A 55296-nucleotide genomic window follows, 5' to 3' on the forward strand; every position below is an offset into this window, starting at 1 on the left:
ATGTCAACATGATCAGAACTTCGCTGTGGTCACGACGTAGAACGCCCGGCCCGGCGCGACCGCCACGAACGGCACCGCGCTGCGATAGAACGAGTCGTAATAGAGCTTGTTGGTCAGGTTCTGCGCGTAGAACTTCATGGTCCAGTTCTTGTCGATCTTCTTCTCGACGAAGGCATCGAAGCGCCAATAGCTCGGCAGCTCGTTGGTGTTGGCCGCGAACGTACCGCCATAGACCTTGGAACGGTACACCGCCTGGCCGCCGAGCTCCCAGCCGCCGTCGAACTTGTACTTGGTCAGCATGCTGAACGACTGGTGGGCAACGTTGGCAAGCTGCAGGCCGAGATTCGAGGCAACGCCGCTCTGCGTGACCTTCGACTGCATCAGCACCAGGCCGCCGAAGATGCTCCAGCGATCGGTGATCTTGCCCTCGGCTTCGATGTCGATGCCCTGGATCCGGTAGGCCGCGCCCGATGTCAGCAGGCCGGCGACGGTCTCGCGCGCGTTGTCCTTGGTGGTCTGGAACAGCGCACCGGTGACCAGCAGGTGGCGATCGGCGAGCTCCCATTTGGTGCCGAGCTCGATTGCCTTGTTGCGCTCGGGCCCGAGCAAGAGGGTCGAGTTGGGAGGAACACCGCCGTAGTCGGTGGCGGTCGCGTCCAGCTCGGAGCCAAACGGATTGGCCGAGGTCGCATAGGCCGCATAGATGCTGCCGATCGACATCGGCTTGTAGACCAGACCGACGTTGTAGTTCACCAGATCGGAGTTCTGCTTCACGTAGTTCGAATTGTTCGACGCGCTCTGGCTATAGCCGTCGTAGCGCACACCGCCGTTGACGATGATGGTGTCCTGCCAGTTCGCGGTGTCCATGACATAGACGCTGCTGGTGTTGACGCCATAGCGCGTCGGATTTCCGAACACTCCGGGAATGCTGAAGGGAATGTTGGTGTATTGCGGGGAATAGAGATTGACCCCCGTCACGGCGCCGCTGCTTGTGAAGGCGGAACCGGACAGCTCGGACGAGAGGCCGGCGTAGCGGTCGATCGAGATGTTCTCGTTCGCATATTCGACGCCGAACACCGCGGTGTGCTTGACCCCGCCGGTGTCGAGCTTGAACGTGGCCTCGTTCTGGTTCGCCCACACGTCCACGTTCTGCAAGCGGCTCTGCGCGCTCGCCGTCGTGGTCCAGAGCAGAGGATTGGGGCTGGTCGTGTTCGGGTTCTGCGGCAGCGTGCCGATGTAGTTGAGCACCGAGTGCTCGCCGCGCACCTTGCTGGTCAGCGTGATGGCCTCGTTGACCTTGTACTCGATGATGCCGGTGCCGAAATCCTGCCGCGCGGTCTGGAAGTCGCGATTGAGGAAGCCGTACCAGTTGCCGCGCGGAATGCCGGCGGAGGTCACCGGGACATTGCCCTGCTTGTAATAGGGTACGCCGAAATCCGGCAGACCGCTGAGATCAGTATGGACGTAGTTCGTCGTGATCTTGATGTCGCTGGTCGGGGTGTACTTGGTCGAGATGAAGGAACCCCAGCGATTGTCGGTCACATAGTTGCGGCCGGCCACGTTTGCGTCCTGGAACAGGCCGCCGGTGCGCACCGAGAAGGTCGGATCGATGACCTGGTTGACGTCGAGCGTGACGCGCTTGGTCATGTCGGTACCGAACTCGGAATCCACGCGCTGGAAGTTGCGATCACCGGCCTGCTTGGTGACGATGTTGATGGCGCCGCCGGCCGTGCCGCGGCCGGCATAGGAGGATGCCGGCCCGCGCAGAATTTCGATCTGCTCGGTGAAGAAGTTCTCGCGAATGGAAACGGCGGGATCGCGGATGCCGTCGATGAACACGTCGTTGCGCGCGTCGAACCCGCGGATGAAGAAGCGGTCGCCGAACGCATTGCCGCCTTCGCCCGAGCCCAGCGTCACGCCTGCGGTCGAGCGCCCGATCTCCTTCAGCGTCGTCGCATTCTTGTCCTCGAGCACTTCCTTGCTGAGCACCGTGATGGACTTGGGGGTGTTCAGCATCTTCTCGGGAAACTTGCCCGAGGCCTGGACGTGGTCGACCTTGTAGGGCGCGGCCGGATCGGCATACGGATTGCTGTCGGGAGCACCTGACGGTGCAGTCGGCGCCGCCTGCTGGGTCGCCTGCTCGCGTTGCGCGGCGCGACGAAGCGCGTTGCGGGCGCGGATTTGCTCCGGCGAAGGCTTCGAGGCCGTCGGACGCGGACGCGCGACAGGAGCGTCGACCGTCACCGGTGGCAGGTTCGACTGCTGCGCCTGCGCCCCGCTCGACACCGACGCTACTGCGATCAAGCTCGCAACCGCCGAGACCTTCTTGCCGGAAACACCTGCGAACTTTTCATCCACCAGATCGAATGCTGCGACCGAACGCAACGACTTCGGCGCGACCACCTGCCCCATTACCAAACGCCCCATCTTCCTGTTCGCTCATTCACTTCGACGAACGACGGGTTGTTGGTATCGGCCGCAAAATAGTGGGTCAATGCGAGCGCCTCGCAAGAACCCTTGAATCGATCCAGTTCAAAACGATTCTAAACTGTAGTTTGAAATCGTTCTAAACCAGGACTGAACGCGCTCTAGTGACGACGAACGCCAAATGCTGCGCAATTTGCAGTGTCGCTCTCTTTGCATCAATCGCTGCTCGGGGGCTTCATCAGTGAAAACAATTCGTCGACGGTCTTCTGCGCGATGGCGCGCACGCGATCGGTATTGTCCATCCCCGCGATGTTGACACCATTGACCACGGCCTTGATCTCGTCCCGGAAGTCGGTGAGGAAGCGCAAGGGATCGCGCTGCTCGTTGGCGACACGCGCGATCAATCCCGTGATCAGAATCTGACACGCGATCAGCTTGCCGTTCAATTCGTCCATGCTGCGCTCCCTTTGTGGCAGCGCCGATATGGACGACGCCGAAATTCCTGACAACCGAAACGGCTTCCGCGCGATTAGAACCGTTCTTCTTACCCGCACCGAGCTGCGGTCGGCACTGCGCCCTCGGGCTTAAGCACATCGTCTGCGAGTGTCGCACAAGACTTGCGCGCCGGATGGCTGCAACAGAGAACGCAACGCTGCACAGCGCCGCGGCAGCGCACTGGCCAGACGATGCAAAGCTTTCCAATTGTTTAGGATTATCAACGGATAGTGCTGTTTACACGCGAACTTGGCGTGTATTATACAACGCATTGGAACCCTGCGATTGCCCCATAATTCGTAGCTGAGGGCATACGAGCCGACACGAGACAAAATGAAAAAGTCCCGGCCGATCCTCTGGCTTCTGACCGTCGCGGCCGTGGCCTTCGCGGGCTACTATGGTTGGCAGAAATTCGGGCCCGAGGCTGCAAAGACACAGACTGCCCAAAAAGGTCCACCCCGCCCGCCCGCAGTCCCCGTGAGCGTTGCGCCGGTTCAGAAGGTCGACTTCCCGGTTTACCTGACCGGTCTCGGCACGGTTCAGGGCTTCAACACCGTCCAGGTCCGCAGCCGGGTGGATGGTCAGATCGACAAACTCGCCTTCAGGGAAGGCCAGATCGTCCAGCAGGGTGAGCTCCTGGTCTCGATCGATCCCCGCCCCTATCAAGCCACGCTCGATCAGGCCAAGGCCAAGAAGGCGCAGGACGAGGCGAGCCTCGCCAACGCAAATCTCGAACTCCAGCGCGCCATGAAGCTCGGCGAATTCGCGACTGCGCAGCGCGTCGATACCCAGCGCACCACCGTCGCCCAGCTCACCGCCCAGATTGCCGCCGATGAAGCCGCGATGGCCAACGCCCAGACCCAGCTCGACTACACGCAGATCAAGGCGCCGATCACGGGCGTGGCAGGGCTCCGCCAGGTCGACGTGGGCAACATCGTCAACGCCTCGACGCAGACGGGCATCGTCACGATCTCCCAGGTCGAGCCGATCACCGTCATCTTCACGGCACCGGAAGACCAGCTCCCCTATATCAGCGAAGGCCAGCGGGCCGGTGCGCTCAAGGTGATCGCCTTCACGACCGACGGCAAGAAGACGCTGGCCGAGGGCAAGCTCGCGGTCATCAACAATCAGGTCGACACCACCAGCGGGACCATCCGGCTCAAGGCGGTGTTCGACAACAAGGACCACACGCTCTGGCCCGGCCAGTCGGTTTCGACGCGGCTTCTGGTGCGGACGCTGAAGGATGCGACCGTGGTTCCCGATGATGCTGTCCAGCATTCGACCAACGGCCTGTACGCTTATACCGTCAATCAGGACAACAAGGCCGAAGTGCACAAGATCAAGGTCAGCTACGGCATCGACGGGCGGTCGGTCATCGAGGAGGGCCTGAGCCCCGGGCAGCAGGTCATCACCGGCGGCCAGTTCAAGGTGCAGCCCGGAAGTCTCGTCTCGACAGCGGTGGCGAGCTCGGATCCGGCCCAGAACAAGGTTCGACAGGAATGACCGAGGGCGGGATTTCGGCACCTTTCATCCGTTATCCCATCGGCACGTCGCTGCTGATGGCCGGCATCCTTTTCGTCGGCCTCGTCGCCTACCCCCTACTCCCGGTCGCGCCGCTGCCGCAGGTGGATTTCCCGACCGTCCAGATCACGGCCAACCTGCCCGGCGGCAGCCCGGAGACGATGGCCTCCTCGGTGGCGCAGCCGCTCGAACGGCAATTCGCCCAAATCCCCGGCATCGCCCAGATGACCTCGACGAGCTATCTGGGCACGGCGTCGATCACCATCCAGTTCGACCTCAACCGCAGCATCGACGGCGCCGCCAACGACGTCCAGGGTGCGATCAACGCAGCCAGCGGCCAGCTGCCGAAGAACCTGCCCTCGCCGCCGACCTACCGGAAGGTCAACCCGGCGGACGCCCCGATCCTGCTGCTGTCGGCAACCTCCGAGACGCTGCCGTTGACCAGCGTCAGCGACGCCGTCGATGCCCAGCTCGCCCAGCAGATCAGCCAGCTTTCGGGCGTCGCGCAGGTCTTCATCGGCGGCCAGCAGAAACCGTCGATCCGCATTCAGGTCGATCCCGGCAAGCTTGTGGCAAAGGGCCTCTCTCTGGAAGACGTGCGCAGCGCGATCGCGATCACCACGGTCGACAGCCCCAAGGGCAATATCGACGGCGAGAAGCGCGCCTACACGATCTACGCCAACGACCAGCTCACGCACTCGAAGGACTGGAACGACGTCATCATCGCCTATCGCAACGGCGGTCCGTTGCGTATCCGTGACATCGGCCAGGCGGTCAGCGCCGCCGAAGACGCCAAGCAGGCGGCCTGGGCCAACGGCAAGCGCGGCGTGTTCCTGGTGATCTTCAAGCAGCCCGGCGCCAACGTCATCGAGACCGTCGACCGCATCAAGGCCACCCTGCCCCGGCTTGTGGCTGCTATTCCCCCTGCAATCAAGATTGAGCTGATCAGCGACCGCACCACGACGATCCGTGCCGCAGTCGAAGATGTGCAATTCACCCTGCTGCTGACCATCGCGCTCGTGGTCATGGTCATTTTCATCTTCCTGCGCAGCTTCTGGGCAACCGTCATTCCAACGATAACAGTGCCATTGGCGCTATTGGGCGCGTGCGCCCTGATGTGGGTGGTCGGCTATTCGCTCGACAATCTGTCGCTCATGGCGCTCACCATTGCGGTCGGATTCGTGGTCGACGACGCCATCGTGATGCTCGAGAACATCACGCGCTACATCGAAGAAGGCGATTCCCCGATGGTGGCCGCTTTCAAGGGCTCCAAGGAAATCGGCTTCACGATCGTTTCGATCAGCATCTCGCTGGTCGCGGTGCTGATCCCCCTGCTGCTGATGGGCGGCATCATCGGGCGCCTGTTCCGCGAGTTCGCCGTGGTGCTCGCCATGACCATCTTCGTCTCGATGTTCGTGTCGCTGACGCTGACGCCGATGATGGCCTCGCGGTTCCTGCGCGCGCATGGCGAGGTGACCCACGGCAAATTCTACCAATGGAGCGAGCGCGCCTTCGACGGACTGCTGCGCGGCTACGAATACGTGCTCGATCATGCCCTGGCCTGGCGCCGCACCACGCTGGCGATCTTCTTCGTCACGCTGGGATTGTCGATCTACCTGTTCGTCCTGATCCCGAAGGGCTTCTTCCCGCAACAGGACGTCGGCCTTATCACGGCCACATCCGAAGCCTCGCAGGACATTTCGTTCAGGGAGATGCAGCAGCGCCAGGTCGAGCTCGGCAAGATCGTGATGGCGGACCCTGACGTCGCCACGATTGCGATGAACATCGGCGGCAGCGGCCGCGCCGGCAACAACGGCAACATGTTCATCACGCTGAAGCCGCGTAGCGAGCGCGAGGCATCGGCCCAGCAGATCATCGCCCGGCTGCGTCCCAAGCTGGAGAAGGTGCCCGGTGCCCGCCTCTACATGCAGGCGGCCCAGGACGTCCGGCTCGGCGGCCGGCCGACCCGTACGCAGTTCGAATTCACCCTGCAGGACGCCGACCTCGCCGAGCTCAACGACTGGGCGCCTAAAATCCTCTCCAAGATGCAGACGTTGCCGCAGCTGCGCGACGTCGCGACCGACCAGCAGACGCAGGGCACCACCGTCCAGCTCAAGATCAACCGCGACACCGCCTCGCGCTACGGCATCCAGCCGCAGGTGATCGACGACACGCTGTACGACGCCTTCGGACAGCGGCAGGTCACGCAGTATTTCACTCAGCTCAACACCTACAAGGTGATCCTCGAAGTCCTGCCGGAAATGCAGGGCAGTCTCGAGACATTGAACAAGCTCTATCTGAAATCGCCGCTGACCGGCGAACAGGTGCCGCTGTCGACCTTCGCGACCTGGACCACCGATCCGGTCCGCCCGCTCTCGATTAGCCACCAGGGCCAGTTCCCGGCGATCACGATCAGCTTCAACCTCGCCCAGGGCATCGCGCTCGGCCAGGCGACAGAGGCCGTGCAGAAGGCGATGGCCGATCTCGGAACGCCGCCGACACTCAATTCCAGCTTCCAGGGCACCGCGCAGGCGTTCCAGCAGTCGCTCGGCACCGTGCCGCTGCTGATCCTCGCCGCGCTGGTCGTTGTCTATCTGATCCTCGGCATCCTCTATGAGAGCTACATCCATCCGATCACGATCCTGTCGACCCTGCCCTCGGCCGGCGTCGGCGCACTCGCGATCCTGATGGCCGCCGGTTTCGACTTCAGCCTCATTGCTCTGATCGGAATCATTCTCCTGATCGGCATCGTGAAGAAGAACGGCATCATGATGGTCGACTTCGCGATCGCCGCCGAACGCGACGAGCACAAGACGCCGGAGGAATCGATCCGCCAGGCCGCGCTGCTGCGCTTTCGGCCCATCATGATGACGACGATGGCCGCGCTGCTCGGCGGCGTGCCGCTGATGCTCGGTCACGGCACCGGGGCCGAGATCCGCCAGCCGCTCGGCTACGCCATGGTCGGCGGTCTGATCGTCAGCCAGGCGCTGACGCTGTTCACCACGCCGGTGGTCTATCTCTATCTCGACGAGCTCAACAACTGGTTCTCGGGCTGGGGCCGTCCGGGTGACGGTGACAGCCACGAGACGGTCGAGCACGGCACCGTCAAGGAAGCCGCCGAGTAAGCTTGCGCGGCGTCTCCCGCGACGCTACAGCGAGGCCCCGGTTCACGCCACGTGGTTTCGCCATGCCCATGCAATCGCGATTTGTCGCCCTCACCACCGCGGTCCTGTTGTCGATGGGGGCCTCCTATGCGCAGCAAGGCGCGAAGAAGAACGCAGCTTCCCCCGCCCCGGCGGCACAGCCCTCGCCCGCTCCGACCCAAGCCCAGGCTGACGGCGCTCCCGCGCAGCAGGCCGGCTGGATCGTGCGCTGCACCAGCGTGAGCCGCGATGCGCCGCTCGAATGCGCGATGGAGCAGAACGCGGTGCTGACCAAGACCGGCCAGACCATCGTCCTCGTCAACATCCGCATCGCGCCCGACACCCGCACGCCGGTGGCACTGCTGCAATTGCCGCTCGGCCTCAATCTTCCGGTCGGCGCCAAGCTTCAGGTCGACGACGGCAAGACGGTCGACCTCCAGATCCAGACCTGCGAGAATCGCGGTTGTTACGCCTCGACCCCGATCGCGGCCGAGCTGCTCGCGTCCTTGCGGTCAGGCAAGCAGCTCAAGGTCTCCTTCCAGAACATGGCCAAGGAGACGATCGCGATCCCGATGCCGCTCGGCGACTTCGCGGCAGCTTACGACAAGATCAAGTAGCTGGCCGCTCGCTACTGTCGCGCCATCCCGCTGTCAGCCGATGACGTCGCTCGCCCGGAGCAGCGTCGTGAAGCCGCCGTAGATCATGCGCTTGCCGTCGAACGGCATGCCCTCCAGCTTCAGCCGCGGATCTGCCATCACCTTCTTGTTGACGGCATCGCGGGTCTCCCGGTCGCGGTAGACGATCCAGGCAAACACCACGACTTCGTCCTCCTTCGCGATCACCGCGCGCGGAAAGGAGGTGAGCTCCCCATAGGGAACGTCGTCAGCGATGCATTCGACATAATCGAGCGCACCGTGCTCCATCCAGAGCGCGCAGGCGGTCGTCGCCAGCGTCTTGTACGCCTCGATGTTGTCCTTCGGCACGGCAAGCACGAAACCATCGACATAGGGCATCACGGATCTCCTTGGATTATGTGACCCAAGGACGATCGAGACCGCGGCGATCCGACCGCGAGATACGATTCCAGGATGAGGCAAACCGTCGCGAGCGGTGAGCGTCCAACGGACCTCACCCTGCCGAGCGGCATACCGAGAGAGCTAATGGAAAAGTGCCCGGAACTGGCTGGGGAACCTGGATTCGAACCAAGACAAACAGAGTCAGAGTCTGTTGTGCTACCGTTACACCATTCCCCAACGGAATAGTCAAACAATTCAATCACTTGCTGACTTGTTCGACTGTTGCCGGAAGCGCGTTTGGCGCAAATCACAGCTCAGGCGTGGCAGGGTTCTACCCGCTCGTCCCCGGGCTGGCAAGCGCTCCCGTGGATGTGCCCCTCTCCTCAAAGCGGGAGCGGGCGATTGAGCGTCACCGTCGATGCCATGCGCACGCAGATGCCGGCCTTCTGCCACGACACGCTGCCGCGACTGATGCAGTTGACGGGCCAGGCGCAAGACCTCGCGATGGAGACGGGATTGACGCGCTGAACGCGGCGCGAGACCTTTCGAGCATTGTTGTGAAGGGAATTTCGCAACCTATATCTGGGGCACCCTGCCGAACCTGATCTCCCTTGAGAAAATCCGTGCTGATACTTTTGCTGCTGGTCTTCATGCCGATCGGGATTTCGGCCGCTCGTTATTTCTGGGTCGGGGATGGCCGCGGAAATTGGCAGACCGCAGATCGCTCCAGCGCCGGCTTGCTGCCTCCTGCCGCCTCGCATCCTGACGCCCTGATCCGCGTCTACGCCGCACGAACGGTACGGTGGAGAAGCATATTCGCGGTCCACACCTGGATTGTCCTGAAGGAGAAGGATGCAACAAATTATAGCCGTTATGACTACACGGCTTGGGGGGAACCGATCCGCAGCAACGGGTTCGTCCCCGACGGCCGCTGGTTCGGGGCCATGCCGGAAACCGTCGTCGCCATCGACGGCGTGAAGGCGCAATCCCTGATTCCCAAGATCCGATACGTCGTCGAGAACTACAGGTTTCGGGCCTATGGCGATTACAGCGCTTGGCCGGGTCCGAATTCGAACACCTTCGTTCAAGCCGCTTTGGACGCCGTGCCCGAGCTTCAGGCGGTTCTGCCGCCGACTGCCATTGGCAAGGACTATCCCTATTCCGGACGTTGGATCGGCTTGACCGCTTCCCGCACCGGCTTCTACGCCTCGCTCTCGGGCTACCTCGGCCTTACGCTCGGCTGGGTCGAAGGTCTTGAGATCAACTTCTTCGGCGCTGTGTTTGGCTTCGATGTTCGGCGCCCCGCGGTCAAGCTGCCTGGCATCGGGCGTCTTGGTGTTGCCGCCGGCCTATGAGGTCAGCCGAGACGATGCCTCGCTAGACGACGATGCGGTCGAAGTCGGCGGCGATCCGGGTGTTCGGAAAGATCTTCGCCGCCTCCGCCAAGATCTCGTCGTCCTTGTACCGTCCCGACATGTGGGTCAGCACGAGTTGGCGGACGTTGTTGGCGGCAGCGAAGGCGGCCGCTTCGGCCGCGGTGAGATGGCCGTAATCCCGCGCGGTTGCGGCGTCGCGATCGAGGAAGGTCGCCTCGATCACCAGCAGATCGGCGTCAGCAACGGAGTTGGACAGTCCGTCGGTGGTTTCGGTGTCACCGATCACGACGAGCCTCTTGCCGCCGCTCGGCGGGCCCAGAACGTCCTCCGGATCGATCGTTCGATCGGCGATCACGACCGACCGTCCTGCAGCCAGTTCGCCGCGCACGGGACCATCCGGGATGCCAAGCGCCGCAAGGCGATCGGGCCGAAGGTGGCGACGTGCGGGACTTTGGAACACAAAGCCAAAGCTGTCGGTGTCGCGGTGGCGGACCGGAAAGCTGGCGATGGTGAAGTCGCCGGCGTCGATGACCTGTCCTTCGTCTAGGGCAGCGAACTCGACCGCGATCGGCGCCCTGCCCGCGCCCCAGATTCCCGCCAGCATCCGGATGACGATGTCGAGCGTGCCCTGCCCGCCATGAATCGTCATGACGTCGGCGCTCTGCCGCAAGCCCAAGGTTGAAAAGAGACCGGGGATGCCGAGCACGTGATCGAGATGGGCGTGTGTCAGCAGGATACGTTCGAGCCGCCGAAAGCCCGATCCGCTCCTCAAGAGCTGGCGCTGCGTACCCTCGCCGCAATCGACCAGGACGCGCTTGCCCGCGGCTTCGACCAGGAGCGCCGGATGGTTGCGCTCCACTGAGGGAACGCTGGCCGAGGTTCCGAGAAAAGTCAGGGCGAACATGGTCGTGGCGTGTCCGGCGGTGGACGGTCTCACCGCCCCCAATGCCACGCGAGCAGCAGCGCGTACAGACCCATCGACGCGGCATAAAGCGTGGCAAGCAATGCATAGCCTGCGATCTGGCGGCTGATCGCCGCCTTCGGCGTGACCCACCAGTCGAGCGCCCTGAATGCGGCGGGCACCAGCCACCACCCGAGCAGCTGGGTGCTGACGAGATTGCCGACGAAGAGCGATAGCCAGACCGGTACGCCGTGTCCGTCGATCAGGGGCGCGCTGACAAAAACGCCCCAGAGATAGACGACGGGATAGAGCACCAGGAGAACGATGAGGTTGCTCTTCCAGATCAGGCTTGGGCTCTGCTCCGGCGCCTGGGCCTTCCCGGCCGGGAACCAGAAGTTGAACCCGTAGCTCGCCCGCTTCACGTTCATGCCGGCGTTGAATCGTTCGCCTTCCCTCAGCAGCGTCTGCCGCAACGGCGAGTCGAGCCATGCATTGAGGTTGGCATCGCCGTCGAACGTCAGGATGACGATCCACTCGTCGTGAAGGCCCGGAATCGGCCGCTCGATCTTGTGGCGCAAAAATCCCTTGAACTCGGCCTCCGCGGCCTGGATGCGCTGCTGCCATTTGAGAAACGCGTCTTCGAGTCCATCCGGCACGTTGAAGGAGATGACCGCGGAGACTGCACTGTCACGCTGGACGCCGCTGTCGGGCAGGATATGGACGTCCTCCGAACCGACGAAGAAGCGCTGCATCTCGCCGATCAGGCGCGCCCGCTCCTTGCTTTGAAGCCAGGCGCGCGCTGCAGCCGGGCTTGCGAAACGCAGGATCGTCACCCAGTCGACATGGGCCGGCGGCCGCGGCGGCACCACCTCCTGGCCCAGGAATCCGGGCCAGGCCTTGAGCACCTCGCCGACCTCGCCGTTCCAGCGCGCGAACGCCGCAAAGCCGTCATCCGCGATGCGGCGCTGGATGACAAGGGCGACCGGCTGTCCGGCCGTATCGGGAGATGGGCTCATCGGCAGCCGTCCGGTTCAGTTCTTCTTGTAGAGGCGCTTGCCCATCACCCAGGTCTCGTCGACGCAGCGATCGTCGCCGACCATCATGACCGCGAACAGCATGCTCGCAGCTTCGTCAATCGTGCGCGGGCCGCCGCCATCGGCGATCAGCGACTGGTGCCACGCTTGCGCGACTTGCCCCCCATTCGGATCGAGCGCGACGAAATCAGCCTCCTTGCCGGGCTCGAAATTGCCGAGCTTGTCGTCGATATAGAGGCCTTCGGCGCCGCCGAGCGTGATCGACCAGAAGCCACGATAGGGCGAGAGCTTATTGCGCTCGGCCTCGGCGAGGTCCTTCCGGGTGGGATCAATGCTGCCGTCGAGAAGCGTGTTGTTGCACATGCCGACCTTGTAGGCGTCGTCGAGCACGGAGATCATCGAGAAGCGGTTGCCGCCGCCGACATCGGTACCGAACGACATCTTGACCCGGTGCTCCGGATCGGTGGCGCGGCCGAGGCGGAACAGGCCGCTGCCAAGGAACAGGTTCGAGCACGGGCAGAACACCACCGCCGCGCCCTTCTTCGACATGCGGCGGAACTCGTTGTTCGAGAGATAGACGCCGTGACCACCGGAGAATTTCGGACCGACCAAGTCGAACTTCTCGTAGACGCCGAGATAGTCCTGGCAGTCCGGGTGCTCGACCAGCACGCCGCTGCATTCGGCCGGGTTCTCGGAGATGTGGGTGTTGACCCAGCAGTCCGGATGCTCGTGCTTGAGGCGCTGACAGGCTTTGAGCAGCTCCGGCGAGGCGCCGAAGGCGAAGCGCGGCGTGATGGCGTAGAGGTTGCGGCCCTTGTCGTGGTACTGCGCGATCAGCCGCTTGCTGTCCCGATAGAAATTCTCCGGCGTATCGATGAAATCGGCCGGCGCGTTGCGGTCGATGCCGGTGAGGCCCGCGATGACGCGCATGTTGCGGCGGGCCGCTTCCTCGAACAATTCCTCCGTCGACACAGGCGAGGAGCTCGTGAAGGCCTGGCAGGTGGTGGTGCCGGACGCCAGCAGCGCGTCGAGGAAGCGCTTGACGCCCTCGCGTGCGTAGTCGCGATCCCGGTATTTGAGCTCTTCCGGATAGACCCACTTCTGGAGCCACGGCAGGAGCTGCTCGCCATAAGCACCTAACACCCGGGTCTGCGGCAGATGGATGTGGCCGTCGATGAAGCCGGGGACGATGATGCGGTCCTTGATGTGGGAGATCTCAACGCCGGGATGCGCAGCAGCGATCGTGTCGTAGGGACCGAACGCTTTGATGACCCCGTCGCTGACGACCATGAGGCCGTCCTGGTGAAAGCGCGCGGCAGCCTGCTCGTTGCCGACGTGCTTCCAGGGATCGTCGACGAAATCGAAGAACGTGCCGCGAATACCGACAGTGGTCATGAATGGGTTCCTTCCTCAGGTCTGTGTGGCGTGGCGCACCGACGGCAGCGAGATCGCGAGCAGCGGGCCCGCAACAGCGCAGAGGCCGAGATAGAGCCATCCGATCGGCGCCTGCGTCGTCTCGGGCAATACCGCCGTGATCGCCATGGCGCCGCTCACCGCGAGATAGCAGAGCGCGCTGATGAGACCACCGATCAGGCCGTGGTCGCGCGCGAACAGGCCGAGCGCCATGCCGTACATCATCGGACACAGCACGCCGCAGCCGCCGAGCACCAGCGCACCGCCGATCGTGATCGACGCAAAGTCGAGGCCGAGGGTCATACCGGTTGCGGCCAAGACCCCAGCGCCGGAGAGAAGCAGCGCGAAGGCGCCGAAGCCCAGCACGCGCGCCGGCATGAAGCGCGCAAAATGCGCGCAGCCGAGTTCGCCGGCGAGATTGACGCCGCCAAGGCCAAGCGCGACGAGGCCGTAGATGGCCGCGGAGTAACCGAGGCCCGTCTGGTAGAAGAACGGTGCGACGACGCCGAACGCGAGCTGCGCGCTGGCCGCCGCGGCGAACACCAGCACGAAAGCCAGGAAGCCCGGTCGCACAACCGCTTCGCGGACAATGCCGGCGGTCCGGCGCGGATCGAACGGTGCGCGCCGATCCGCAGGCAGCGTCTCGGGCAGACAAAACGCGACGATGGCGGCCACGATCGCCGCAGCGACGGCGATGATGACGAAGACGCCGCGCCAAGAGGTCAGCTCGACGATGAAGCCGCCGGCGGCCGGCGCAAGCACGGGCGCGAGACCCCACGCAGCGCCAAGCAGGCCGGAGATCGCCGTGAGCTCACGACCGCGAAAGCAGTCGGCCGCAACGGCATAGGCGACGACGAGACATGTGCAGCCGCCGACGCCTTGCAGGAAGCGCAAGCCAAGCAGCAGCGATGAGCTGGTGGCGAGCGCGCAGGCGATGCTCATCGCGACGAGCACGGACAGGCCTGCGAGCAGGACGTTGCGGCGACCGAGCGTGTCGGAGGCGATGCCGACCGGCACCAGCGCCAGACTCATGCCGAGCATATAGGCGGTGACGGTGTTCTGCATCGAGGCCGCGTCAGTGGCGAGATCCACCACCATCTGCGGCAGGCCGGGCGTATAAGCATCGAGCGGGATTTGGCTGAACGGCACGACGCACAGCAGGATGGGCAAGATCCCACCCCTCGCGCGCCCGGCGTCCGAAGCGAGTGCTGTCATGATTACGCCCCTCGATTCCCGCCGGCCCCGTCTTTTCGCGCGCGCAATGTGAGGCGACGATGCGGGTTGCGGACATTGTCGCGCGGAACGTGCCAGAACTGTATGTAGAAACTCTTAGGAGCATCCATAAAGCGCCTGATGCCCGGCCGTCGCGTCCCAAAACAAAAATGCGAAAACAACCCCATGCACAGTACAAATCGTTGAAGAATTCAGCTTGGGCGACTGAGCCCGAGGCCTTTGACACGACGGGCAAAACAGCGGCACGATTGCATGATCGCCCGCTCGAGTTTGCCCCGCACCGGAGCCGTTAACCGATCGGAAGGCATGACTGTTTCGGATCGGAATGTGGAGGTCTCTCATGCAGAAAGCCGCAGGCGCTGCTGACTTGGATTGCGGCTCGATCAGCACAGTGATGAGCGCCCTGCGCGCACGCAAGCTGTCTGCCTCGGAGCTGCTCGAACATACGATCGCGCGGATCGAGCCGCTGGACGGGCAGATCAACGCCATCATCGTTCGCGATTTCGATCGGGCAAGAGACGCGGCGCGGGCCGCCGATGCCGCGCTTGCGCGCGGCGAGCGGCTGCCATTGCTCGGCATTCCCGTGACCCTCAAGGAGCCGTTCAACGTCGCGGGCCTGCCGACCACCTGGGGCTTTCCGCATTTCAGGGATTTCCAACCGGGCGAAGATGCCCTCGTGGTCTCGCGGTTGAAGGCGGCGGGTGCCGTCATCATCGGCAAGACCAACATCCCGATCGGGCTGCGCGATTTCCAGAGCTACAACGAGATCTACGGGACCACCAACAATCCGTGGAATCTCGGCCGATCGCCCGGCGGCTCCTCGGGCGGATCGGGTGCGGCGCTGGCCGCAGGCTTCGGTCCGCTCTCGATCGGCTCGGATATCGGCGGCTCGATCCGGGTCCCTGCGCATTTCTGCGGCGTGTTCGGACACAAGCCGAGCCTCGGCCTTGTCCCGCTGCGCGGATACAGTCTGCCGCCAGCACCACCCGTCCCTGGTCAGGGCGATCTGGCTGTCGTCGGACCGATGACCCGCACCGCCTCGGACCTCGCATTGGCGCTGGACGTAATCGCCGGCCCCGACGAGACCCGCGACGGGATCGGCTATCGCCTCGCGCTGCCCGCCCCGCGGCATGACGATCTCAGGGACTTCAGGATCCTCGTGATCGATACCCATCCATTGATGCCGACGGGTAACGAAGTGCGTTCAGCCATTGGGCGATTGGCCGACCGGCTGGGCAGATCGGCCGCGCGGGTCGCGCGCACGAGCCCATCGCTGCCCGATCTCGCCGGCTCCGCGCGGCTCTACATGAAACTGTTGAACGGAGCGCGAAGTCCGCGCCTGACACCCGCAGCCCTCGCGGACGCACAAGAAGTTGCCGCAGCACTCGCGCCCGACGACCGCAGCCTGCAGGCCGAGCGCGCCCGCGGCTGGGGCATGCTCCATCGTGAATGGCTCGCGATCGACGCGGCCCGCCTGCAGCTCCAACAGAGGTGGCATCAGCTGTTCCGCGAATTCGACGCGGTGATCTATCCGGCCGCAGCAGTGCCGGCCTTTCCGCAGGACCAGTCCGAACCGTTCGAGGCGCGGCAACTGGACATCGATGGCAAGCTCTACAATTACGCCGACGCGTGCTTCATCTGGGCCGACCCCGCCTCGACGTGCGGACTTCCTGCAACTGCCGTTCCGATCGAGCGCACGCCTTCGGGTCTGCCGATCGGCGTCCAGATCATCGGCCCCTATCTCGAAGACCGCACGACGATTGCACTGGCCGGACTGATCGAACGCGAGTTCGGTGGATTCGTCGCGCCGCCGGGGCTGTCTGCAATGCAATCCGCGAGATAACAAAAGCTGATTACGTTCTGTCGGCCGACTGCGCCTCGACCGCCTGCACGGCGACATCAGCCACCTGTCGCAACGCTTCGCGATCCGCGCCGGATGAGGCCATGACGCCCATGCCGACTGACACCGCCAGAACATAGCGCGCCAGCGCGGCTGGATCGGAGCTCGGTTTCAGATCGCCTTCGGCCTTGGCGCGGATAAAGCGGTCGCGGAGCTGGTCTTCGTTCTCCGCCCGGCGGGCGGCTAGCTCGAAGGGGACGTTCTCGGAGCCGCTGCCGCAGGCAATGCCGCCCTGCACGAGCAGGCAGCCGGGCGGATTGGCGGGATCGGTCTGCTTCTCGGCGATGCCCATCAGCATCCGCTCGGCAACTTCGCGGGCGGTGGCGGCGCCGATCACCTCATCCATCCAGGAACCGCGCAGCTTGGTGTAGCGGTCGAGCGCGGCTTTGAGCAGGCCTTCCTTGTTGCCGAAACAGGCATAGAGGCTCGGGGGATTGATGCCCATGGCCTCGGTCAGCTGAGCGATGGTGGCGCCTTCATAGCCATGGCGCCAAAACACTTCCATCGCCTGGTCCAACGCAATTTCGGCATCGAATTCGCGGGGGCGTCCCATGCCCATGTGCCTGTCTCCTCGGAATCGGCGTCCTGTATCGGCCCAACGCCTGATCCTATCTATTTGTTCTATCTTTCTTTTTCTTGTGTCTTCCCATTGTCGCGGTATCGACGTACAATTTTCTTAGCGAATGATACATAAGTATCTTGCAATGCGGTATCCAGGTCACATCTGTAGTGAACACTACATATCTGGAGCGCGCAAATGCACCCCGCCCAACATACCTCCCGCGTCGGCCATCTTCGCCGCCTCCTCGGTGGCATCGCCGTCGTTGGCGTCCTTGCCGTGGCCGGTACGATCGCAGCTGGCCACTATTTTCGAGCCGCCCAGGCAACCGCAGCGGCCGCCCCCGCTGAGCAGGCGGTGCCCGTCACCGTCGCCATGATCGAGCCGCGGCAGACCGCGCTGTGGGACGACTTCTCCGGCCGATTGGAGGCCATCAATCGCGTCGAGCTCCGCCCTCGCGTCGCCGGTGCGATCCTTGCGACCAAGTTCACTGAAGGCGCGCTGGTGAAGGCCGGCGACGTCCTGTTCAAGATCGACCCGGCGCCTTACGCGGCGGAGGTCGACAAGGCCAACGCCCAGCTCGAGGCGGCGAAGGCGCGCGTGGTGTTCACCACCAACGAGGTCGAACGCGGCGCGCAGCTCGTCGGCAACGCCGTCGTTACACGGCGCGATTTCGATCAGCGCGAGAACGCCAACCGCGAAGCGATAGCCAATGTGAAGGCGGCCGAGGCAACGCTGCAGGCCGCAAAGCTCAACCTCGACTACACCGTTGTGCGCGCGCCCGTGGACGGCCGCGTCGGCAAGATCGAAGTCACCGTCGGCAATCTCGTCGCGGCCGGCACCGCCTCCCCGGTGCTGACCTCGCTGGTTTCGGTCAATCCGATCTATGCGTCGTTCGATGCGGATGAGGAAATCGTGCTGCGTGCGCTGAACTCGATCGCGGACGCCACAGGCGAGCGCGGCAAGCTCGACCAGATTCCGGTGGAGATGACGACCTCCGGTGGTCTCTCGGCGAAAGGCCACATCCAGCTGATCGATAACCAGGTCAACGGCCAGAGCGGCACGATCCGTGTCCGCGCGGTCTTCCAGAACGAGGACGGGCGTCTCATCCCCGGCCAATTCGCCCGCGTGCGCATGGGTCAGCCGAAGCAGCAGTCGCTGGTGATGATCGACGAGCGCGCGATCGGCACCGACCAGGACAAGAAGTTCGTGATGGCGGTCGGCGACGACAGCCGCGCAGTCTACCGGTCGGTCACGCTCGGCGGCGTCGTGGACGGATTGCGCATCGTGACCGGGGGCCTGAAGCCAGGCGACCGCATCGTCGTCAACGGCCTGCAGCGCGTCCGTCCGGGCGCATTGCTCAAGACCGAGGTCGCCGCAATGGGTGCGCGTGGGCAGCAAGCCGCTTCCAACCACGGCAACCAGGACGTGGCGCAACGCTGACACTTTTCGTCATCTCGGGGCGGGCGTAGCGAACGCGGCGCGCAATTGCGCACCTGAGGATCTCGAAGTCTAGGAAACTCCGATCATCTCACCTCTGGATTCCGGGTTCGCGCGCGATGCGCGCGCCCCGGAATGACGGAGGAGTTGGCGGAGAACCGCACGATATTGCCCAGGGGCAAGGCCATGAATCTCTCAAAGTTCTTCATTGATCGTCCGATTTTTGCAGGCGTTCTCTCGGTCCTGATCTTCCTCGCCGGCCTGATCTCGCTGTTTGCGATGCCGATCTCGGAATATCCCGACGTGGTACCGCCGTCCGTGCTCGTTCGCGCGACCTATCCCGGCGCCAATCCCAAGGTGATCGCGGAAACGGTGGCGACGCCGATCGAGGAGCAGATCAACGGCGTAGAGAACATGCTCTACATGTCGAGCCAGGCGACCACCGACGGCGCGATGACGCTGACGGTGACGTTCCGGCTCGGCACCGACCCCGACAAGGCCACCCAGCTGGTGCAGAACCGCGTGCAGCAGGCCGAGCCGCGCCTGCCCGCCGTGGTGCGCCAGCTCGGCATCATCACCAAGAAGTCGTCGCCCGATCTCACCATGGTCGTTCACCTGCTGTCGCCGAACGGCCGCTACGACATGACGTATTTGCGCAACTACGCGGTGCTCAACGTCAAGGATCGGTTGGCGCGGATCGACGGCGTCGGCGACGTGCAGCTTTATGGTGCCGGCGACTATTCGATGCGGGTCTGGGTCGATCCGCAGAAGGCGGCCGAGCATGGGCTGACAGCGAGCGACATCGTGAGGGCGATTCAGGCGCAGAACGTCGAGGCCGCCGCCGGCGTGGTCGGCTCCTCTCCGAACGTCGCGGGCATCGATCTCCAGCTTTCCGTCAACGCAGAAGGCCGGCTCGCGAACGAGGACCAGTTCGGCGACATCGTGGTCAAGACCGGCACACGCGGCGAAGTGGTGCGGCTGCGGGATGTCGCGCGCATCGAGCTGGGGGCCTCCGAATACGGCCTGCGCTCGCTGCTCGACAACAAGCAGGCGGTCGCGATCCCGATCTTCCAGGCCCCCGGCTCCAACGCGCTTCAGATCTCCGACAATGTCCGGGCCACCATGGCGGAGATCAAGAAGAACATGCCCGAGGGCGTGTCCTTCCAGATCGTCTACGACCCCACCCAGTTCGTGCGCTCCTCGATCGAGGCGGTGATCCACACGCTGCTGGAGGCGATCGCGCTGGTGGTGCTGGTCGTCATCCTGTTCCTGCAGACCTGGCGCGCCTCGATCATCCCGCTGCTGGCCGTGCCGGTGTCGATCGTCGGCACGTTTGCCGTGATGCACGCGTTCGGCTTCTCCATCAACGCGCTGAGCCTGTTTGGCCTCGTGCTCGCGATCGGCATCGTCGTCGACGACGCCATCGTCGTGGTCGAGAACGTGGAGCGCAACATCGAGGCCGGGCTGTCGCCGCGCGATGCCACTTACCAGGCGATGCGCGAGGTGTCGGGACCGATCATCGCGATCGCCATGGTGCTGATCGCGGTGTTCGTGCCGCTCGCCTTCATCTCCGGCCTCACCGGGCAGTTCTACAAGCAGTTCGCACTGACGATCGCGATCTCGACCGTGATCTCGGCCGTCAACTCGCTGACGCTGTCGCCCGCGCTGTCGGCGCTGCTGCTTAGGGGACACAACGAGCCGAAGGATCGCCTGACGCTGATCCTGGAAAAGAGCCTTGGCTGGTTCTTCCGCGGCTTCAACAAGGCTTTTACCCGCTCCTCGGAAAAGTACGGCGGCAGCGTCACCAGGGTCATCTCGGGCAAGGCCGCGGTGATGGGCCTCTACGCCGTCATGGTCGGCCTCACCGTCCTCTTGTTCCAGCAGGTGCCGAGCGGCTTCGTGCCGGGCCAGGACAAGCAATATCTGGTCGGCTTCGCCCGCCTGCCCGATGGTGCCACGCTCGACCGCAGCGAGGAAGTGATCCGCAAGATGAGCGACATCGCGCTGACCCAGCCCGGTGTCGAGAGCTCGGTGGCCTTCCCCGGCCTGTCGATCTCCGGCTTCACCAACTCGTCCAACGCCGGCATCGTGTTCTCGACATTGAAACCGTTCGAAGAACGCAAGGATGCGGCCCTGAGCGGGAACGCAATTGCGGCCGAGCTGAACAAGAAATATGCCGGCATCCAGGAAGCCTTCATCGCCATGTTCCCGCCGCCGCCGGTCAACGGCCTCGGCACCATCGGCGGCTTCAAGCTGCAGATCGAGGACCGCGCCGGGCTCGGCTACGAGGCCCTGAACGAAGCGACGAAGGCCTTCATGGCGGCGATGCAGAAGGCGCCGGAGATCGCGGGCGTGTTCTCGAGCTTCCAGGTCAACGTGCCCCAGCTATTCGCCGACATCGATCGCACCAAGGCGCTGCAGCTTGGCGTGCCCGTCACGGAGGTGTTCAACACGCTCCAGATTTACCTTGGCTCCTACTACGTGAATGACTTCAACAAGTTTGGCCGCACCTATTCCGTCCGCGTCCAGGCCGACGCACCGTTCCGCGCACGGGCCGACGACATCCGGCAGCTCAAGGTCCGCTCCTCCTCCGGCGACATGGTGCCGTTGTCCGCGCTGCTGACAATCCGGCAGAGCGCGGGGCCGGAGCGCGCGATCCGCTACAACGGGTTCCTGTCGTCAGACATCAACGCGGCGGCTGCACCCGGCTTCTCATCGGGCCAGGCACAGGAGGCGGCGACGCGGATTGCGGCGGAGGTGCTGCCGCCGGGCTTTGCCTTCGAATGGACCGACCTGACCTATCAGGAGTTCATCGCCGGCAATTCCGGCCTCTGGGTGTTCCCGCTGGCGATCCTGTTGGTGTTCCTGGTGCTGGCGGCGCTGTACGAGAGCCTGACGCTGCCGCTCTCGATCATCATGATCGTGCCGATGGGCCTGCTCGCCGCGATGTTCGGCGTCTGGATCTCGAAGGGAGACAACAACGTCTTCACCCAGATCGGGCTTATCGTCCTTGTGGGACTCTCGGCCAAGAACGCGATCCTGATCGTCGAATTCGCGCGTGAGCTTGAATTCGCAGGCCGCACGCCGATCAGGGCCGCGATCGAGGCGAGTCGGCTGCGGCTGCGCCCGATCCTGATGACGTCGATGGCGTTCATCATGGGCGTGCTGCCGCTGGTGCTCTCAACCGGCGCCGGCTCGGAGATGCGGCGCGCGATGGGCGTTGCCGTGTTCTCCGGCATGATCGGCGTCACCGTGTTCGGCCTGTTCCTGACGCCGGTGTTCTACGTGCTGCTGCGGACCGTCACCGGCATGAAGCCGCTGACGCACCACGGCAGCGACACCAGCGCGGCGCCGGTCCAGAGCGCAAGCCATTAGACCAGGGAAATCCCCGAGAGCAGCAACAGGACGAGCACGGTCTTGCGAAAGACCGTCTCGTTGACGTGGCCCCGTCGGCATCGGCAAGCTATCTCCGGTTCTCCTCGCAGAACTTCAACGCCGCCAGCGCTTCGCCGGCACGGGGCATCTGCATCTCGATGCTGTCCTCGTCATCGTCCTCGAAATCGAGCGTGATGCGCTTGGCCTTCGACAGGCGATCCATCATCGACTGGTCGTACTCGAAGATGCCGCGTACGGTGGTCGTGTCCATGACCTCCCACTTTGCCTTCTTCATGATGTCCGCATCATCAGTGCCGACATCGGCCCGGAGGATCTCGCCGACCTTCTCCCATTCCCAGCCATCGTAGATCATCACGATTACGATCGCCTTGTCGGAATAGGTGATCACGATCACATAGTCGCGGTTCTCGTCATCCTTGTCCTTGTAGCCAAGGCTCGCGCTGCAGTGCGCATCCTGCGTACGCTTTTCGATGGTCCAGTCGCCGACCTTGGATTGCTGCGCAAGTGCCGGCCCGGCGCTCAAGCCCCCCGCGGCCAGCAAAACGGCGAGAAGGAATCGTTTCATGTCAGCCTCCAACGCGTTGCCCGGGCTGAGATGACCACCTCTGCGGGAGGCCCGCAAGGACGGGCGCCGCCGCGGCATTTGGCGGGCCCGCAGTGCACAAAATCCGCCCCGGGGGTTCCCCCGCGAAACCGCATTCCCGATGCGACGAAACACGCCTGAAACAGATCGCCGGTTAAGTGGTTGTCAAAATAAATACAGGGACGGCTACCATGCAATTCCTCCTCGAGCTGATCTACGAATATTCCTGCTGCCAAAACCTCGTTGCCCAACCAGCGCGGGAGGATGAGCGATGATCGAGCTGATCTCCGGCCTGCTTGCCCTTTGTAGCGTCGGCGTCTTCGCGGCGCATGCGTTGGATGCCTACCGCACGACGCACTACTGACCGCTCGCCATTTCCAGCGCTAGTACGGCCGCCGGTAGAAGTGCTCCGAATGCGTGGCCGGCGGAAAGCGGTTGGCGAGCGCGAGCGCGCCCCTCTCGTCGGTCTCGAGCGCGATCTTCTGCGCCAACATCACGTCGCCCGGCACCAGGAAGCCTGACGGGACGAAGCACCATCCCATCGTCGCCCGGCCTTCGCCGTCGATCTCGTGGACGTTGGCGGCGGTGCCGTAGTGAATGCGATAGGTCTTGCCCGTCTCGCAGCCGACGACGTCGAAATACCGGTGCTCCTCGAATTGCGCGCGTTGTGCGGGCGAGAGCCATTCGAAGAGCAGCCGGCGGCCGCGGGCATCCGGCGTGTTCTCCCCGAAGAAACGTCGATAGAGTTCGCGCAGCGCATGCAGACGCGCACGCGCCGGGGCGCGGAGCCAAACTGCCGCGATCATGGGCAGCTCAGATCAACCGCCGACCAGGCGGGGATAGAACAGCGTTTCCTGCGCGGTCGGGTCGAACGATCTGATACGGGTGACCTCGCCGGGCCCGGTCCGCAGCGCGGCGGTGAAGCCGGCTCCGGTCAGCTCCCGAAAGCGCCGTTCGGCCCGCGCCAGCGCTTCGGCATTGCCAGGATCAAACTCGTGGCGTGTATCGCCAGTCTGGTCCATCACGATCTGGGTTGCCATGGTGAGTCTCCTCATGCCCAGCCCCGAACTTGATCAAAGCAAACCTTGGGCCGTCAGTTCCTGATGGCAACAACTTTCTCCGGCCGGCGCATCACGCCTTGCTGAAGAAGAGCGTTTTCGAGGAAAGTGGACGCGGCTCGCGTAAGAAAACGCGCCAACGAAAATCAGGGGCCCCGTTCGAAAACGGGTTCTCGTCAGCGCGAGGCCGCCGCGCCTCCGCCCTCGTCGATCTGCCGGCCCATGAGCGCGATCGCCTTCTGATAGACGCCGGCGGCATTCCAGGCCTCGATGGCGACGAAATTAGGCTCGCCCGGCTGGTAACCCGCTCCCGCTTTCCAGCCATGGGCTTTGAGGAAATTCGCCGTCGAATTCAGCGCGTTGGCGGCGACTTCGAGGTTGCCGGTGCCATAGGCCAGGATGTTCTTGGGCATGAACTGGGTCTGGCCGACCTCGCCATGCATCGAACCGCGGGTTGCCCCCGACAGCGTGCCGCGGTCGATCAGCTTGAGGGCGGCATAGAGCTGGTCGGTGAAGAATTCGGGACGGCGGCAGTCATAGGCAAGGGTCGCGATCGAGGAGAGCATGTTCTGGTTGCCGCGCTGGCTACCGAAGCCGGTCTCCATGCCCCAGATCGCGATCAGGGGTCCGGGCGGGACGCCATAGCGCTGCTGGATCGAGGCGAACAAGGCGGCCTGGGACTGCTTGAGCTGCCGGCCCTTGACAACGATGGTGGTGGCCCCGCGCTTGGCCAGGAACTGGTCGAGCGTCAGCTGGAAGCTGCGCTGGCCGCGGTCGGCTGCGATGGTGGCGCTGGCGTAATTGGTCTGCATCAGCGCCGCGAGCGCGGTCTGGCCGACACCCTTGCCCTGTGCCTCCGCACTGAACTCGCGCTTCCAGGCTTCAAAGCCGGCCGGCGAGCTGCCGCACTGCGCGGCCTCGGCGGGCGCCAGGCACCCAAGCAGCGCCATCGCGCCAAAAACCGCCCCCGCAACAGCCCTGCCCCTGATCATACCAACTATCTCCGTCTTCTGCCGATCGGCAATCTTATCCACTTGGACGCGCCGACTCCATGGCCTGATCATAGGACAATTCCAAGCCTTCCAGATTGCCTTCCTTCCGCCATTTGTCGAGCAGCCGCAGGAACGCCACCGGTCCGCGCCAATATTGGCTGTTTCTTGCCGCGATCGGATCAAACACGCCTTCGTTGTTGTAGTAGCCGGGGGTGCATTCGGCGAGATAGGTCTGGCGGCCGACTGCGGCCTTGACGACCTCGTCGACCCAGGCGTTCTCGGCGGCGAGCGTCGGCTCCAGCGTCCGCGCTTTGCGCTTGCGCGCCTGAGCGATCACATAGGCGATATGCTGCGACTGCTCGTCGATGATGTGCGGGAAGTTGGCGCTTTGGCCGGCCTGCACCGTGACGATCAGGAAGCAGTTCGGGAAGCCGCGGCTGTAGAAGCCGTGCAGTGTCTTTACGCCGCCCTGCCAGCGCTCGGACAGGCTCGTGCCATCACGGCCATAGACCTCGAAGCCCATGCGGCGGGCGTAATCGGTGCCGACCTCAAAGCCGCTGGCATAGATCAGGCAATCGAGCTCATAGGCCTTGCCGTCAGCCACGACGGCGTTCTCGGTGATGCGTTCGACGCCCTGCCCTTTGGTGTCGATGAGATGCACGTTGGGCCGATTGAAGGTGTCGAGGTACTCGTCGTGGAAGCACGGCCGTTTGCAGAACGCCTTGTACCAGGGCTTGAGCGCCTCCGCGGTCGCCTTGTCCTTGACGACCTCGTCGACGCGGGCGCGGATCTCCTCCATCTTGCGGTAGTCGGCCTGCTCGATAACCTTCAGCGCCTCCTCCATCGAGGTCACCGGTTGCGGCTGCCGACGCGGCGCCAGCAATATCTCGCCGAGCAGGCCAGTCCAGCCGTCCTGCACCAGGTCCCGTTCGAACGGCTCGCCTGATATCACCGACGTAAAATTGTCCATGCGCTCGCGCTGCCAGCCGGGCGCAAGGCTCTGCGCCCAGCCCTGATCGGTCGGCCGGTCGTCCCGCACGCCGATCGCCGACGGGGTGCGCTGGAAGACATAGAGCTCCTTCGCCGAACGGCCGAGATGCGGCACGCATTGCACGGCCGTGGCGCCGGTGCCGATGATGCCGACGCGTTTGTCGGCAAGGCCGGTCAGACCACCATCCGCGTTGCCGCCGGTATAGCCGTAATCCCAACGGCTGGTATGAAAGCTGTGGCCCTTGAAGGTCTCGATGCCGGGTATGCCCGGCAGCTTCGGCCGGCTGAGCGGACCGCCGGCGAGGATGACGAAGCGTGCGCGCACGAGATCGCCGCGATCGGTCTCGACCAGCCAACGCGCTGACTGCTCCTGCCACATCATCCGCGAGATGACGGTCTGAAACAGCGCGCGTTCGTAGAGACCGAAATGACGGCCGATGCGGCGGGAGTGCTCGTAGATCTCCGGCGCCCTGGCGTATTTGCGCACCGGCATGTAGCCGGTCTCTTCAAGTAGCGGCAGATAGATGTAGCTCTCGGTATCGCAGGCAGCTCCAGGATAACGATTCCAGTACCAGGTGCCGCCGAAGTCGGCAGCCTTTTCCACGATGCGGAAATCATCGATGCCGGCCTCGCGCAGGCGCGCGCCACAGAGAAGCCCGCCAAAGCCACCGCCGACGACCAGCACTTCAGTCTCTTCACTGACAGCTGCGCGCGCAAATCCGGGATCGGCCCAGGGGTCGTCGAGGTAGCGGCCGAAATCGCCTGCTACTTCGACATACTGCGCCTTGCCCTCGGCGCGTAAACGGCGGTCGCGCTCATCGCGATAGCGCGCACGAAGAGCCTCCACATCGACCGTAGGCTCGCCGGCTGCGCCGGTCTTGTGTCTTTCCGCTGACATGCATTTCCTCCACGGAGAGCGCTGCTTCGCCGGCAGCTCGGATCAGTTAGCCTTGAAAGACCGGCCCATGCAATCGCGTCCAATGTTTTTGCGTGAAGGCCGCGCGACGTTCCGCTAACCTCGATCGCAAATCACAAGTGTACGCCACGTAACGACGTGGCTCTGGAGGAAGCCATGCAGGGATTGATGATGGACATGCCGCTTCTGATCAGCGGCCTGATCCAATATGCCGCGGACTATCACGGCGAAGCCGAGATCGTCGCACGCGAGATCGAGGGCGACATTCATCGCTATACCTATGGGGACGCTCATCCGCGCATCAGGCGTATGGCGCTGGCGTTGAAGCGGCTCGGCATGAACAAAGGCGACCGCGTCGGCACGCTGGCCTGGAACACCCACCGCCATTTCGAGATGTTCTATGCCGCCCCCGGGATGGGCTATGTGCTGCACACCGTCAACCCGCGGCTGTTCCCCGAACAGCTCGTCTACATCATCAACCATGCCGAGGATCGCCTGCTGTTCATCGACCGCGCGACGCTGCCGATCGTCGAGGCGATCGCGCCGGAGCTCAAGACGATCGAGGCTTACGTCGTGATGTCTTCGCGCGAGCGCATGCCCGAGACGACGCTCGCGAACGTGCATTGCTACGAGGACTTGCTGGCCAAAGAGAACGACGCCGGCTTCGCCTGGCCTGAGTTCGACGAAAAATCCGCCTCCACCATCTGCTACACCTCGGGCACAACAGGTAATCCCAAGGGCGTAATCTATTCGCACCGCGCCGCAATCCTGCAAACCATGACCTGCTGCAATTTCGACTTCCTGCCGGGACATGTCGAAGGGGTGCGCGAGGTGATGATGCCGATGGCGCCTCTCTTCCATGGCAATGGCTGGAACATGCCGTTTACCGCACCCTATACCGGCTCGAAGCTGGTGCTGCCCGGCCGCAATTACGAGCCCGACAAGCTCTATGAACTGCTCGAAGGCGAGAAGGTGACGCTGTCGGCGGGTGTGCCGAGTTTCTGGCTCATCCTGCTCGACTGGCTCGGTCGCACCGGCAACAGATTCTCGACGCTGCGCGCAACGCTGTCGTCAGGCTCGGCGCCGCCGCGCGCCATGATCGAGAAGCTCAAGCGCGACTATGACATCGACTACATCCAGGCCTGGGGCATGACCGAGGCCCTGGGATGCTCGATGCCTGGCCTGCGTCCGGGCTCGGAGCACCTCACCGACAAGGAGACATTCGACCGGCGCCAGGTCTCGGGCCGCGCCTGCTTCGGCACCGCCTTACGCATCGTCGACGATGCCGGCGTTGAGTTGCCGCGCGACGGCAAGACCGTCGGACATCTGCGCGCCCGCGGGCCGTGGGTCGCCTCCGGCTATATGAAGCTCGACGAGGGCCTCGACCGCGACGGCTGGCTGATCACCGGCGACATGGCGGTAATCGATCCCCAAGGCCACGTCACGCTGACCGACCGCTCCAAGGACGTGATCAAGTCCGGCGGCGAATGGATCTCCTCGATTCAGCTCGAGGACGTTGCCCTGTCCCATCCCGATGTGCTGCAGGCCGCCGTGGTCGCGATCAACCATGAGAAATGGCAGGAGCGCCCCCTGCTCCTCGTCGTCCGCAAGAAGGGCGCGACGGTCGACGGCAAGACGCTGCTCGACCATATGCGTCCCAAGATCGCGAGCTGGTGGATGCCGGACGCCGTCGAATTCCTCGACGAGTTCCCGATGACGGGGACCGGCAAGGTGCTGAAGTCGGCCCTGCGCGAGAAGTTCAGGGAGTACCGCGTCGCGTGAGCCTCCGCGATCGCGCTCGGGCCGTCCGTGCGCAATCGTCTTCATCTTTTGGTAGATTTGGAGGCGATATAGCGAAACCTCGCTAATCCCTTATCGAGGACACCATGGCGTTTTCCGGATTGGGCCTGCATCTCGGCAATTTATCGCGCCTCTCGAATGCGCAGACGCGCTCGATCAGCCCCGAGAACTTCACCGGCGAGAAGGGCAAGGGCGGCATGTCCGTCGACGGGCCCGCCGCGCGCCAGGCACGCGATCTCGGACAGGGCTGGAAGGTCTCGCCCTATGTCGTCATCGAGCCGGGTACGACTTTCACGCTCGCCGACATACAAGGTCAGGGCGCGATCCAGCAGATCTGGATGACGCTGGCGCGCGGGCGGCTGCGCCACTCAATTCTGCGCATCAACTGGGACGACCAGGAACAGCCGAGCGTCGAATGCCCGGCCGGCGATTTCTTCGCCTGCGGATGGGAAGAGTTCGCGCAAGTGTCCTCGCTCGCCGTCTGTGTCAATCCCGGCCGCGCCTTCAACTGCTATTGGGAAATGCCGTTCCGCAAGCGTGCGCGCTTTACGCTGGAGAACCGCAGCGAGGAGCAGCTCACCGTCTACTACCAGATCAACTATGCCCTGACCGACGTGCCCGAGGACTGCGGCTATTTTCATGCGCAGTTCCGCCGCACCAATCCGCTGCCTTACAAGGAGGTCTATACCATCCTCGACGACATCAGCGGCACGGGCCACTATGTCGGCACCTACATGGCCTGGGGCGTCAACAACAATGGCTGGTGGGGCGAAGGCGAAATCAAATTCTTCATCGACGGCGATGGCGAATTCCCGACAATTTGCGGCACCGGCACCGAGGACTATTTTTGCGGCGCCTACAATTTCGATCCCCATGTCGCGCATGCCGGCCAGGGGCAGTCCCGCTACGTGGAGTTCACCACGCCCTATGCCGGCCTGCCGCAGGTGATCCGGCCCGACGGCGTCTACAAATCGCAGCAGCGCTTCGGCCTGTATCGCTGGCACATCCCCGATCCCGTACGCTTCCGGAGCGATCTGCGCGTGACGATCCAGGCGCTGGGCTGGCTGCCCGGCGCGAAGGAGGGAAAATACCTTCCCCTGCAGGACGACATCGCCTCGGTCGCGTTCTGGTACCAGACGCTGCCGACGGCGCCATTCCCGAAACTGCCCGGCCCGGACTATCTCGAAATCGGCTGAACCTGCGGCCGATGATCATGGAGACCACAGATGCTCTATCCGATGTCGCCAAAAGTCGTCGAGCTCAAGCGCAAGCTCGAAAGCTTCATGGACCGGCACATCTATCCGAACGAGGAGCGCTTCTATCGCGAGGCCGAAGAGCTCGGGCCGTGGAAAGTCTATCCCGTCGTCGAGGAGCTGAAGCCGCTGGCGCGCGCCGAAGGCCTCTGGAATCTGTTCCTGCCGGAATCCGGCCATGGCGCGGGCCTCACCAACCTCGAATATGCCCCGCTCTGCGAGGTGATGGGCCGCTCGCATCTGGCGCCCGAAGTGTTCAATTGCTCGGCGCCCGATACCGGCAACATGGAGGTGCTGGAGCGCTATGGTTCGGAGAGCGATAAGGAGCGTTGGCTGAAGCCGCTGCTGGCTGGCGAGATCCGCTCCTGCTTCGCCATGACCGAACCTGCGGTCGCCTCATCCGACGCGACCAACATCGAAAGCTCGATCGTGCGTGACGGCGACCATTACGTGATCAACGGGCGCAAATGGTACACGACCAACGCGACCGATCCCCGCTGCAAGATCTGCATCTTCATGGGCAAGACCGATCCCGATAATCCCGACCGGCACAAGCAGCAATCCATGATCCTGGTGCCGATGGAGACGCCCGGGATCGAGGTGAAGCGCGCCCTGCCGGTGTTCGGCTTCTACGGCGTGCCCGACCGCGCCTCCGAGGTCGTCTTCACCAATGTGCGCGTGCCCCGGGAAAACATGTTGCTCGGCGAAGGCCGCGGTTTCGAAATCGCGCAAGGCCGCCTCGGCCCCGGCCGCATCCATCACTGCATGCGGCTGGTTGGACTAGCCGAGCGCACGCTGGAGAAGATGTGCCGCCGCGTACGCAGCCGCTTCGCCTTCGGCAAGTTCGTCTCCGAGCAGACGGTGACGCAGGAGCGCATCGCGGAAGCCCGTATCATGATCGAGCAGGCGCGGCTACTGACGTTGAACGCGGCTTACGCGATGGACACGGTCGGCAACAAGGTGGCCAAGGCCGAGATCGCCATGATCAAGGTCGCGGTGCCCAACATGGCCTGCCAGGTCATCGACTGGGCGATCCAGGCCCATGGCGGCGGCGGCACCTCGAACGATTTCGGTTTGACACAGGCCTACGCCACCGCGCGCCTGCTCCGCCTCGCGGACGGCCCGGACGAGGTTCACAGGAACCAGATCGCGCGGTTCGAACTGAAGAAATATTCGAACGCTTGAAAGGCGTGTTCGTCGGATAAGGCGGCGCTTTTCTTCCCTCGCCTCAGTTCACCACGTACACATCCGGATCTGCGCTCGAGCTCGGCTTCTTGAAGGCGTTGCGCAGAGCCGGCGACATCGGGACGTTGTAGTTGAGGCCGTTCGGTGGCGTCGGCGATTGCAGCCATTTCTTGTAGAGCACCTCGATTTCCGGGCTTGCATAGAGCTCCGCAGTCGCGCGATCGGCGAGCGCCTTGAACGGCGCGTCCTCTCGCCGCAGCATGATGCCGTAAGGCTCGGGCTTGGAGAACGCCTCCTCGCTGATCATGAAGGCTTGCGGCTCCTTCGAGCGCGCGATCGCAACCGCCAGCTGGACGTCATCGAGTGCGTAGGCCTGGGCGCGGTCGGTTTCCAGCAGCAGGAAGGCTTCGGCCTGGTCCTTCGCCGGCATCACATTGATGCCGAGATTGCGTTCGGTATTGACCTTGGCGAGTTGCGTCAGGTTGACCGAGCCAGCCACGGCCGTGACCGCCTTGCCCTTGAGATCGTCGATGGTATCGATCTTCGCGGCCTTCTTGGCAGCAAATCGTGTCGCACTGAGGAAATGCGTGTTGGTGAAGGCGACCTGCTTCTGGCGATCGGCGTTGTTCGTGGTCGCCGAACAGTGCAGATCGAGCGTGCCGTTGACCATCAGCGGGATCCGATTCGACGAGGTCACGGCGAGCGTGTCGACGGCGATGTCCGGCATGCCCAGCTGTGTCTTCACAGCATCGACGATCCTAAGGCAGATCTCCATGGCAAAGCCGACCGGCTTCTGGTTGCCATCGAGATAGCTGAAGGGGACCGAGGCCTCCTGATAGCCGAGCGTAACCTTCTTGGTCTCCTTGATCTTCTGGAGCGTGCCCGAGAGATCTTCAGCTGAGGCCGCGCCCGCTAGACATGTGAGGGCCAGAATAACGGTCGGTAGACGCATCGGCTGCTCCTAAGGGGCTCGCGCCTTCATGCCGGGCGCAGTCGCGGCAGTTGATAGCGCAGGCGCGCTCCAGCCGCCAGACGTGCTCGCGCCTATCAGCTATCACAGCTTTCGATATGACGAGTGATTCTTACGCCTCGATGCCGCGCTGAACCAGGATGCGCTCGGCGCTGTCGTTCCAGACGTCCATCTTGGTGATCTTGCCGTTGCGCACCACGAAGCGGTCGACGTAACGGTTGCCCTCGAACGGGGTCCCATCCATCCATTCGCCATAGAGCGTGCCGACGCTGTAAACCACGGTCTCGCCCTCGCCGGGGCAGACATCGAACCGGTCCATCTTCTTCTTGACCCAGCGGTAGCGCTTGGCGTTGAAGCCGGTCGGGCCGCGCGGATGATCGAACTCGCGCCCGCCAGTGAAGGTGATCACGGTGCCCGGCGCCATGTAGGCTGCCGCAGCATCGGGATCGGGGATCATCGAAGCCGTGAGATAGGCCTCCACGATTGCGGCGTCGGATATCGGAGCGGCTTCGGCTCTTGTGGCAACGGACATTGCTGGTACTCCGGGTTCGCGGAATACTAGCGCCAGACTCGCAAAATCCATGCATATATTTTGAACACTTGCCCCGCTACACTGCCGACAATCTGGAGCCGCCGATCCCGGTTGATTGCTCTAAATTTTGTCCGCAAGAGCCATGACAAGCCAGCCCTCCTTCGACCTGATCTTCCGCAATGCGCTGTTGCGATCATCCGCCGCGTCCGTCGACATCGGCGTGAAAGCCGGCCGGATCGTCGCGATCGAGCCGAAGCTTGCCTGTGAAGCGGTCGAGGTCGACGTCGGCGGACACCTGGCCCTGCCCGGTTTCGTCGACACCCACGTCCACCTCGACAAAGCCTGCCTGCTCGACCGCTGCGGACACGATCACGGCAGTCTCGGTGACGCCATCCGGGCCGTCTCGGCGATGAAACGCGATTTCACCGTCGAGGACGTCTATGCCCGCGGCGCGCGGGTGCTGGAACGCGCGATCGTGCACGGCACGACGCGCATGCGCACGCACGTGGAAATTGATCCACGGGTCGGCCTGCGGAGCTTCGAGGCGGTGAAGGCGCTGCGGCGCGATTACGCCTGGGCGATCGACCTGTCTCTCTGTGTCTTCCCGCAGGAAGGACTGACCAACGATCCCGGAGCCGACGAACTGCTGGTCGAGGCTTTGCGTGACGGCGGCGACGTGATCGGCGGCTGTCCTTATACCGACACCGACCCGAATGGGCATCTCGCGCGCATCTTCGACCTCGCGCAGGAGTTCGACGTCGACGTCGACCTCCATCTGGATTTCGATCTCGATCCCTCCTGGTGGCATCTTGACGAAGTCTGCCGGCAGACCGAGCGGCGCGACTATCAGGGACGCGTGGCGATCGGCCATGCGACGAAACTCTCCGCCCTGCCGCCCGAGCGGATGAAGGCTGCCACCGCGCAACTCGCAACAGCCGGCATCGCCGTCACCGTGCTGCCCGCGACTGATCTGTATCTGATGGGGCGCGACGCCACCCACAACGCGCCGCGCGGGCTGACACTCGCCCACAAGCTCGCGGGCGCCGGCGTGGTGTGTTCGATCGCGACCAACAACGTCCTCAATCCGTTTACGCCGTTCGGCGACGCATCGCTGCTGCGGATGGCAAACTTCTACGCCAATGTCGCGCACGCATCGGTCGCCGATTTCGACACCTGCCTCGATCTCGTGACCGAACTGCCGGCGCGGCTGATGAACCTCGACGATTACGGCATCAAGCTCGGCAATCCCGCCGATCTCATCGTGCTCGATACAAAAGATAGCCGCTTCGCCATCGCCGAGCTGCCTGATATCCTGATGGGCTTCAAGAGCGGCCGACAGACCTTTGTGCGGCAGCGGCCGGCTTTGTTCCGGCCCGGGGCCTGAACAGGCTTCCGGCGATTTCCAACGGTCAACGGGGGCACGGCTGATCATTTGGACCGCTTCCTCCAGTTTTCCTGCCGATTCCGCCCCCAAATCCGAGTCCGGTAGAATCCCGGACCGTAACTGCGCGCATTGAACAAGAGGCGGTCCGGATCATACTAAGGGGGCGCTCTGAACCATCTGGGTTGAGTGAGGAAGTGTGTCATGTTCAACGCATTCAGTAGCATCGATTATCGCTCCATTCGGGCCAACACGCCCGCGGAAAAGGCCGTCAAGCGGCTGAATGGCATCGGCGAAGTTCTATCGGACCTCGATATCTCGGCGATCCACACGCAAGCCGACATGACCCGCGCGCTCTTGACGCTCGACACCGCCGACAAGTGCATCCGCATGATCCTCACCGAGTTCCGTACCGCGCCTGCCAGGGAGCAGGTCGTCCGCAAGGCCAAGAGCCTGGTCGAGCTGATCGAGCTCGCCCGCGACGAGATCTCGAACTATCGTGACGGCGGCACGGTCTTGAGCTGAACGCACGCGTTCGGCGTCAGCGCTTGATCTTCGCCAGTATCCGGTCTGCCTCGGTACGCCAATCAGCACTGCGGGCGAACTCCTTCGTGCCCCTCGCGCCAAACAGCCCTTCATCGGCAAGATCGGCGACCCACGCCTGACGCTCGGCGGTGCCCTGCGCGGACCATGGCGTCAGCCCTGCCTCGCGCACCGTCTCGGCGACCTCACGCACTTCCTCGGCACGGCGGCGACCGTGCTCGATCACGCGCTGGAAGAAATAGGCGCCCTGCTTCTCCCAATTGATGGCGGGGAACGTCTCCGCGAGCGAGGCCAGCACCGCATCCTCGACTCCATAGGCGCGCGCGGTCGTAAAGCTCTCGATGACCATCGCCTCCAGGCCCTTGATCATGATGCTGCGGCACATCTTCACCGCCGAGGCCACGCCGAGCTCGTCGCTCGCAACCTTCGCAGCAAAGCCGATCGCGTTCAGAAACGGTTCGATCTCCCTCGCGCCGGGACCGCCGAGCAGCAGCGGCACCTTGATGCGATAAGGCGGCACCGAGGTCATCACCGCGCCTTCGACATAGCGGCCGCCTCCGGCATCGATCAGTGCCGCCGCACGCTGCTTGGCGCCGGGAGATGCCGAGTTGAAGTCGACGAACCAGGTGCCCTGGTTGATCGCGGCTGCACAGGCCTTCGCCACCGGCACAGCCTGGCTGGCGGTGACCGCGGAGATGATGAAGTCGCATTTCGCGGCCAGCTCAGCATGAGAGGCTGTGAGCGTCACGCCGAATTTCGCCGCGTGTTCCTTCAACGAAGCACCCTGCTCGCCTCCGAGCTTGATGTCGTGGGCAGCGACTTTGATGTCCTGCTGGCGCAAATCCTCGGCCAAAATCCTGCCGACCTCGCCATATCCGACGAGCCCGATCTGCCAGCGCTTCGGATCCGCCATCAGTTCAACCCTCTTGTCGTTTCGTCGAACAGCTCCTCGACTGCATAGCGGCGCGGGATCAGCGCCTGCTGGAATGCGTAGTCGACGATCAGTTCGAGCGACTTCCCGTTCGCCTCTACCCCGAACGGGACGAGGTCCGGCGAGGCCGCCGGCTCCATCTGCTCTTTATTGCGCTTGAGGAGATCATAGACGCCCGCGACGACGTCGGGGCGCGATCTCGCGAGTTGCTCGGTTACGACCACGAGATGGTTGACCGGCACGACGCCGCGGCGGGCATACCATTTGGCAGCTTCTGCAGCGGGATCGGGGAATAAAGGCTTCAGCTCGGGATTCTCAGTGGTTTCACCGAGCACGGCGTCGAGCTCGCCGTCGAGCAGCATCTGAAGGACCTTCTTGTCTTTCGGCGCACGCTCGGTGCTGTCGACATATTCGGCGACGTGCGGGTCCTCGAAGGTGACCCAGCGGATCTTGTCGAGGTTCACACCATAGTCGTTGGCGAGGATCCCCCTGATCCAGGCGCCTGTCGTCGTCGTGAACGAGCGGATACCGACACGCTTGCCTTCGAGACCGGACGGTCCGAGCGATCCGCGCGCAGGATTGTAGAGCGCATAGGAATGCTGGAAGCGGCCGAGCATGGTGGCCGGCAAGAGCACCAGCGGCTTGCCATGCGCCTTCGCCATCAGATAGGTGACGATTGCCATCTCGCAGACGTCGAAGGCCTGCTCGCGCACCATCGGCTTGAACGCCGCGTTGGTGGGCGTGTACTCGATGAAGTTCAGGTCGAAAAATTCGGAGCGGAGTTCGCCGCTCTTCACCGCCTGGACATGGGAGTGGTTGCCGAGCACGGCCTTCAGCTTGACGCGATCCATCCGTCCGCTCCCGCCGTTACCTCAGACGTCCTCGGGGTTGTCGACATAGACGAGCCCGGCCTTCGCCAAGGCCTCGCGCATGTTGTACATGTCGAGCCCCAGCTCGCCAGAGGCAAGCCGCTTGCGTTTGCCGCCTTCGTCCGCATTGCGCTTCTTCGCCTTCTCAGCGACCTCGGCGGCATACCGCTTCGGCACCACGACCACGCCATCGTCATCGGCCACGACGATGTCGCCGGGATCGACGCTGACACCGGCGCAGACGACGGGAATGTTGACCGAGCCGAGCGTCGCCTTGACCGTGCCCTTGGCCGAGACCGCGCGCGACCATACCGGAAACTTCATCTGGTGCAGCGCTTTGACGTCGCGGCAGCCGGCGTCGATGATCAGGCCCCGCACGCCGCGCGCCTGCAGCGAGGTCGCCAGCAGCTCACCGAACATGCCGTCGGTATTGTCGGTGGTGCAGCCGACGACGAGGATATCACCCGTCCTGCATTGCTCGACCGCGACATGGATCATCCAATTGTCGCCCGGCTGCGCCAGCACGGTGACGGCAGGCCCCGCAATCGCCGCGCCCGCCCAGACCGGCCGCAAGTAAGGCTTCATCAGGCCGACGCGCCCATAGGCCTCGTGCACGGTCGACACACCGTACTCCGCCATGCCGGCGGGATCGGCTCGCTCAATGTTGCGAACGACGACCGGCTTCATGCCAACACCTCCGCAACCGTCGGGAACAGCCGCTGATAGGCCTCGCCATAAGTCATGGGCACACCGGTGTTGCGGCTGCCCTGAATGCCGCGGTTGAGCGCGACGCGCTCGTAATAGCCCCAGAGATGCTTCTGCGCGGCCAGGATCTGGAACGCCTCGTACTTCTCCTTCCAGACCTCGTCGATCCTAAGGAGCAGGTCCGGCTTGTAATTGCACTGCTCCGGCTGATGCGGCTCGAACAGGAACACCGGCGGCGCCGAATATTTGTACTGCGCACCGGGCTTGTGGCCCATCGCCTGCGCGACCACACGCGTCTCCTGCGCGAAATGCGCGGCGTTGGGATGGTCGAAATTGTAGGGGTCTTCCAGCGCGTGCGTCAGCACGAAGCTCGGGTTGAGCTCGCGGTAGATGTCGACCATGCGGTCGAAATGCGCCTCGGTGAGCTTCAGCGGATAGTCGCCGCAGTCGAAGAACTCGATCTCGGCGCCCAAAAGCTTCGCCGCCCGCTCCGCCTCGTCCTTGCGGCCGGCCTTGACCGACTCGAGCGTCGCGCCCTTCTCCTTCCAGGCAAACTGGCTCTCGCCGCGCTCACCAAAGGACATGCAGACAATCTTCATGCGATAGCCCTTCTTCGCATGCAGCGCGATGGCGCCGCCGGCGCGCCAGACGAAATCGCCGGGATGGGCGGTGATCACGAGACCTGTTTTCATGGGACAACTCCCCTCTGTCGTTCGTAAGCATCATAGGCTCCCTGCTGCATGCAGGTAGCAAGTTCATCAGGCTGCGACGGCCGCTTGTTCCTCACCGTCGAGCACGCGCCTCAGGCGTTCGCCATCGAGCGCACCTTCCCATTTGGCGATCGCGATGGTCGCAACCGCGTTCCCGATCAGATTGGTCGGCGTCAGCCCCTGCGACATCAGGCGATGGATGCCGAGCACCAGCGCGACACTCGTCACCGGGATGGTGCCGGTGGCTGACAGCGTCGCCGCCAGCACGACAAAGGCGGCGCCCGCGATTCCCGCCGCGCCCTTGGAGGTCACGAGCAGGATCAAGAGCAACTCGATCTGCTCGGCGAGCCCGAACGGCGTGTTGGTCGCCTGCGCCAGGAACACCGAGGCCGCGGCAAGGTAGAGGCAGGTACCGTCGAGATTGAAGGAATAGCCGGTCGGGATCACGAGCCCGACCACGCTCTTCTCGCAGCCCGCCTTCTCCAGCTTGATCAGCATCCGCGGCAACACCGTCTCGGACGATGTGGTGGCGATGCAGATCAACAGCTCTTCCCAGATGTAGCGGATCAGCTTCACCAGCGAGAAGCGGCAGAGACGCGCGACGGGGCCGAGCGCCACGACGATGAAGACCGCGCAGGTGAGATAGAAGCCGCACAGCAGCTTGCCGAGCGAAGCCAGCGAGCCGACACCGAACTTGCCGACTGTAAACGCGATGGCCCCGAATGCGCCGATCGGTGCCGCCCACATCACGAAGCCGACGACGGCGAACACCATCTTGGCGGCGATGTCGATCAGATGGACCAACGGCGCGCCGCGCTCGCCGAGCTGCACCAATGCAAAGCCGCACAGCACGGAAATAAACAGCACCTGGAGAATATTGCCTTCGGCGAAGGCGCCGACGAACGTCACAGGCACGATGTTCATCAGGAACGGCACGAAGCCCATCGCGCCGGTCTGCTTGACATAGGGCTCGATCACGCTGGCATTGATGCTCGCGGGATCGATGTTCATGCCGACGCCGGGCCTGAGCAGGTTGACCGCGACAAGACCGATGATCAACGCGATCGTTGTCATGATCTCGAAATAGACGATCGCCTTGACGGCGACACGCCCGACGCGCGCCATGTCCGCCATATGCGCGATCCCGTGCACGACAGTGCAGAAGATGATCGGCGCGATCAGCATACGGATGGCTTTGATGAAGGCATCGCCCAGCGGCTGCATCTTGGCGCCGGCCTCCGGACTGGCGATCCCAAGCGCGATGCCGGCCGCCATGGCGATGAGCACCTGGATCCAGAGCTCCTTCCACCAGGCCCGCCCGCGCGGCTTGTCGATTGCCATCGCGGTCATTGGTCGAATCCAAACAGGCGTGCGGGATTGTCGACGAGGATCTTTTGCTGGAACTCCGGCTCCGGCGCGAACAGCGGGATCAGGTCGACGAGGTCGCCGTCGTTCGGCATCGCCTTGACGTTGGGATGCGGCCAGTCCGTGCCCCAGATGACGCGGTCGGGCGCGGTCTCGACGATCTTTCGTGCGAACGGCACCGCATCCGTGAACGGTGGACCGCTGGACGACACCCGCTCCGAGCCGCAGATCTTGACCCAGCACTTCTCATCACGCTGCATCAACTCGATCAGGATCTTGAACGGGAGCTGGTCGAGCCCCTCGGACGCCTTCACCCGCCCCATATGATCGATGGTGTAGCTCAGCGGTAGCTTTGCCAACATATCGGCATAGTCAGGCAGGTCGATCGAGTCGAAATGCAAATCGATGTGCCAGCCGAGCGGCGCGACCATGGCAATGACGCGATCGAACACATTCTTGTCAGGGACGCCGCCGAGATGGCGGACGAAATTGAAGCGGCAGCCGCGAAAGCCGCCATTGTGCAGCACGCGAACACCGCGCTCGGTGATGGTGTCATCGATATTGGCGACCGCCCGGTAGGCGCCGTTGCTCTGCGCGATGGCATCGAGCGCCACCGTGTTGTCGGTGCCGTGCACGCTGGCATTGACGATGACCGCGCGCTCGACACCGAGCTTGGCATGAAGTGCCCGAAACTTCTCGAGCGGCGCGTCCGGCGGCGTGTAGGAACGATCCGGCGCATAAGGATATTTCGCGCCGGGCCCGAAGATGTGGCAATGCGCGTCGCAGGCCAGTTTCGGCAGCCTGAACTTCGGCGTGCGCGTGTTCGGATCGGGCGGCGGGATGGTCGGCGTGTACATCATTGTCATCAGGTGAACTTGAACAGGCGCGCCGGGTTGTCGACCAGCAGCTTGTGCTGGACCTTCGCATCAGGCGCATAGAGGGGGATCAGATCGACGATCTCGCCGTCGTCAGGCATGATCTTGACGTTGGGGTGCGGCCAGTCGGTACCCCAGAGGACGCGATCGGGTGCATTGTCGACCAGCGCCTTCGCGAACGGCGTGGCGTCGTGGAACGGCTTTCCAGCCGCGGAGGCACGCTCCAGCCCGGTTATCTTGACCCAGCACTTCTCGTCCTTGTTCTGGAGGTCGAGCAGCGCAGTGAAGCCGGGATCGTCGAGCCCCTTCGCCGCCTGCACCGTTCCCATGTGATCGATCACGTAGGGCGTCGGCAGTGAGGTGAGGACGGGTGCCAATTCGGCAATCGTGCCCGGCTCGAAATAGACGTCGATGTGCCAGCCGAGCTCGGCGACGCGGTGCACGATGCGCCGGAACTTGTTCATGTCGCCGATGCCGCCCAGGCGCTTGAGGAAGGCAAAGCGGCAACCGCAGATGCCGGCCCTGTCGAGCGCCGCCAGCTCCTTCTCGCTCATCTCGTCATTGACGTTGGCAACGCCCTTATAGGCGCCCTCGCTCTGGGCGATGGCGTCGGTGACGACACGGTTATCGGTGCCGTGCACGGTCGCATTCACGATGACGCAGCGCTCGACGCCGATCGTCTCGTGCACGCTGCGGAATGCCTCCAGCGGCGCGTCAGCCGTGTTGTAGGGGCGCTTCTCCGCGAAGGGGTAACGCGACGCCGGACCGAAGATGTGAGCGTGGCTGTCGCAGGATTTTGCCGGCAGCTTGAACGACGGCGTCTTGGGAGTTGGATTCGGCGGCGCGATCGTCGGCATGGTTTTCGGCTCTGCACCTTGCGCGCGTGCCTCGCTCGCGAGCGCCACACCGGTCAGTCCGGTCAAGAGATGCAAGCATTCCCGCCTGTTCATGTTCTCAACACTCCCGTCACATCGTCCGCTTGCGAGCGGAAGCGCTGTTACGCGCCTCCTCCCGGGCGGTTTCTTTCACGTCTTGCTGCTGACGACCGGCCGCCGCCGCGCCGGCGCGGCATGATCGAGCGGCGGCGCCTGGAACGCGGCAACGGTGGCCTGCACCAGTTGCTCGATGGCACTGGCGGCATCGCCGCCGTCGGCCTCGCCGCGCGACAGGCGCGAGACGCGGTCCGGCGTCACCAGCGAATAATAGAGCGCGCCGAGCAGGAAGTGGCTGCGCCAGACGATGTCGGTGCGCGGGATATGCGGCAGGCTGTCGTGGATCGCATCGATGAAGGCGTGGCTGGTGTCGTCAAAGGTCTGCGCGATGATTTTTCGCGCGACCTCGTTGCCTTCGGCCGACATGACGGCACGCAGCCGCGTGAAGCGCGCGCCGCCACCGGCCAGATCGCTGCCCGAGGTGAAGGCCGGCACCACATAGGCGCGCACGATCGCCTCCAGCCGGTCCTGGAGATCGCGCACGCGCCTGGCGGCGGCGAGCAGCTCCGAACGGCGCAGGTTCATCGGACCGCAATGGCGCCGGTAGATCTCCAGCAGCAGACCGTCCTTGGTCTTGAAATGATAGGTCACGCTGCCGGGATTGGCCCCGGCCGCGTGCGCGATGTCGCGCACCGAGACGGCATTGAAGCCGTTGATGGCGAACAGCTCCTCGGCCGCGGCGAGGATCGCCTCGCGCATGTTCGGCTTGCGGGCTTCCTTGCTGGTGGGCTTGCGTATCATGTGATTTGTACTATCGTACAAAAGATCAGGTCTCGTCAACAAAAAGCATGGGCGGCATCCGGACGGTCAGAAAGACCGCCGCGAAGATGCGCACGCCAAAAAGGAGTGCTGGGAAAATGCAGGGTTTGAACAAGAAGATCGGCGGTCTCTTGCTGGGCGCCGGACTGCTGCTGGCGGGCAGCGCCGCGCAAGCCGACAATTATCCGAGCAAGCCGGTCCACATTCTGGTCCCCTACGCGGCGGGCGGCGCTGTCGACGTACTCGCACGCACACTCGGACAGGCGCTGGCCAAGACCTGGGGCCAGCAGCCGGTGGTCGACAATCGTCCCGGCGCCGGCGGCATCGTCGCCTCGCAGGCGCTGACGCAGGCCGCGCCCGACGGCTACACGCTGATCCTGGTCGCGAGCGGCCATCCGCTCAATCAGTTCATCTATCCGAGCGTGCCCTACGACACGTTCAAGGACTTCACGGCCATCACCGAGGTGGCCTCCTCGCCGCTCGCGATCGTCGTGGCCAAGGACAGTCCCTACAAGACGCTTGGCGATCTCCTGGCTGCTGCGAAGAAAGAGCCGGACAAGCTCTCCTACGGCATGTCCGGCAACGGCACCTCGGCGCATCTGGCGGGCGAGCTGTTGAAATACATGTCCGGCACCAAGATCGTCGCGATCCCCTACAAGGGCGGCGCGCCGGCGCTTACCGCGGTGATATCAGGCGAGATCCCGCTCAGCATCAACCCGCTCGCCGAAGCCATCGGCCAGCTCGAAGGCGGCCCGGTGCGTGCGCTCGCGGTGACCTCGGCCGAACGTTCCAAGGCGCTGCCCGACGTTCCCACGGTCGCGGAAGCCGGCGTATCCGGCTATGACGTCTCGGTCTGGTGGGGCGTTCTCGGCCCGGCAAAGATGCCGCCCGAGATCGTCGCAAAGCTCGAAACCGATCTGAAGGCAGCGCTGCAGGATGCGAATGTGCTGTCGACGCTCGGCAAGATCGGCGCAACCCCGGTCGGCTCCTCGGCCAAGGAGTTTGACGCCTATATGCACGCCGAAGCGAGCAAATGGGAGCCGGTGCTGAAGGCTGCCAACATCCGCGCGCAGTGAGGCTTCTCAGATGCAAGCCGCAGTCAATTACGTGCCCTCGCCCGCATCTTCTCCGGCGGGGCCGGGCCCCGCATGACATCGGCATCATCGCCTCCACCCAACGGGATCAGGATCGCCCGCTCGCGCGGCAGCGCCTCCGGCATCTCGTCGCGAATGAAGGCCATCAGCTTTTCCCTGATCTCGCAGCGCAGGTCCCAGGATTGCGGTGCGTTCCTCGCGCTGACCAACGCTCGCAGCTCGAGGGTGCGCGAGTCCGCGTCGACCACCTGGAGATTGACCACCGCCCCATCCCAGAGCTCGGACTGCTTTACTGCCTCCTGCAGCCAGCGCCTGATGCGCGCCACGTCGGCACGGTAATCGACATGGAGCGCGATCACACCGATCAGGGATGCGGTGTCGCGGGTCCAGTTCTGGAACGGTTTTTCGATGAAATAGGACAGCGGCACCACCATGCGGCGCCAGTCCCACAGCCGGATCACGACATAGGTCGCGGCGATGTCCTCGACCCAGCCCCACTCGTTCTCGATGATCACCGCGTCTTCAATGCGGATCGGCTGGGTGATGGCGATCTGCAAGCCCGCGATCAGGTTGCTGAGCAGCGGCCGCGCGGCCAGACCGACGATGATACCGGCCGCGCCGGCGGAGGCGAACAGGCTGACGCCGTATTGCCGGACCGAATCGAACGTCATCAGTGCGGTCGATACCGTGATGATGACGATGATGGTGTCGGTGACGCGCTTGAACACGCGGACTTGCGTGACGTGCTTGCGGGCGACGAAATTCTCGCTGACGTCGCGAAAGTTCTGCAGATAGCGCGCCGCGCTCATGTCGACGATCCGGATCGAGATCCAGCCGATCAACGCGATGACAGCCACCACGAACAGGCGCATCAGCGGCGTGCGCATCGTGTCGTCGAGCGGCGCGAGCGGCAGCACCAACGCGACCGCGCCCAGACACAACGCCAGCTGAGCTGGGCCCGTCGTGCGCTCGATGAAAACGCCCAGGAGCGGGAGACGAGTTCCGAAGGCGCGATTGAGAGACCAGGCCGCAAGCCGATGGAGGGCAAGGGCAAGCAGGATCGCGCCGAGCACCAGGCTGAGCCCGACAAACCACGAGGGTATCCAGCCGAACATCCCGTCGATGTCGGCCATGATGGCCTGCCAATTCATTGCTGTCCCCGTTTGTATTCGCGTAGCGGGCTCAACGCCTCTGGGCGGGCTTCGCTCCCCCGCCCTGTGCAACGCAGCATTCCCCAGGTGCAACTGTTGCCGAACTAGGCTAGTTTGGCGCGCTCATGACAAGACGTAGCGGCAGCGCCGATCTTCCCTTGCACACCGGACGGGTTCCGCCGTGGCTGGCGAGCCGCATGGCCTCGCTCGGGTCGATCGTCACGCAAGCCATTGTGCAACATTATGGCCGCGATGCATTCCTCCAGCGGCTGTCGCATCCATTCTGGTTCCAGTCGTTCGGCGCCGTCATGGGAATGGACTGGCACTCCTCGGGGATCACGACCTCCGTGATCGGCGCGCTGAAGCGCGGCCTCGGGCCGCTTCAGGACGAGCTCGGGATTTATGTCTGCGGCGGCCGCGGCCAGCATTCGCGCAAGACGCCGGACGAGTTGATGCAACTCGGCGACCGCGTGGGATTCGACGGCGCAAAGCTGACCCGCGCCAGCCGCCTCGTGGCGAAGGTCGACAGCGCGGCCGTGCAGGACGGATTCGACCTCTATCTGCACGGCTTCTTCGTCACGGCCGACGGCAAATGGACGGTGGTGCAGCAGGGCATGAACGGCGACAAGCGGCAGGCCCGCCGCTACCACTGGCATTCCGAGGCGCTGCAGAGCTTTGTCGATACGCCGCATAGCGCGATTGACGGACCGCAACAGGGAGAGATCGTCAACCTCACCGACCACCGCGCCGAAATCTCACGCACCGCGCAGCTCGATCTGCTGGGTGATCTCGGCCCCGATCGCATCGTCTCCGAATTCGAACGGCTCATGGGGACCGCGCCCGAACCGGCACAGGCCATGCTGCCGCACCTGATCATGCCGGCGCATCACGATGTCAGGCCCAAGGACGTGTTCGCGCGCCGCCTGCACGGAACGCTCGCCGCTGCAGCCGAGCGCGGCCCGGTCGATTTTCCGGAACTGCTGCTGACGCCGGGCGTCGGCGCGCGCACTGTACGCTCACTGGCGATGGTCGCAGAGGTCGTGCACGGCGCGCCCTACCGTTTCAAGGACCCCGCGCGCTTCTCGCTCGCCCATGGCGGCAAGGACCGGCATCCCTATCCCGTGCCGATCAAAGTCTATGACGAGACCATCCGCGTGTTGAAGGGCGCAATCCAGAACGCGAAGCTCGGACGTGACGAGGAGATGCAGGCGATCAAGCGCCTCGACGACCAGGCGCGGCGGCTGGAACGCACAGCGAGCGGACCGTCGGTCGAGGCCTACATCAGCGGCGAGCGCGCGGCGTCGCCAGATCTCGACGGCCGCTCCGTGTTCGGCTGGGAGCGCGAACTGGCGGACACAAAAAAGCGGACCGGCTGAAGACCGGTCCGCAAGTTGGTCGGGAGGAACGTCCCCTCTCAGGGCTCGTCGGTCTCCGGCTTCTCGTCGAGCCGGTTCGCTGAGTGGTCCTGGTATTGATCGGTCTGGATCGCCTTACCGTCCATGCCGCGAATTTCCGAATGCTGTTTCTTGTCCCGGTTGGATAGGACCATGTTGTCGCCGATCATGTCCTTGGGTATATCGGTCATTGCGCCGGTGCCGTCGCCCTTGCCATGCATTCCTGATCTGAAGTGCGTCTTGCTGCCGTGCCCACCTGGCATGGATTTCTCCTCTTTCTTTAGTGCTTCTGTTGCGCCGGCGTTGGTTTCGGCGGCTTGTGGCCGCTCTGGCCGGAATCGTTGTGCTTGTTGTGATCGCTTTCCTGGTTGAGGCCACCCCGGCTCACCGGAAATTCGCTCTGCCGCGCTTGCCGGTTGATCTGATGGACGGCGTTGTCCTCCGGTTTCCGGCCTATCGCCTGGTCGAGCTGGCGCTGATCCGGAACGTCATCCTTCCGTTCGAGGATGCGCAGTTGCTGCTCGTGGGTCTTGTTGCCTTGCATAGATACCTCCAGTCGTCAGCGACGACGCCGATGGGAGCCGCTGCGCGCGACGTCCTTGTCGATGCCGCCGGCCGCGTTGACGTCGTTCTCGAGATCACCCTCGATCGTGTTCTCGCCTTTGATCTCCTCGAGATCCTCAGGCGAGGCGCCGGCCATGGTGACGCCTTTGGATGCGCCGATCAGGGGATTTTCGTGCAGGTCTTTCTCGGTCGGGGTGTATAGCTTGGGTTGCTTGTTCGTCATGGTCACTTGTCTCCGCCCTTGCCGGCCTCGTCGTGGGAGTGGTGGGAATCGTGTTCACCTCCGCCACCAGAGACGCGGCTGTGGTTACGCCGTGAATCATCCGCGGGCGGCTTCTTCACTTCCAAGGGCGCCTTGGCGTTCTCGTGCGAAGCGCCAGGTCCGCCCTGACGGATGCTGTTCGGTGTCTTGGTGGATGTCGACATGGTTGTCGCCTTCCTCAACGATCTTGCTGATAGCCTTGATTGGTGGTGTTCTGCTTGATGTTGCCCTGCTGTCCCTGCTGATCAGCGTTCTGCACACGTTGCTGGCCGTGCGGCGTCTGGTCAGAGGGCGTATGCTTGCTGTCGCCAGTTCCCTTGCGGCTTTGATTTTCCTGCGGAACAGGTGGCATCTTGCTGGTCATGATCTTGTCTCCCGTTAAGACATCGATCTGCGCGACGAAGGCGAAGGAACTCATCGCCGGCCCCCGACGTCGCAACGACAACAGGACCGATCGCACACCGTTCCTGACGGATTGTAGGCGCCGAAGATTTTCCGAAGGACGCTTGTCTCAGCGCGCCTCAATGGGGGAAGGATCAATCCTCGCTTCCGCGCGCGCCGTCTGTGTTCCGCGGCCCTTGGCCATGACGGGGAGCGCTGCGCTCGCGCGCAACCCGGCCGTCTGCGCCAGTGGACCTGCGCCGGGTGGACGGCGAGACCAAGTTTCGGCCATCGCACGAACAGCGCCTCCAGCGCGCAGGCCGCCTCGACACGCGCGAGCTGATGGCGGAGTCAGAAATGGATTCCTGTTCCGAATGAGATGGGCGGATCGCGAAAGAATGCCTCGCTGGTGAAACCGAGGCGTACCGTCATGGGATCACCGGAATGATTGCTGGCGTCTCACCCGGGGTCGCGCGCGGCGCCGCCGGTGCAAAGGGAGCTGCACGAGATAAGTCTAACCCCGCCCGGGCGAGCGCTGGCCGGTCTTGCGCTGCTGTTGTGTGTAAGCATCCCAATGGCTCCAGCTGCCACTGCTGAGGCTTTGCTGGTCGGTGGCGAGCGGGCGCCGCGTACGCTTGTCGTGATCGGCGATCGCACGCTCGGACTGCGCGATCTTCCGCTTGAGTTCCCCGACGGCCTTCTGGGTCTGGCCGTTCCGCTTCGAAGAGGCGATCTCGCCCATCGTGAAGCGCGCGGTCTCGAGCGCCTTCAACTCGGCGCGGTTCTTCTTCAACTGGACCCGGTGCCAGGCGATGTTGCTGTCGCTGTCCGCAACCATGTGGGAACTCCGCTGATTCGTTCCCACAGTGTATCGCGTGCCGAATCGGCGCCGCAACGCCCGCCCAGCGGCGAAAATACGGTCTTGTTGCGCGGGAGTTCCGGGCCTAGCGCTCGGCGAAAGCCTTTTCGACCACGAATTGGGCCGGCTCGCCGTGATTGCCCTCGACAAGCCCCCGCTCGCCAAGGAGCACGCGGGTATCTGCCACCAGCGCCGGGCTACCGCAGATCATGACGCGGTCGTGGGCGGCTTCCAGCGCCGGCAGGCCGATGTCGGCGAACAGCTTGCCTGACGTGATGAGATCGGTGATGCGGCCGCGATTACGGAAGGGGTCGCGCGTCACTGTCGGGTAGTAGATCAGTTGGTTCTGGATGTACTCGCCGATCAGCTCGTCCTTCGGCAGCGCCTCGTTGATCATCTCGCCATAGGCGAGTTCCTTGACGTGCCGGCAGCCGTGCAGCAGCACGACCTTCTCGAACCGCTCGTAGGTTTCGGGGTCCTTGATCACGCTCAGGAACGGCGCCAGGCCCGTGCCGGTGCCGATGAGGTAGAGATTGCGCCCCTCCTCCAGATTGTCGATCACCAGCGTGCCGGTGGCCTTGCGGCTGACGATGATCTCGTCGCCTTCCTTCAGATGCTGGAGCCGTGAGGTGAGCGGGCCGTCCGGCACCTTGATCGAGAAGAACTCCAGCGTCTCCTCGTAATTGGCGCTGGCAACGCTATAGGCCCGTAGCAGCGGCTTCTCGCCGACCTTGAGCCCGATCATGGTGAACTCGCCGTTGCGGAAGCGGAAGGTCGGGCTGCGGGTGGTCTTGAAGGAGAACAGCGTGTCGGTCCAGTGGTGGACGCTCAAAACGGCTTCCTGATTGAAATTGCTCATCTCACCCTTCCGTGGCGCGTGGTGGCGGTTTTCAAGGCGGCAGCTATGCGTCGTTTGTACACGATCATTCGTATACTAATGAATAATCCGGCTTGATCCCGCGGTCAAGGCTGCCCAAGATCGGAAGCGTTGCAGTGAAGGACAAGGACCCATTCCATGGCGCATGACGCACCCCAGGCCACCGGACCCTCGAAGCTCGTGATCCGGAATATCGGCCTGATCCTGTCCGGCGCCCTGGAAAAGCCGATCCTGGACGGCGACACCATCGTCGCCGAGAACGGCAAGATCACCGCGATCGGCCGCTTCAAGGACGTTAACACCGAAGGCGCGACCACCATCGTCGAGGCCAACGGCACCACGGTGGCGCCCGGCCTGATCGACAGCCACGTCCACCCCGTCGCCGGCGACTGGACGCCGCGCCAGAACCAGATCGGCTGGATCGACAGCAATTTGCATGGTGGCGTCACCACGATGATTTCCGCCGGTGAAGTGCATATGCCCGGCCGCCCGCGCGACGTCGTCGGGTTGAAGGCAATGGCGATCTTCGCCCAGCGCGCATTCTGGAATCTGCGGCCTGGCGGCGTGAAGGTTCATGCCGGCGCGCCCGTGATCGAATGCGAGATGGTCGAGGAGGACTTCAAGGAATTGGCCGCAGCCGGCGTCAAGCTGCTCGGCGAAGTCGGCCTCGGCGGTGTCAAGGACGGCCCCACCGCGCGGAAGATGGTCGGCTGGGCGCGCAAATACGGCATCCAGAGCACGATCCACACCGGCGGTCCCTCGATCCCCGGCTCCGGCCTGATCGACAAGGACGTGGTGCTGGAGGCCGACACCGACGTGGTCGGGCACATCAATGGCGGCCACACGGCGCTCCCCGACGACCAGATCCGCTGCATCTGCGAGGGCTGCAAGCGCGGGCTGGAGCTCGTGCACAACGGCAATGAGCGCTCGGCCCTCTTCACGCTGCGCATCGCGCGTGAGATGAACGATCTGCACCGCGTCATCCTCGGCACCGACGCGCCGGCGGGGTCCGGCGTGCAGCCGCTGGGCATTCTGCGCATGGTCTCGATGCTGTCCTCGCTCGGCGATCTGCCAGCCGAGCTCGCGTTTTGTCTCGCCACCGGCAATACCGCGCGGATGCGCGAGCTCGATTGCGGCCTGATCGAAGTCGGCCGTTCCGCCGACTTCGTCATCATGGACAAGGCCCAGCATTCGGCCGGCAAGAACATCCTGGAGAGCGTCCAGCTCGGCGACCTCCCCGGCATCGGCATGACCATCATCGACGGCATCGTGCGCACCCAGCGCAGCCGCAATACGCCGCCGGCGGGCAAGGTGCCGGAGGTGGTGGCGAAGTGAGGTAGTTTGAGCCGCTCGCAGCGCCTAAAGCATGATCCGGAAAAGTGCGCAGCGGTTTTCCGAAAAGATCATGCTCAAACAACAACCTAAAGCGCGATGACGATTCATCCTAATCGCATCGCGCTTTAGTGGCCGCTCGAAGGCATTGAACGAGTCTCCCGCCTGCTGCGTCTAATGCGGACAGCCCGACGAGGGCATGCATTGCTGGAGCGTCGAGGGGACCATGAAGAGTTCGTCGCGGATTGCCGCCGGCGTTGCCGGTGCGCTGGCGGGCTATGTCGCGGTCTTTCTGCTGTTTTCTCTCCTCGATCTCGGCAATCGTGCGGACCCCATTGCATCGGGCTTGTTGGCCCTGTTCGTGTACTCTCCGATCGGCGCGATCGGAGGCGCGGTGCTCGCCAGCTGGCTGGTATCGCGTCCAGGCAAGGACGCAAGCAATGGAAGCGTCGCGCGCAACAGCCTGAAGTCGCTCGGCGTGGTCGCCCTCCTCTGCGTGGCAGCCGCCGGCACTTATCTCGCTTACGCCTATGCGACCGCGACGCCCTGGCTCAACCCCAACGCAGCCAATCCCCTTCTCGTGTTCGAGGTTCGTCTTCCGCCTGGAGGTACAGCGCCAATCTCACCGCAAAGCATTGCCGTCGAATTGCAGACTGACATCAACACCATGCCCGCCGAGCTGACGCCAACCGGCTTCCGTCGTGATGGCGAGCAAGCGGTCATCACGGGCGAAGTCGAACTCGCCTTCCGAACCGCGCACCGGCAACTCGCCGTCAATATCGAAGGACAGCCGAGCCGGATCTATCCGATCGGACTGTCGGCCAGAGCGCCCTATACCGCGGAGTTCGGCACGTGGCGTCCCCTGCCCGACGGCAGTGAGATCCGCTACCGCGCCAAATGGCCGGGAAAAAGCTGACCTTCCATCGTATCACCGCAGCTTGTTCAACAGGGCCATCAGCATCTCGCGCTCTTTCGCGTCGAGCGGCGCGAGCGTCTCACGGGTGATGGCAAGCGCATTCGGCGCGACCTTCTCCGCAACCTGCTGACCCGCACGGGTCAGGCTCACCAGCAGGCGACGTCCGTCCTCGGGATCCTGGCTCGTCTCGGTCAGGCCGCGCGCCGTCAGGCGATCGATCACGCCCTTGATGGTGGCGACGTCCATCGCCGTCAGCCGGCCCAGCTGGTTCTGCGAGCACGGCCCGGTCTCGGCGAGTTTCGACAATGCCGCCCATTGCGTCGGCGTCAAATTGGTGCCGATGTCGCGGGCGAAAATCGAACTGTGACGCTGCCAGACCTGGCGCAGGATGAAGCCGACCTGCTCGTCGAGCACGTAAGGCGGTTTTGCCGGTTTGATGCTCTTTTTCGCCGTGACGCTTCTCGCCATCCGTTCCCCGCCTTCACAACGACAGATGCGCGTCGCGGATGTCCGGACGCGCGTCGAGCTCGGCCATGGTGCCGCCGAAGCAGATGCGGCCGCGCTCGATGATGTAGGCGCGATCCGAGATCAGCCGCGCGAAATGCAAATTCTGCTCGGAGACCACGATGCTGACGCCTTCCTTCTTCATCGTCAGGATGGCATCGACCATCTGCTCCACGATCTTCGGCGACAGGCCTTCCGAGGGTTCGTCCAGCAGCACCAGCGACGGATTGCCCATCAGCGTGCGGGCAATGGTAAGCATCTGCTGCTCGCCGCCGCTCATGCGGCCGCCCGGACGACCCCGCATCTCGCCCAGATTCGGAAACAGCGCGAACAGCTTCTCACGGGTCCAGTGCGGAGCGTTCGGACGCTTCGGCTGGCGGCCGACTTCGAGGTTTTCTTCCACCGTCAGGTCGGTGAAGATGCGCCGCTCCTCGGGCACGTAGCCGAGCCCCTCGCGCACAATCTCATGCGTTGGACTCAGCGAGACGTCCTTGCCCTCGAACATGATGCGGCCGGTTCGTTGCGCAACGAGGCCGACGATCGAGCGGAACGTCGTCGATTTGCCGGCGCCGTTCCGCCCGAGCAGCGCCACCACCTCGCCCTCGCCGACCTCGAAACCGACGTCGAACAGGATATGCGCCGGGCCGTAATGACTGTTGAGCCCCTCGATCGTCAGCTTCATGCCGAGGCTCCGTCGCGATGGCGGGCATCGTAAACGAGGCCTTCGCCGAGATAGACCGCCTGCACCTGCGGATTGCCGCGCACCTCGGCCGGCGTGCCTTCGGCGATCAGCGTGCCGCGGTTGAGCACGATGATGCGGTCGGCATGCTCGAACACCACGTCCATGTCGTGCTCGGTAAAGAGCACTCCGATCGACTTCTCGCGAGCGATCTGCGCGGTGAGCCGCATCAGGTCGACCCGCTCGCGCGGCGCCATGCCCGCAGTCGGCTCGTCCATCAGGAGCAGCTTCGGCTCGTTGGCGAGCGCGACCGCAAGCTCGAGCCGTTTGAGGTCGCCATAGGCGAGCTCGCCGCAGGGACGATCCGCATAGCCGCCCATGCCGACGAGCTCGAGCAGCCGGCCCGCCTCGCCGCGATCGAAGTTCGGCGCCGAGCCGAAGAGATTGAACAACTGTTTCCCGTGCGAGACGAGGGCGACCTGGACGTTCTCGCGCACGGTCATGGTGGCAAAGGTCGCGGTGATCTGGAAGGTGCGCCCGACGCCGAGACGCCAAACCTCACGCGGCTTCCTGGCCGTGATGTCTTCGCCGAGCAGGCGAACATGGCCGGTATCGGGCTTGTTCTGGCCATTGAGCATGTCGAAGCAGGTGCTCTTGCCGGCACCGTTCGGCCCGATCAGCGCCAAAATCTCGCCGGCACGGAGCGAGAACGACACGCCCCGCACCGCGTGGATGCCGCCATAGGATTTGGTCAGGCCTTCGACTGCAAGAAGTGGGGATGCGACGCTCATTCGGCGGACTCGATCGGCTTGGCAAGCAAGGGAGATCCCGGCGGCGAGGACTTTCTGCGCCGCTGCGCCAGCATCTCCAGCATGCCGACGATGCCCTTGGGGAAGACGACGACGATCAGCATGATGAAGCCGCCAAGCACGAGCTTCGACAGATCGGTCTGGCTGACCAGCCAGATGTTCAAGGCCTTGTAGACGATCGCGCCGATCACCGCCCCCGACACCGTCTCGACTCCGCCGAGCAGCACCATGACCAGCGCATCGACCGAGAGCGAGATGCCGAGATTGTCGGGGAAGACGCTGCCCTTGAGGTAGGCGAATAGCGCGCCGCCGATGCCTGCGGTCGTGCCGGCGATCACGAAGGCGGTCCATTGGATGCGCTTGGCGTTGATCCCGATCGCTTCAGTGCGCAGGAGCGAGTCGCGCGTGGCACGAAGCGCATAACCGAACGGCGAGAACACCATGGCCCGCAGCGCGATGGTCACCAGCGCCGCAACGCCGAGCGCCAGCCAGTAGAAGTTCGACGGGCTCGCCGCCCATTTTTCCGGCCAGACGCCCAGAATGCCGTTGTCGCCGCCGGTGACGCTCACCCACTGGAACGCGATCGACCAGACAATCTGCGCGAATGCCAGCGTCAGCATCGCAAAATAGACGCCGGAGAGCTGCACGGCGAAGAAGCCGAACACGGCGGCGCCCATGCAGCCGAGCAGCGGGCCGAGCAGCAAACAGACGATCATCGGCAGCCCCGCCATCTTGGCCAGGAAAGCGACGCCATAGGCACCGAGGCCGAAATAAGCGGCGTGGCCGAAGGACGCGAGCCCCCCGACCGACATCAGGAAGTGCAGGCTGACGGCAAAGATGACGAAGATCGCGATCTCCGAGCCGACGGTGAGCAGATAATTTCCGGCAAACAGCGGCAGCGTCGCCGCGATGATGAGCGCCGCAAGGGCGGCGAGCCGCTCGTTCGACGTCAGAGGCCGCCAGGGATTGACGGTGAGACCCGGCGTCTTGCGCGCGGGCGCCTCCGGTTTGCCAAACAGGCCCCAAGGCCGCACGATCAGCACCACCGCCATCACCAGGAAGACCAGGATGATGGAAATCTTCGGAAAGATCAGGATGCCGAAGGCGTTGAGCTCGGAGACCAGCACGGCCGCGACGAAGGCGCCGACAATGCTGCCGAGGCCGCCGATCACGACCACAACGAAGACCTCGACGATGATGCGCAGATCCATGGCGTGATGCACGGCATCGCGCGGGATCTGGAGCGCCCCGCCGAGCGCGGCCAGGAAGACACCGACCGCGAACACCGACGTGAACAGCCATTTCTGATTGACGCCGAGCGCTGCAACCATGTCGCGGTCCTGCGTCGCCGCGCGCACCAGGACGCCCCAGCGCGTGCGCTGGAACAATAGCCAGAGAATCCCAAGCACGACCGGTCCAAGCGCGATCAGGAACAGGTCGTAGCTCGGAATGTTCTGGCCGAAGAAATCAATCGCGCCCTTGAAGCCCGGCGCGCGGCGACCGACGAGATCGTCAGGCCCCCAGATCAGGACGACGAGGTCCTCGACCATCAAGGTCAGGCCGAAGGTTGCAAGCAGCTGAAACAGTTCCGGCGCGTGATAGATGCGCCGGAGCAGCACCATCTCGACGAGCACGCCGATTAGCGCCACGGCCAGCGCGGCCAGCACGATGCTGCCCCAGAAGCCAAAGGCACCCGAAAGCCGCTCCGTCAGCGTGAAGGCGATGTAGGCGCCGATCATGTAGAAGGCGCCATGCGCGAAATTCACGATCCGCGTCACGCCGAAGATGATCGACAGGCCCGAGGCCACCAGAAACAGCGACGCTGCGCTGGCGAGACCGGTCAGAAACTGTACGACATAAAAGGCCATCGGCAGTCCGGGTTCGTTAGGTCTGAGTTCTGGGCGTCATCCTTCGAGACGGCGCAACGCGCCTCCTCAGGATGAGGCCGGGACCTCATGGTGAGGTGCGCGGCAACGCCGCGCGTCTCGAACCACGAAGCCCCGGTCTCTCGTTGCATCAATCCTTCGGACGCAGCTTCTCGACTTCGGCATCGCCAGGCAGATAGTCCGCGCCCTTCTTGTAGGACGAGTCCACCATCACGCCCTTGCCATCCTTCAGAGCGGTCTTGCCGACGTAGGCACCGAGCGTTGACTGGTGGTCGATCTTGCGGAACGTGATCTCGCCGAACGGCGACGGCACCGAGAGACCTTCTGCCGCGGCGATCAGCTTCTCCGGATCGCTCGAGCCGGCCTTCGCCAGGATCGCAGCCGCCGACTTGATGGTCTGATAGCCGACGATCGAGCCGAGACGCGGATAGTCGTTGTACTTGGCCTGGTAGGCCTTCAGGAACGCGTCATGCTCGGGCGTCTTGATCGAGTACCAGGGATAGCCGGTGACGATCCAGCCCTCGGGCGTCTCGTCCTTGAGCGGATCGAGATATTCGGGCTCGCCGGTCAGGAAGGACACGACCTCGCGTCCCTTGAACAGGCCGCGGGTGTTGCCTTCGCGCACGAGCTTGACGAGGTCGGCGCCGAACGTGACGTTGAGGATCGCTTCCGGGTTGGCGGCGGCGACGGCCTGCACCACCGGGCCTGCGTCGATCTTGCCCTGCGGCGGCCATTGCTCGTCGACCCACTGGATATCAGGACGCTTCTCCGACATCAGCTTCTTGAACACGGCAACTGCGGACTGGCCGTATTCGTAGTTCGGGGCGATCGTCGCCCAGCGTTTGGCCGGCAGCTTGCTCGCCGCTTCGACCAGCATCGCCGCCTGCATGTAGTTGGAGGGGCGCAGGCGGAATGTGTATTTGTTGCCCTTGGACCAGGTGATGGCGTCCGTCAACGGCTCGGCCGCGAGGAAGAACACCTTCTTCTGGTTGGCGAAGTCGCTGACGGCAAGTCCGATGTTCGACAGGAACGTGCCCGTCAGCATCGCGACGCCTTCGCTCGAGACCAACTCATTGGCAGCGGTCTGCGCATCCGCCGGCTTGCCGCCGTCATCCTTGGAGATGACGACGAGCTTCTTGCCGTTGATGCCGCCGGCCGCGTTGACCTCCTCGACGGCGAGTTGCCATCCCTTGCGGTAGGGCTCGGTGAACGCCGGCAACAGCGAATAGCTGTTGATCTCGCCGATCTTGATATCCTGCGCCACGGCCGAATGAGCCATGCCACCCGCCAACAGCGCAAACGCCGCGCCGACGAAATAATTCTTT

General features: G+C 63.9%; 54 protein-coding genes, 1 tRNA gene and 1 pseudogene (2 of these 56 only partly in view). 17 read left to right on the plus strand and 39 right to left on the minus strand.

From position 1 onward, the window contains the following. The 3 genes from IVB28_RS18625 to IVB28_RS18635 all read right to left on the minus strand — a co-directional run. Positions 1-10 carry the 5' portion of a Fe2+-dependent dioxygenase gene (locus tag IVB28_RS18625; protein ID WP_247528030.1) on the minus strand. The gene continues 680 nt to the left of window position 1, outside the view, so the window shows 10 of its 690 coding nt (coding positions 1-10); the start codon lies at positions 8-10; its stop codon lies beyond the left edge, outside the window. Positions 11-12: 2 nt separating this feature from the next. After that, on the minus strand, positions 13-2412 hold the full coding sequence (locus IVB28_RS18630; protein ID WP_247528597.1) for a TonB-dependent receptor: 2400 nt from the start codon (positions 2410-2412) through the stop codon (positions 13-15). Positions 2413-2642: 230 nt separating this feature from the next. Then, positions 2643-2882 carry a hypothetical protein gene (locus IVB28_RS18635; protein WP_247528031.1) on the minus strand — a complete coding sequence of 80 codons (240 nt, stop codon included), beginning with the start codon at positions 2880-2882 and terminating at the stop codon, positions 2643-2645. 373 nt (positions 2883-3255) lie between these two features. Between IVB28_RS18635 and IVB28_RS18640 the strand changes: the two genes are divergently transcribed. The 3 genes from IVB28_RS18640 (at position 3256) to IVB28_RS18650 (ending at position 8203) form a co-directional block, all read left to right on the plus strand. After that, the gene (locus IVB28_RS18640; RefSeq protein ID WP_247528032.1) at positions 3256-4425 is read left to right on the plus strand and encodes an efflux RND transporter periplasmic adaptor subunit; all 1170 of its coding nucleotides are present in this window, start codon (positions 3256-3258) and stop codon (positions 4423-4425) included. Next, the gene (locus IVB28_RS18645; protein ID WP_247528033.1) at positions 4422-7568 is read left to right on the plus strand and encodes a multidrug efflux RND transporter permease subunit; all 3147 of its coding nucleotides are present in this window, start codon (positions 4422-4424) and stop codon (positions 7566-7568) included. Before IVB28_RS18640 ends, IVB28_RS18645 begins: the two co-directional genes overlap by 4 nt. A gap of 62 nt (positions 7569-7630) precedes the next feature. Beyond that, positions 7631-8203 carry an invasion associated locus B family protein gene (locus tag IVB28_RS18650; protein ID WP_247528034.1) on the plus strand — a complete coding sequence of 191 codons (573 nt, stop codon included), beginning with the start codon at positions 7631-7633 and terminating at the stop codon, positions 8201-8203. A 33-nt stretch (positions 8204-8236) separates the two neighbouring features. Here IVB28_RS18650 and IVB28_RS18655 read toward each other — a convergent pair whose 3' ends face one another. Next, positions 8237-8599: a DUF1428 family protein gene (locus tag IVB28_RS18655; RefSeq protein WP_247528035.1), complete on the minus strand. Its 363-nt coding sequence runs from the start codon at positions 8597-8599 to the stop codon at positions 8237-8239. 166 nt (positions 8600-8765) lie between these two features. Beyond that, positions 8766-8839: transfer RNA gene (locus tag IVB28_RS18660), tRNA-Gln, on the minus strand. 165 nt (positions 8840-9004) lie between these two features. On the opposite strand from IVB28_RS18660, the gene IVB28_RS29425 reads away from it, so the two are divergent. Both IVB28_RS29425 and IVB28_RS18665 read left to right on the plus strand, forming a co-directional pair. Beyond that, positions 9005-9130, plus strand: a complete 126-nt coding sequence (locus IVB28_RS29425; protein WP_256466993.1) for a hypothetical protein — start codon at positions 9005-9007, stop codon at positions 9128-9130. A gap of 95 nt (positions 9131-9225) precedes the next feature. Further along, positions 9226-9957 carry a DUF3750 domain-containing protein gene (locus IVB28_RS18665; protein WP_247528598.1) on the plus strand — a complete coding sequence of 244 codons (732 nt, stop codon included), beginning with the start codon at positions 9226-9228 and terminating at the stop codon, positions 9955-9957. A 22-nt stretch (positions 9958-9979) separates the two neighbouring features. On the opposite strand, the gene rnz is transcribed toward IVB28_RS18665, so the two are convergent. From rnz to IVB28_RS18685, 4 genes are read right to left on the minus strand one after another with little or no spacing between them, the layout of a single operon-like run. Next, positions 9980-10882, minus strand: a complete 903-nt coding sequence (gene rnz, locus IVB28_RS18670) for a ribonuclease Z (protein ID WP_247528036.1) — start codon at positions 10880-10882, stop codon at positions 9980-9982. 29 nt (positions 10883-10911) lie between these two features. Then, the gene (locus IVB28_RS18675) at positions 10912-11895 is read right to left on the minus strand and encodes an antibiotic biosynthesis monooxygenase (RefSeq protein ID WP_247528037.1); all 984 of its coding nucleotides are present in this window, start codon (positions 11893-11895) and stop codon (positions 10912-10914) included. 15 nt (positions 11896-11910) lie between these two features. Next, complete coding sequence (gene guaD, locus IVB28_RS18680) at positions 11911-13308, minus strand: guanine deaminase (protein ID WP_247528038.1); 1398 nt, start codon at positions 13306-13308, stop codon at positions 11911-11913. Between the two features lie 15 nt (positions 13309-13323). Next, positions 13324-14496, minus strand: a complete 1173-nt coding sequence (locus tag IVB28_RS18685) for a multidrug effflux MFS transporter (RefSeq protein ID WP_247528039.1) — start codon at positions 14494-14496, stop codon at positions 13324-13326. A 403-nt stretch (positions 14497-14899) separates the two neighbouring features. Between IVB28_RS18685 and IVB28_RS18690 the strand changes: the two genes are divergently transcribed. Next, positions 14900-16402, plus strand: a complete 1503-nt coding sequence (locus IVB28_RS18690; protein WP_247528040.1) for an amidase — start codon at positions 14900-14902, stop codon at positions 16400-16402. 10 nt (positions 16403-16412) lie between these two features. Here IVB28_RS18690 and IVB28_RS18695 read toward each other — a convergent pair whose 3' ends face one another. Then, positions 16413-17018 carry a TetR/AcrR family transcriptional regulator gene (locus tag IVB28_RS18695; protein ID WP_247528041.1) on the minus strand — a complete coding sequence of 202 codons (606 nt, stop codon included), beginning with the start codon at positions 17016-17018 and terminating at the stop codon, positions 16413-16415. 198 nt (positions 17019-17216) lie between these two features. On the opposite strand from IVB28_RS18695, the gene IVB28_RS18700 reads away from it, so the two are divergent. Next, complete coding sequence (locus IVB28_RS18700; protein WP_247528042.1) at positions 17217-18461, plus strand: efflux RND transporter periplasmic adaptor subunit; 1245 nt, start codon at positions 17217-17219, stop codon at positions 18459-18461. A 183-nt stretch (positions 18462-18644) separates the two neighbouring features. Then, positions 18645-21833: a multidrug efflux RND transporter permease subunit gene (locus IVB28_RS18705; RefSeq protein WP_247528043.1), complete on the plus strand. Its 3189-nt coding sequence runs from the start codon at positions 18645-18647 to the stop codon at positions 21831-21833. 88 nt (positions 21834-21921) lie between these two features. Here IVB28_RS18705 and IVB28_RS18710 read toward each other — a convergent pair whose 3' ends face one another. From IVB28_RS18710 to IVB28_RS18730, 5 genes are all read right to left on the minus strand, one after another. Beyond that, entirely contained in the window at positions 21922-22419 is a 498-nt protein-coding gene (locus tag IVB28_RS18710) for a hypothetical protein (RefSeq protein ID WP_247528044.1), read from the minus strand. A 401-nt stretch (positions 22420-22820) separates the two neighbouring features. Further along, a complete protein-coding gene (locus tag IVB28_RS18715) occupies positions 22821-23243 on the minus strand; it encodes a hypothetical protein (protein ID WP_247528045.1) in 423 nt (140 codons plus the stop codon). Positions 23244-23255: 12 nt separating this feature from the next. Continuing rightward, complete coding sequence (locus tag IVB28_RS18720; protein WP_007592399.1) at positions 23256-23477, minus strand: hypothetical protein; 222 nt, start codon at positions 23475-23477, stop codon at positions 23256-23258. A 194-nt stretch (positions 23478-23671) separates the two neighbouring features. After that, positions 23672-24487 carry a lytic murein transglycosylase gene (locus IVB28_RS18725; protein WP_247528046.1) on the minus strand — a complete coding sequence of 272 codons (816 nt, stop codon included), beginning with the start codon at positions 24485-24487 and terminating at the stop codon, positions 23672-23674. Between the two features lie 34 nt (positions 24488-24521). Further along, positions 24522-26375 (minus strand): NAD(P)/FAD-dependent oxidoreductase, encoded by a 1854-nt coding sequence (locus tag IVB28_RS18730; protein WP_247528047.1) that lies wholly within the window; start codon positions 26373-26375, stop codon positions 24522-24524. Between the two features lie 174 nt (positions 26376-26549). Between IVB28_RS18730 and IVB28_RS18735 the strand changes: the two genes are divergently transcribed. The 3 genes from IVB28_RS18735 (at position 26550) to IVB28_RS18745 (ending at position 30631) form a co-directional block, all read left to right on the plus strand. Further along, the gene (locus IVB28_RS18735) at positions 26550-28175 is read left to right on the plus strand and encodes a long-chain fatty acid--CoA ligase (RefSeq protein WP_247528048.1); all 1626 of its coding nucleotides are present in this window, start codon (positions 26550-26552) and stop codon (positions 28173-28175) included. A gap of 104 nt (positions 28176-28279) precedes the next feature. Further along, positions 28280-29389, plus strand: a complete 1110-nt coding sequence (locus IVB28_RS18740; RefSeq protein WP_247528049.1) for a glycoside hydrolase family 172 protein — start codon at positions 28280-28282, stop codon at positions 29387-29389. Between the two features lie 30 nt (positions 29390-29419). Further along, on the plus strand, positions 29420-30631 hold the full coding sequence (locus tag IVB28_RS18745; protein WP_247528050.1) for an acyl-CoA dehydrogenase family protein: 1212 nt from the start codon (positions 29420-29422) through the stop codon (positions 30629-30631). 43 nt (positions 30632-30674) lie between these two features. On the opposite strand, the gene IVB28_RS18750 is transcribed toward IVB28_RS18745, so the two are convergent. After that, positions 30675-31583: an amino acid ABC transporter substrate-binding protein gene (locus IVB28_RS18750; RefSeq protein ID WP_247528051.1), complete on the minus strand. Its 909-nt coding sequence runs from the start codon at positions 31581-31583 to the stop codon at positions 30675-30677. 130 nt (positions 31584-31713) lie between these two features. Further along, a complete protein-coding gene (locus IVB28_RS18755; protein ID WP_247528053.1) occupies positions 31714-32133 on the minus strand; it encodes a nuclear transport factor 2 family protein in 420 nt (139 codons plus the stop codon). Between the two features lie 142 nt (positions 32134-32275). Between IVB28_RS18755 and IVB28_RS18760 the strand changes: the two genes are divergently transcribed. Both IVB28_RS18760 and IVB28_RS18765 read left to right on the plus strand, forming a co-directional pair. Then, positions 32276-33517 carry an amidohydrolase family protein gene (locus IVB28_RS18760; RefSeq protein ID WP_247528054.1) on the plus strand — a complete coding sequence of 414 codons (1242 nt, stop codon included), beginning with the start codon at positions 32276-32278 and terminating at the stop codon, positions 33515-33517. A gap of 201 nt (positions 33518-33718) precedes the next feature. Continuing rightward, entirely contained in the window at positions 33719-34039 is a 321-nt protein-coding gene (locus IVB28_RS18765) for a hypothetical protein (protein ID WP_247528055.1), read from the plus strand. 16 nt (positions 34040-34055) lie between these two features. Here IVB28_RS18765 and IVB28_RS18770 read toward each other — a convergent pair whose 3' ends face one another. The 8 genes from IVB28_RS18770 to IVB28_RS18805 form a co-directional block, all read right to left on the minus strand. Further along, a complete protein-coding gene (locus tag IVB28_RS18770) occupies positions 34056-34973 on the minus strand; it encodes a DUF1932 domain-containing protein (protein WP_247528599.1) in 918 nt (305 codons plus the stop codon). Beyond that, positions 34970-35839, minus strand: coding sequence for a hypothetical protein (locus tag IVB28_RS18775; RefSeq protein ID WP_247528056.1), 870 nt, complete (start codon positions 35837-35839; stop codon positions 34970-34972). The genes IVB28_RS18770 and IVB28_RS18775 overlap by 4 nt, the downstream gene beginning before the upstream one ends. A 21-nt stretch (positions 35840-35860) precedes the next feature. Then, positions 35861-36544 carry a 4-carboxy-4-hydroxy-2-oxoadipate aldolase/oxaloacetate decarboxylase gene (locus IVB28_RS18780; protein ID WP_247528057.1) on the minus strand — a complete coding sequence of 228 codons (684 nt, stop codon included), beginning with the start codon at positions 36542-36544 and terminating at the stop codon, positions 35861-35863. Next, the gene (locus IVB28_RS18785; protein ID WP_247528058.1) at positions 36541-37254 is read right to left on the minus strand and encodes a PIG-L deacetylase family protein; all 714 of its coding nucleotides are present in this window, start codon (positions 37252-37254) and stop codon (positions 36541-36543) included. Before IVB28_RS18785 ends, IVB28_RS18780 begins: the two co-directional genes overlap by 4 nt. Positions 37255-37320: 66 nt before the next feature. Further along, positions 37321-38622, minus strand: a complete 1302-nt coding sequence (dctA, locus tag IVB28_RS18790; protein ID WP_247528059.1) for a C4-dicarboxylate transporter DctA — start codon at positions 38620-38622, stop codon at positions 37321-37323. Further along, positions 38619-39503, minus strand: coding sequence for an amidohydrolase family protein (locus IVB28_RS18795; protein WP_247528060.1), 885 nt, complete (start codon positions 39501-39503; stop codon positions 38619-38621). Before IVB28_RS18795 ends, dctA begins: the two co-directional genes overlap by 4 nt. Beyond that, positions 39503-40462 carry an amidohydrolase family protein gene (locus IVB28_RS18800; RefSeq protein ID WP_247528061.1) on the minus strand — a complete coding sequence of 320 codons (960 nt, stop codon included), beginning with the start codon at positions 40460-40462 and terminating at the stop codon, positions 39503-39505. Before IVB28_RS18800 ends, IVB28_RS18795 begins: the two co-directional genes overlap by 1 nt. Positions 40463-40537: 75 nt before the next feature. Then, positions 40538-41245 (minus strand): TetR/AcrR family transcriptional regulator, encoded by a 708-nt coding sequence (locus IVB28_RS18805; protein ID WP_247528063.1) that lies wholly within the window; start codon positions 41243-41245, stop codon positions 40538-40540. 116 nt (positions 41246-41361) lie between these two features. Between IVB28_RS18805 and IVB28_RS18810 the strand changes: the two genes are divergently transcribed. Next, positions 41362-42339, plus strand: coding sequence for a tripartite tricarboxylate transporter substrate binding protein (locus IVB28_RS18810; RefSeq protein WP_247528065.1), 978 nt, complete (start codon positions 41362-41364; stop codon positions 42337-42339). Between the two features lie 23 nt (positions 42340-42362). Here the strand turns inward: IVB28_RS18810 and IVB28_RS18815 are convergent, their stop codons facing one another. Next, positions 42363-43508 (minus strand): mechanosensitive ion channel domain-containing protein, encoded by a 1146-nt coding sequence (locus tag IVB28_RS18815; protein ID WP_247528066.1) that lies wholly within the window; start codon positions 43506-43508, stop codon positions 42363-42365. A gap of 125 nt (positions 43509-43633) precedes the next feature. Here IVB28_RS18815 and IVB28_RS18820 point away from each other — a divergent pair, with 125 nt between their 5' ends. After that, positions 43634-44884, plus strand: coding sequence for a DUF763 domain-containing protein (locus IVB28_RS18820; RefSeq protein ID WP_247528067.1), 1251 nt, complete (start codon positions 43634-43636; stop codon positions 44882-44884). A 38-nt stretch (positions 44885-44922) separates the two neighbouring features. On the opposite strand, the gene IVB28_RS18825 is transcribed toward IVB28_RS18820, so the two are convergent. The 8 genes and pseudogenes from IVB28_RS18825 to IVB28_RS18860 form a co-directional block, all read right to left on the minus strand. Next, positions 44923-45165 (minus strand): hypothetical protein, encoded by a 243-nt coding sequence (locus IVB28_RS18825; RefSeq protein ID WP_247528068.1) that lies wholly within the window; start codon positions 45163-45165, stop codon positions 44923-44925. Between the two features lie 17 nt (positions 45166-45182). After that, a complete protein-coding gene (locus IVB28_RS18830) occupies positions 45183-45446 on the minus strand; it encodes a hypothetical protein (protein WP_247528069.1) in 264 nt (87 codons plus the stop codon). 15 nt (positions 45447-45461) lie between these two features. After that, on the minus strand, positions 45462-45689 hold the full coding sequence (locus IVB28_RS18835; protein ID WP_247528070.1) for a hypothetical protein: 228 nt from the start codon (positions 45687-45689) through the stop codon (positions 45462-45464). A gap of 2 nt (positions 45690-45691) precedes the next feature. Then, positions 45692-45892 carry a hypothetical protein gene (locus IVB28_RS18840; protein WP_247528071.1) on the minus strand — a complete coding sequence of 67 codons (201 nt, stop codon included), beginning with the start codon at positions 45890-45892 and terminating at the stop codon, positions 45692-45694. A 14-nt stretch (positions 45893-45906) separates the two neighbouring features. Beyond that, positions 45907-46092, minus strand: coding sequence for a hypothetical protein (locus tag IVB28_RS18845; RefSeq protein WP_247528601.1), 186 nt, complete (start codon positions 46090-46092; stop codon positions 45907-45909). Positions 46093-46239: 147 nt separating this feature from the next. Beyond that, positions 46240-46490, minus strand: a pseudogene (locus IVB28_RS18850) (cytochrome P450); the annotation flags it as partial. A 133-nt stretch (positions 46491-46623) separates the two neighbouring features. Continuing rightward, complete coding sequence (locus IVB28_RS18855; protein WP_247528072.1) at positions 46624-46947, minus strand: hypothetical protein; 324 nt, start codon at positions 46945-46947, stop codon at positions 46624-46626. Positions 46948-47053: 106 nt separating this feature from the next. After that, a complete protein-coding gene (locus IVB28_RS18860; RefSeq protein ID WP_247528073.1) occupies positions 47054-47827 on the minus strand; it encodes a ferredoxin--NADP reductase in 774 nt (257 codons plus the stop codon). 156 nt (positions 47828-47983) lie between these two features. On the opposite strand from IVB28_RS18860, the gene IVB28_RS18865 reads away from it, so the two are divergent. Continuing rightward, the gene (locus IVB28_RS18865) at positions 47984-49180 is read left to right on the plus strand and encodes an amidohydrolase family protein (protein WP_247528075.1); all 1197 of its coding nucleotides are present in this window, start codon (positions 47984-47986) and stop codon (positions 49178-49180) included. 223 nt (positions 49181-49403) lie between these two features. Further along, positions 49404-50093 (plus strand): hypothetical protein, encoded by a 690-nt coding sequence (locus tag IVB28_RS18870; RefSeq protein ID WP_247528077.1) that lies wholly within the window; start codon positions 49404-49406, stop codon positions 50091-50093. A 12-nt stretch (positions 50094-50105) separates the two neighbouring features. On the opposite strand, the gene IVB28_RS18875 is transcribed toward IVB28_RS18870, so the two are convergent. From IVB28_RS18875 to IVB28_RS18895, 5 genes are all read right to left on the minus strand, one after another. Beyond that, on the minus strand, positions 50106-50561 hold the full coding sequence (locus IVB28_RS18875; RefSeq protein ID WP_247528078.1) for a MarR family winged helix-turn-helix transcriptional regulator: 456 nt from the start codon (positions 50559-50561) through the stop codon (positions 50106-50108). Between the two features lie 13 nt (positions 50562-50574). Then, on the minus strand, positions 50575-51279 hold the full coding sequence (locus tag IVB28_RS18880; protein ID WP_247528080.1) for an ABC transporter ATP-binding protein: 705 nt from the start codon (positions 51277-51279) through the stop codon (positions 50575-50577). Beyond that, complete coding sequence (locus IVB28_RS18885) at positions 51276-52067, minus strand: ABC transporter ATP-binding protein (RefSeq protein ID WP_247528082.1); 792 nt, start codon at positions 52065-52067, stop codon at positions 51276-51278. The genes IVB28_RS18880 and IVB28_RS18885 overlap by 4 nt, the downstream gene beginning before the upstream one ends. After that, positions 52064-53953: an ABC transporter permease gene (locus IVB28_RS18890; protein ID WP_247528083.1), complete on the minus strand. Its 1890-nt coding sequence runs from the start codon at positions 53951-53953 to the stop codon at positions 52064-52066. The genes IVB28_RS18885 and IVB28_RS18890 overlap by 4 nt, the downstream gene beginning before the upstream one ends. Positions 53954-54101: 148 nt before the next feature. After that, a protein-coding gene (locus IVB28_RS18895) for an ABC transporter substrate-binding protein (protein ID WP_247528084.1) crosses the window boundary here: on the minus strand, positions 54102-55296 show its 3' portion. 8 nt of this gene lie beyond the right edge of the window; only the last 1195 of its 1203 coding nucleotides appear in the window; its start codon lies beyond the right edge, outside the window; its stop codon occupies positions 54102-54104.

The sequence above is a fragment of the Bradyrhizobium sp. 199 genome, from assembly GCF_023073355.1.
GTDB lineage: Bacteria > Pseudomonadota > Alphaproteobacteria > Rhizobiales > Xanthobacteraceae > Bradyrhizobium.

Excerpts from the sequence above, each read along its gene's own strand:
- rnz (WP_247528036.1), bottom strand. The coding sequence starts at position 10,882 with ATGTTCGCCCTGACTTTTCTCGGAACCTCGGCCAGCGTTCCCTCAGTG.
- IVB28_RS18825 (WP_247528068.1), bottom strand. The coding sequence starts at position 45,165 with ATGCCAGGTGGGCACGGCAGCAAGACGCACTTCAGATCAGGAATGCAT.
- IVB28_RS18780 (WP_247528057.1), bottom strand. The coding sequence starts at position 36,544 with ATGAAGCCGGTCGTCGTTCGCAACATTGAGCGAGCCGATCCCGCCGGC.
- IVB28_RS18775 (WP_247528056.1), bottom strand. The coding sequence starts at position 35,839 with ATGGATCGCGTCAAGCTGAAGGCCGTGCTCGGCAACCACTCCCATGTC.
- IVB28_RS18725 (WP_247528046.1), bottom strand. The coding sequence starts at position 24,487 with ATGATCAGGGGCAGGGCTGTTGCGGGGGCGGTTTTTGGCGCGATGGCG.
- IVB28_RS18855 (WP_247528072.1), bottom strand. The coding sequence starts at position 46,947 with ATGGTTGCGGACAGCGACAGCAACATCGCCTGGCACCGGGTCCAGTTG.
- IVB28_RS18865 (WP_247528075.1), top strand. The coding sequence starts at position 47,984 with ATGGCGCATGACGCACCCCAGGCCACCGGACCCTCGAAGCTCGTGATC.
- IVB28_RS18870 (WP_247528077.1), top strand. The coding sequence starts at position 49,404 with ATGAAGAGTTCGTCGCGGATTGCCGCCGGCGTTGCCGGTGCGCTGGCG.
- IVB28_RS18720 (WP_007592399.1), bottom strand. The coding sequence starts at position 23,477 with ATGGCAACCCAGATCGTGATGGACCAGACTGGCGATACACGCCACGAG.
- IVB28_RS18730 (WP_247528047.1), bottom strand. The coding sequence starts at position 26,375 with ATGTCAGCGGAAAGACACAAGACCGGCGCAGCCGGCGAGCCTACGGTC.
- IVB28_RS18695 (WP_247528041.1), bottom strand. The coding sequence starts at position 17,018 with ATGGGCATGGGACGCCCCCGCGAATTCGATGCCGAAATTGCGTTGGAC.
- IVB28_RS18785 (WP_247528058.1), bottom strand. The coding sequence starts at position 37,254 with ATGAAAACAGGTCTCGTGATCACCGCCCATCCCGGCGATTTCGTCTGG.
- IVB28_RS18640 (WP_247528032.1), top strand. The coding sequence starts at position 3,256 with ATGAAAAAGTCCCGGCCGATCCTCTGGCTTCTGACCGTCGCGGCCGTG.
- IVB28_RS18815 (WP_247528066.1), bottom strand. The coding sequence starts at position 43,508 with ATGAATTGGCAGGCCATCATGGCCGACATCGACGGGATGTTCGGCTGG.
- IVB28_RS18750 (WP_247528051.1), bottom strand. The coding sequence starts at position 31,583 with ATGCGTCTACCGACCGTTATTCTGGCCCTCACATGTCTAGCGGGCGCG.
- IVB28_RS18890 (WP_247528083.1), bottom strand. The coding sequence starts at position 53,953 with ATGGCCTTTTATGTCGTACAGTTTCTGACCGGTCTCGCCAGCGCAGCG.
- IVB28_RS18795 (WP_247528060.1), bottom strand. The coding sequence starts at position 39,503 with ATGACAATGATGTACACGCCGACCATCCCGCCGCCCGATCCGAACACG.
- IVB28_RS18830 (WP_247528069.1), bottom strand. The coding sequence starts at position 45,446 with ATGCAAGGCAACAAGACCCACGAGCAGCAACTGCGCATCCTCGAACGG.
- IVB28_RS18845 (WP_247528601.1), bottom strand. The coding sequence starts at position 46,092 with ATGACCAGCAAGATGCCACCTGTTCCGCAGGAAAATCAAAGCCGCAAG.
- IVB28_RS18875 (WP_247528078.1), bottom strand. The coding sequence starts at position 50,561 with ATGGCGAGAAGCGTCACGGCGAAAAAGAGCATCAAACCGGCAAAACCG.
- IVB28_RS18745 (WP_247528050.1), top strand. The coding sequence starts at position 29,420 with ATGCTCTATCCGATGTCGCCAAAAGTCGTCGAGCTCAAGCGCAAGCTC.
- IVB28_RS18645 (WP_247528033.1), top strand. The coding sequence starts at position 4,422 with ATGACCGAGGGCGGGATTTCGGCACCTTTCATCCGTTATCCCATCGGC.
- IVB28_RS18840 (WP_247528071.1), bottom strand. The coding sequence starts at position 45,892 with ATGTCGACATCCACCAAGACACCGAACAGCATCCGTCAGGGCGGACCT.
- IVB28_RS18715 (WP_247528045.1), bottom strand. The coding sequence starts at position 23,243 with ATGATCGCGGCAGTTTGGCTCCGCGCCCCGGCGCGTGCGCGTCTGCAT.
- IVB28_RS18765 (WP_247528055.1), top strand. The coding sequence starts at position 33,719 with ATGTTCAACGCATTCAGTAGCATCGATTATCGCTCCATTCGGGCCAAC.
- IVB28_RS18740 (WP_247528049.1), top strand. The coding sequence starts at position 28,280 with ATGGCGTTTTCCGGATTGGGCCTGCATCTCGGCAATTTATCGCGCCTC.
- IVB28_RS18820 (WP_247528067.1), top strand. The coding sequence starts at position 43,634 with ATGACAAGACGTAGCGGCAGCGCCGATCTTCCCTTGCACACCGGACGG.
- IVB28_RS18705 (WP_247528043.1), top strand. The coding sequence starts at position 18,645 with ATGAATCTCTCAAAGTTCTTCATTGATCGTCCGATTTTTGCAGGCGTT.
- dctA (WP_247528059.1), bottom strand. The coding sequence starts at position 38,622 with ATGACCGCGATGGCAATCGACAAGCCGCGCGGGCGGGCCTGGTGGAAG.
- IVB28_RS18710 (WP_247528044.1), bottom strand. The coding sequence starts at position 22,419 with ATGAAACGATTCCTTCTCGCCGTTTTGCTGGCCGCGGGGGGCTTGAGC.
- IVB28_RS18690 (WP_247528040.1), top strand. The coding sequence starts at position 14,900 with ATGCAGAAAGCCGCAGGCGCTGCTGACTTGGATTGCGGCTCGATCAGC.
- IVB28_RS18650 (WP_247528034.1), top strand. The coding sequence starts at position 7,631 with ATGCCCATGCAATCGCGATTTGTCGCCCTCACCACCGCGGTCCTGTTG.
- IVB28_RS18700 (WP_247528042.1), top strand. The coding sequence starts at position 17,217 with ATGCACCCCGCCCAACATACCTCCCGCGTCGGCCATCTTCGCCGCCTC.
- IVB28_RS18880 (WP_247528080.1), bottom strand. The coding sequence starts at position 51,279 with ATGAAGCTGACGATCGAGGGGCTCAACAGTCATTACGGCCCGGCGCAT.
- IVB28_RS18860 (WP_247528073.1), bottom strand. The coding sequence starts at position 47,827 with ATGAGCAATTTCAATCAGGAAGCCGTTTTGAGCGTCCACCACTGGACC.
- IVB28_RS18885 (WP_247528082.1), bottom strand. The coding sequence starts at position 52,067 with ATGAGCGTCGCATCCCCACTTCTTGCAGTCGAAGGCCTGACCAAATCC.
- IVB28_RS18755 (WP_247528053.1), bottom strand. The coding sequence starts at position 32,133 with ATGTCCGTTGCCACAAGAGCCGAAGCCGCTCCGATATCCGACGCCGCA.
- IVB28_RS18655 (WP_247528035.1), bottom strand. The coding sequence starts at position 8,599 with ATGCCCTATGTCGATGGTTTCGTGCTTGCCGTGCCGAAGGACAACATC.
- IVB28_RS18835 (WP_247528070.1), bottom strand. The coding sequence starts at position 45,689 with ATGACGAACAAGCAACCCAAGCTATACACCCCGACCGAGAAAGACCTG.
- IVB28_RS18630 (WP_247528597.1), bottom strand. The coding sequence starts at position 2,412 with ATGGGGCAGGTGGTCGCGCCGAAGTCGTTGCGTTCGGTCGCAGCATTC.
- IVB28_RS18635 (WP_247528031.1), bottom strand. The coding sequence starts at position 2,882 with ATGGACGAATTGAACGGCAAGCTGATCGCGTGTCAGATTCTGATCACG.
- IVB28_RS18800 (WP_247528061.1), bottom strand. The coding sequence starts at position 40,462 with ATGAACAGGCGGGAATGCTTGCATCTCTTGACCGGACTGACCGGTGTG.
- IVB28_RS18760 (WP_247528054.1), top strand. The coding sequence starts at position 32,276 with ATGACAAGCCAGCCCTCCTTCGACCTGATCTTCCGCAATGCGCTGTTG.
- IVB28_RS18805 (WP_247528063.1), bottom strand. The coding sequence starts at position 41,245 with ATGATACGCAAGCCCACCAGCAAGGAAGCCCGCAAGCCGAACATGCGC.
- IVB28_RS18735 (WP_247528048.1), top strand. The coding sequence starts at position 26,550 with ATGCAGGGATTGATGATGGACATGCCGCTTCTGATCAGCGGCCTGATC.
- IVB28_RS18810 (WP_247528065.1), top strand. The coding sequence starts at position 41,362 with ATGCAGGGTTTGAACAAGAAGATCGGCGGTCTCTTGCTGGGCGCCGGA.
- guaD (WP_247528038.1), bottom strand. The coding sequence starts at position 13,308 with ATGACCACTGTCGGTATTCGCGGCACGTTCTTCGATTTCGTCGACGAT.
- IVB28_RS18675 (WP_247528037.1), bottom strand. The coding sequence starts at position 11,895 with ATGAGCCCATCTCCCGATACGGCCGGACAGCCGGTCGCCCTTGTCATC.